General features: G+C 63.8%; 45 protein-coding genes, 1 tRNA gene and 1 pseudogene. 18 read left to right on the top strand and 29 right to left on the bottom strand.

Annotated features, from left to right (window positions below):
- Positions 1–106 precede the first annotated feature (106 nt).
- The 4 genes from NKH97_RS27605 to leuD form a co-directional block, all read right to left on the bottom strand.
- Positions 107–457, bottom strand: a complete 351-nt coding sequence (locus NKH97_RS27605; RefSeq protein WP_352555955.1) for a VOC family protein — start codon at positions 455–457, stop codon at positions 107–109.
- Positions 458–470: 13 nt separating this feature from the next.
- Complete coding sequence (locus NKH97_RS27610; RefSeq protein ID WP_352723110.1) at positions 471–854, bottom strand: RidA family protein; 384 nt, start codon at positions 852–854, stop codon at positions 471–473.
- Between the two features lie 312 nt (positions 855–1,166).
- A complete protein-coding gene (locus NKH97_RS27615; protein WP_352612521.1) occupies positions 1,167–2,096 on the bottom strand; it encodes an Ivy family c-type lysozyme inhibitor in 930 nt (309 codons plus the stop codon).
- Positions 2,097–2,180: 84 nt separating this feature from the next.
- Complete coding sequence (gene leuD / locus NKH97_RS27620; protein WP_127329306.1) at positions 2,181–2,786, bottom strand: 3-isopropylmalate dehydratase small subunit; 606 nt, start codon at positions 2,784–2,786, stop codon at positions 2,181–2,183.
- A 127-nt stretch (positions 2,787–2,913) separates the two neighbouring features.
- Here leuD and NKH97_RS27625 point away from each other — a divergent pair, with 127 nt between their 5' ends.
- A complete protein-coding gene (locus tag NKH97_RS27625) occupies positions 2,914–3,339 on the top strand; it encodes a GNAT family N-acetyltransferase (protein WP_352799185.1) in 426 nt (141 codons plus the stop codon).
- A 223-nt stretch (positions 3,340–3,562) separates the two neighbouring features.
- On the opposite strand, the gene NKH97_RS27630 is transcribed toward NKH97_RS27625, so the two are convergent.
- Genes NKH97_RS27630 through NKH97_RS27645 form a run of 4 tightly spaced genes read right to left on the bottom strand, consistent with a single transcriptional unit; the run spans position 3,563 to position 8,585 of the window.
- Positions 3,563–4,729, bottom strand: a complete 1,167-nt coding sequence (locus NKH97_RS27630; protein ID WP_352612523.1) for an NAD(P)/FAD-dependent oxidoreductase — start codon at positions 4,727–4,729, stop codon at positions 3,563–3,565.
- A 29-nt stretch (positions 4,730–4,758) separates the two neighbouring features.
- Positions 4,759–6,360, bottom strand: coding sequence for an ATP-binding protein (locus tag NKH97_RS27635; protein WP_352799186.1), 1,602 nt, complete (start codon positions 6,358–6,360; stop codon positions 4,759–4,761).
- The gene (locus NKH97_RS27640; protein WP_023810896.1) at positions 6,351–7,043 is read right to left on the bottom strand and encodes a response regulator transcription factor; all 693 of its coding nucleotides are present in this window, start codon (positions 7,041–7,043) and stop codon (positions 6,351–6,353) included. The genes NKH97_RS27635 and NKH97_RS27640 overlap by 10 nt, the downstream gene beginning before the upstream one ends.
- A 3-nt stretch (positions 7,044–7,046) precedes the next feature.
- Positions 7,047–8,585, bottom strand: a complete 1,539-nt coding sequence (locus NKH97_RS27645) for a DUF4153 domain-containing protein (RefSeq protein WP_352799187.1) — start codon at positions 8,583–8,585, stop codon at positions 7,047–7,049.
- A 526-nt stretch (positions 8,586–9,111) separates the two neighbouring features.
- Here NKH97_RS27645 and NKH97_RS27650 point away from each other — a divergent pair.
- Positions 9,112–10,002 (top strand): HpcH/HpaI aldolase/citrate lyase family protein, encoded by an 891-nt coding sequence (locus NKH97_RS27650; RefSeq protein WP_352442389.1) that lies wholly within the window; start codon positions 9,112–9,114, stop codon positions 10,000–10,002.
- 51 nt (positions 10,003–10,053) lie between these two features.
- A complete protein-coding gene (locus NKH97_RS27655; RefSeq protein ID WP_013528780.1) occupies positions 10,054–10,260 on the top strand; it encodes a DUF1737 domain-containing protein in 207 nt (68 codons plus the stop codon).
- Here the strand turns inward: NKH97_RS27655 and NKH97_RS27660 are convergent.
- Positions 10,247–10,933 (bottom strand): hypothetical protein, encoded by a 687-nt coding sequence (locus tag NKH97_RS27660; RefSeq protein WP_352612530.1) that lies wholly within the window; start codon positions 10,931–10,933, stop codon positions 10,247–10,249. The genes NKH97_RS27655 and NKH97_RS27660 overlap by 14 nt on opposite strands.
- 175 nt (positions 10,934–11,108) lie before the next feature.
- On the opposite strand from NKH97_RS27660, the gene NKH97_RS27665 reads away from it, so the two are divergent.
- Positions 11,109–11,795 (top strand): TetR/AcrR family transcriptional regulator, encoded by a 687-nt coding sequence (locus NKH97_RS27665; protein ID WP_352799188.1) that lies wholly within the window; start codon positions 11,109–11,111, stop codon positions 11,793–11,795.
- 31 nt (positions 11,796–11,826) lie between these two features.
- Here the strand turns inward: NKH97_RS27665 and NKH97_RS27670 are convergent, their stop codons facing one another.
- Positions 11,827–12,249 (bottom strand): metallopeptidase family protein, encoded by a 423-nt coding sequence (locus tag NKH97_RS27670; RefSeq protein WP_023763026.1) that lies wholly within the window; start codon positions 12,247–12,249, stop codon positions 11,827–11,829.
- A 183-nt stretch (positions 12,250–12,432) separates the two neighbouring features.
- On the opposite strand from NKH97_RS27670, the gene NKH97_RS27675 reads away from it, so the two are divergent.
- From NKH97_RS27675 to NKH97_RS27685, 3 genes are read left to right on the top strand one after another with little or no spacing between them, the layout of a single operon-like run.
- Positions 12,433–13,485 carry an ImuA family protein gene (locus NKH97_RS27675; RefSeq protein WP_023810892.1) on the top strand — a complete coding sequence of 351 codons (1,053 nt, stop codon included), beginning with the start codon at positions 12,433–12,435 and terminating at the stop codon, positions 13,483–13,485.
- Complete coding sequence (locus NKH97_RS27680; RefSeq protein ID WP_352799189.1) at positions 13,427–14,902, top strand: DUF6504 family protein; 1,476 nt, start codon at positions 13,427–13,429, stop codon at positions 14,900–14,902. Before NKH97_RS27675 ends, NKH97_RS27680 begins: the two co-directional genes overlap by 59 nt.
- On the top strand, positions 14,899–18,246 hold the full coding sequence (locus NKH97_RS27685) for an error-prone DNA polymerase (protein ID WP_352799190.1): 3,348 nt from the start codon (positions 14,899–14,901) through the stop codon (positions 18,244–18,246). The genes NKH97_RS27680 and NKH97_RS27685 overlap by 4 nt, the downstream gene beginning before the upstream one ends.
- Positions 18,247–18,470: 224 nt before the next feature.
- Here NKH97_RS27685 and NKH97_RS27690 read toward each other — a convergent pair whose 3' ends face one another.
- The 4 genes from NKH97_RS27690 to NKH97_RS27705 form a co-directional block, all read right to left on the bottom strand.
- A complete protein-coding gene (locus tag NKH97_RS27690) occupies positions 18,471–18,713 on the bottom strand; it encodes a Trm112 family protein (RefSeq protein WP_127261272.1) in 243 nt (80 codons plus the stop codon).
- Positions 18,714–18,910: 197 nt separating this feature from the next.
- Positions 18,911–19,582: an LON peptidase substrate-binding domain-containing protein gene (locus NKH97_RS27695; protein ID WP_023810888.1), complete on the bottom strand. Its 672-nt coding sequence runs from the start codon at positions 19,580–19,582 to the stop codon at positions 18,911–18,913.
- 103 nt (positions 19,583–19,685) lie between these two features.
- Positions 19,686–20,687 carry a thioredoxin gene (trxA, locus tag NKH97_RS27700; protein WP_352799191.1) on the bottom strand — a complete coding sequence of 334 codons (1,002 nt, stop codon included), beginning with the start codon at positions 20,685–20,687 and terminating at the stop codon, positions 19,686–19,688.
- An 84-nt stretch (positions 20,688–20,771) separates the two neighbouring features.
- Positions 20,772–21,269 (bottom strand): prolyl-tRNA synthetase associated domain-containing protein, encoded by a 498-nt coding sequence (locus NKH97_RS27705; RefSeq protein ID WP_023810886.1) that lies wholly within the window; start codon positions 21,267–21,269, stop codon positions 20,772–20,774.
- A 245-nt stretch (positions 21,270–21,514) separates the two neighbouring features.
- Between NKH97_RS27705 and NKH97_RS27710 the strand changes: the two genes are divergently transcribed.
- Together NKH97_RS27710 and NKH97_RS27715 are read left to right on the top strand one after the other, a co-directional pair.
- A tRNA-Gly gene (locus tag NKH97_RS27710) sits at positions 21,515–21,589 on the top strand.
- 176 nt (positions 21,590–21,765) lie between these two features.
- Complete coding sequence (locus NKH97_RS27715; protein ID WP_352799192.1) at positions 21,766–22,329, top strand: type 1 glutamine amidotransferase domain-containing protein; 564 nt, start codon at positions 21,766–21,768, stop codon at positions 22,327–22,329.
- A gap of 62 nt (positions 22,330–22,391) precedes the next feature.
- Here the strand turns inward: NKH97_RS27715 and NKH97_RS27720 are convergent, their stop codons facing one another.
- Together NKH97_RS27720 and NKH97_RS27725 are read right to left on the bottom strand one after the other, a co-directional pair.
- Entirely contained in the window at positions 22,392–22,898 is a 507-nt protein-coding gene (locus NKH97_RS27720) for a SapC family protein (RefSeq protein WP_352799193.1), read from the bottom strand.
- Positions 22,823–23,176: a SapC family protein gene (locus NKH97_RS27725; RefSeq protein ID WP_352799194.1), complete on the bottom strand. Its 354-nt coding sequence runs from the start codon at positions 23,174–23,176 to the stop codon at positions 22,823–22,825. Before NKH97_RS27725 ends, NKH97_RS27720 begins: the two co-directional genes overlap by 76 nt.
- Before the next feature lie 262 nt (positions 23,177–23,438).
- Between NKH97_RS27725 and NKH97_RS27730 the strand changes: the two genes are divergently transcribed.
- The gene (locus NKH97_RS27730) at positions 23,439–23,804 is read left to right on the top strand and encodes a DUF6916 family protein (protein ID WP_352799195.1); all 366 of its coding nucleotides are present in this window, start codon (positions 23,439–23,441) and stop codon (positions 23,802–23,804) included.
- 35 nt (positions 23,805–23,839) lie between these two features.
- Here the strand turns inward: NKH97_RS27730 and NKH97_RS27735 are convergent, their stop codons facing one another.
- The 6 genes and pseudogenes from NKH97_RS27735 to NKH97_RS27760 all read right to left on the bottom strand — a co-directional run bounded on the left by NKH97_RS27735 (position 23,840) and on the right by NKH97_RS27760 (position 39,914).
- Positions 23,840–24,442, bottom strand: a complete 603-nt coding sequence (locus NKH97_RS27735) for a GNAT family N-acetyltransferase (protein ID WP_352799196.1) — start codon at positions 24,440–24,442, stop codon at positions 23,840–23,842.
- A gap of 3 nt (positions 24,443–24,445) precedes the next feature.
- Complete coding sequence (locus NKH97_RS27740; protein ID WP_023810881.1) at positions 24,446–25,768, bottom strand: DUF8189 domain-containing protein; 1,323 nt, start codon at positions 25,766–25,768, stop codon at positions 24,446–24,448.
- Positions 25,769–25,799: 31 nt separating this feature from the next.
- A pseudogene (locus NKH97_RS27745) lies at positions 25,800–26,325 on the bottom strand (phage tail protein).
- Positions 26,326–26,334: 9 nt separating this feature from the next.
- On the bottom strand, positions 26,335–26,841 hold the full coding sequence (locus NKH97_RS27750) for a phage tail protein (RefSeq protein ID WP_023810879.1): 507 nt from the start codon (positions 26,839–26,841) through the stop codon (positions 26,335–26,337).
- Between the two features lie 12 nt (positions 26,842–26,853).
- Positions 26,854–27,354, bottom strand: a complete 501-nt coding sequence (locus NKH97_RS27755; RefSeq protein WP_023810878.1) for a phage tail protein — start codon at positions 27,352–27,354, stop codon at positions 26,854–26,856.
- A gap of 215 nt (positions 27,355–27,569) precedes the next feature.
- Entirely contained in the window at positions 27,570–39,914 is a 12,345-nt protein-coding gene (locus tag NKH97_RS27760) for an inverse autotransporter beta domain-containing protein (protein ID WP_352799197.1), read from the bottom strand.
- Positions 39,915–40,171: 257 nt separating this feature from the next.
- Here NKH97_RS27760 and NKH97_RS27765 point away from each other — a divergent pair, with 257 nt between their 5' ends.
- Both NKH97_RS27765 and NKH97_RS27770 read left to right on the top strand, forming a co-directional pair.
- Positions 40,172–40,738 (top strand): invasion associated locus B family protein, encoded by a 567-nt coding sequence (locus NKH97_RS27765; RefSeq protein ID WP_352772469.1) that lies wholly within the window; start codon positions 40,172–40,174, stop codon positions 40,736–40,738.
- Positions 40,739–40,805: 67 nt separating this feature from the next.
- Positions 40,806–42,050, top strand: a complete 1,245-nt coding sequence (locus NKH97_RS27770; RefSeq protein ID WP_023810875.1) for a M24 family metallopeptidase — start codon at positions 40,806–40,808, stop codon at positions 42,048–42,050.
- A gap of 281 nt (positions 42,051–42,331) precedes the next feature.
- On the opposite strand, the gene NKH97_RS27775 is transcribed toward NKH97_RS27770, so the two are convergent.
- From NKH97_RS27775 to NKH97_RS27795, 5 genes are all read right to left on the bottom strand, one after another.
- Positions 42,332–43,768, bottom strand: coding sequence for an amidase (locus NKH97_RS27775; protein ID WP_023814187.1), 1,437 nt, complete (start codon positions 43,766–43,768; stop codon positions 42,332–42,334).
- A 321-nt stretch (positions 43,769–44,089) separates the two neighbouring features.
- Positions 44,090–45,181 (bottom strand): Gfo/Idh/MocA family protein, encoded by a 1,092-nt coding sequence (locus NKH97_RS27780; RefSeq protein WP_128306114.1) that lies wholly within the window; start codon positions 45,179–45,181, stop codon positions 44,090–44,092.
- A gap of 75 nt (positions 45,182–45,256) precedes the next feature.
- The gene (locus NKH97_RS27785; protein ID WP_128305961.1) at positions 45,257–46,420 is read right to left on the bottom strand and encodes an ABC transporter substrate-binding protein; all 1,164 of its coding nucleotides are present in this window, start codon (positions 46,418–46,420) and stop codon (positions 45,257–45,259) included.
- Between the two features lie 70 nt (positions 46,421–46,490).
- Positions 46,491–47,351: an ABC transporter permease gene (locus NKH97_RS27790; RefSeq protein WP_128305960.1), complete on the bottom strand. Its 861-nt coding sequence runs from the start codon at positions 47,349–47,351 to the stop codon at positions 46,491–46,493.
- A complete protein-coding gene (locus tag NKH97_RS27795; protein WP_023813386.1) occupies positions 47,348–48,175 on the bottom strand; it encodes an ABC transporter ATP-binding protein in 828 nt (275 codons plus the stop codon). Before NKH97_RS27795 ends, NKH97_RS27790 begins: the two co-directional genes overlap by 4 nt.
- 336 nt (positions 48,176–48,511) lie before the next feature.
- On the opposite strand from NKH97_RS27795, the gene NKH97_RS27800 reads away from it, so the two are divergent.
- Together NKH97_RS27800 and NKH97_RS27805 are read left to right on the top strand one after the other, a co-directional pair.
- Positions 48,512–49,456, top strand: coding sequence for a MurR/RpiR family transcriptional regulator (locus NKH97_RS27800; RefSeq protein ID WP_128305959.1), 945 nt, complete (start codon positions 48,512–48,514; stop codon positions 49,454–49,456).
- 116 nt (positions 49,457–49,572) lie between these two features.
- Positions 49,573–51,387, top strand: a complete 1,815-nt coding sequence (locus tag NKH97_RS27805; RefSeq protein WP_352772462.1) for an NAD(P)-binding domain-containing protein — start codon at positions 49,573–49,575, stop codon at positions 51,385–51,387.
- Positions 51,388–51,621: 234 nt separating this feature from the next.
- Here the strand turns inward: NKH97_RS27805 and NKH97_RS27810 are convergent, their stop codons facing one another.
- The gene (locus NKH97_RS27810) at positions 51,622–52,854 is read right to left on the bottom strand and encodes an amidohydrolase/deacetylase family metallohydrolase (RefSeq protein WP_128305957.1); all 1,233 of its coding nucleotides are present in this window, start codon (positions 52,852–52,854) and stop codon (positions 51,622–51,624) included.
- A 30-nt stretch (positions 52,855–52,884) separates the two neighbouring features.
- Entirely contained in the window at positions 52,885–53,250 is a 366-nt protein-coding gene (locus NKH97_RS27815; protein ID WP_128305956.1) for a RidA family protein, read from the bottom strand.
- A gap of 221 nt (positions 53,251–53,471) precedes the next feature.
- Here NKH97_RS27815 and NKH97_RS27820 point away from each other — a divergent pair, with 221 nt between their 5' ends.
- The 4 genes from NKH97_RS27820 (at position 53,472) to NKH97_RS27835 (ending at position 57,493) form a co-directional block, all read left to right on the top strand.
- Positions 53,472–53,957, top strand: a complete 486-nt coding sequence (locus NKH97_RS27820; protein WP_128305955.1) for a hypothetical protein — start codon at positions 53,472–53,474, stop codon at positions 53,955–53,957.
- Positions 53,958–54,221: 264 nt separating this feature from the next.
- Positions 54,222–55,013: a COG4705 family protein gene (locus NKH97_RS27825; protein WP_352799198.1), complete on the top strand. Its 792-nt coding sequence runs from the start codon at positions 54,222–54,224 to the stop codon at positions 55,011–55,013.
- 432 nt (positions 55,014–55,445) lie between these two features.
- Positions 55,446–56,123 (top strand): winged helix-turn-helix domain-containing protein, encoded by a 678-nt coding sequence (locus NKH97_RS27830; protein WP_352799199.1) that lies wholly within the window; start codon positions 55,446–55,448, stop codon positions 56,121–56,123.
- On the top strand, positions 56,120–57,493 hold the full coding sequence (locus NKH97_RS27835) for a HAMP domain-containing sensor histidine kinase (protein ID WP_128305952.1): 1,374 nt from the start codon (positions 56,120–56,122) through the stop codon (positions 57,491–57,493). The genes NKH97_RS27830 and NKH97_RS27835 overlap by 4 nt, the downstream gene beginning before the upstream one ends.
- Positions 57,494–57,671 lie beyond the last annotated feature (178 nt).

The following is a 57,671-nucleotide window of genomic DNA, read 5'->3' on the forward strand; positions in this document are numbered from 1 at the left end:
AATGCAAAAGCACGCGATGCGCGCAACGAGTTCGTAATTGCAACTTGACACCCCAGATAGTCGCTCTCCCCCACATTCGTGGGGGTGAGGAACCCAGGCTAAACCTTCACCGATGCGAGAGAATGTTGACCAGCCGGCCGAACGGATCGCGGACATAGAAGCGGCGCACGCCCCACGGTTCGTCGGCCGGTCCGTATTCGATGGCGAAGCCCGCCGTCTTCATGGCGCCGAGCGCCGCATCGACATCATCGACCTCGATCGAAAGATCCGGCACCGGCGTTTCGGAGCCGCCTTGCGCCATGAAACTGACCTGGACATCCATCTTTGCTTGCGAGCCGTAGGTGGCGATCCAGCCAAGGTCCATAAGCACATCGAGGCCGAGGACATCCTGATAGAAACGCTTGGCCGCAGTGGCATCCGATGTCTCGATATTGGCAACGATGCGCCGGACTTTCATCGTCGGTCGCCTTTCAAGCCGTGCGCCGCAGCGCCGTTACCTCGATCTCGATCTTCATTTCCGGTTTGTTGAGCTGGCAGACGATCATCGTCGCCGCCGGCCTGATATCGCCGAACGTCTCGCCCAGAATCGGGAAGACGATGTCCACGAAGGCCTGGTCGGTGATGTAGTAATGCGCCCGCACCACGTCGGCCATGTCGAAACCGCCATCCTGCAGCGCCTTGGCAATCGTCGCCAGGCAATTGCGCGTCTGCGCCTCCACCGGCTCCGGCATCGTCATCGTCGCATAGTCGTAACCGGTCGTTCCGGAGACGAAACACCAGTCGCCCTGCACCACGGCGCGCGAATAGCCGGCGGTCTTTTCGAAGGGGGAACCGGTGGAGATGAGTTTTCGCATGGGGTTCTCGTGAGTTGTGGTGGGCCATTTTGCAGGGAAAGGGCAGATCTGACCATGGGTCAACGCAGAGCGACTGGCGCTGCAAAGGCATTTTTATGTCGGCGGGACAGCACCCCCCTCTGGCCTGCCGGCCATCTCCCCCGCAAGGAGGGAGATCGGATGTCTCGAATGCTTTCGCCAGTTACAAACGGTGCAGAGATAGGCAGAGCGGCCAAGCTGCCGATCTCCCCCCTTGCGGGGGAGATGCCCGGCAGGGCAGAGGGGGGTGTGAAGGATCGCGGCGAAACAGTTTTTGGTCCACCGCCGAAATGCCTAGTTCGCAGACCCCAGCGCCTTGTCCAACGCCGCCTTCACATCGGCCGGCCATGTCGCCACATCAGGCCACGCCTGCGGCTTGCCATTGTCGCCGCGGCGCGCAAAATAGAGCCTTTGCTTGGCCGGGTCGACCGCCATGAAGCCGTCATTGCCGCCGCAATCATGCGGCACGCAGCCGCTGGCGTAGAAGGCGCCCGAAGCGGTCTTTTCCGTGCCGCCGCCGACCAGCAGGCTGGTCGCCATATCGGGCATGTCCTTGCCCAGCAGCTTTTCGGCTTCCTTGTAGACAGCCTCATTGTGGAAAGCGTCGATGATGTTCTGGTACTTTTCCGGATCGATGTCTTTCCAGTCCGTGCCGGGTTCCGGCATGTAGGTCAGATTGCCCGAAATCGTCAGCCCATCGGTCGGCGACCATTGCAAAGCCGGTTTCTCATCCCCCGGCAACAGATACGGCACGAAATAGATGGCATTGTCGGACACCGCCGAGGGCGGGGCGCCGCACTGGTCCTGCTCGACCATTGTGCTCTGGATCGTGCCACCTTCCGGTTTCCAGACGATCACCGTCGCCGGCCCGCATTGGTTGCCGCCGTCGCCGACATCGAACAGCGCCACCTTGACGCCGCCGACTTCCACGATCCTGTCAAAGAAGACGTCATAGTTGGTGGCCAGCTGCTGGCCGTCATAGGCAAGCACCTTCTCGCCATACTGTTCCTTCTGGGTGATGGTCAGCGTGCCGCCTTCGAAAGGGACGGGCGCCTGCTTGTCGTCATCGGCAGCGTCGGCGGCGTTCGTCCCCTGATCGGCGGACGGCTGGTCCGTCGCCGGGGCCGGCTGGTTGGCGGGTGCCTGTGTCTGCGCAAACGCGCTCACGGTTTGCCCCAGCAACAAGGCCAGCCCGCAAACGCCGGCAAGAAGCAAACGTGTCATGACTGTCCCTCCACTCAGTCGCAACGAACCCGGCGCAACGAAGGCCTGAAAAGCGGCCGGGCCTCCGCCTGGAGTGTGTACCGCTCAGGCCCAGGGGCGCTGTTCGGCGTTGCGCTTCTCGAACGAGGCGATGGCGCCGGCCTTCTCCATGGTCAGGCCGATGTCGTCGAGCCCGTTGAGCAGGCAGTGCCGCTTGAAATCGTCAAGGTCGAAGGTGACGACACCGCCGTCGGGACCACGGATTTCCTTGGATTCGAGGTCGACCGACACGGTGGCATTGGAGCCGCGCGAGGCGTCGTCCATCAGCTTCTCGAGATCCTCGGGGCTGACGGTGATCGGCAGGATGCCATTCTTGAAGCAGTTGTTGTAGAAAATGTCGGCGAACGAGGTCGAGATGACGCAGCGAATGCCGAAGTCGAGCAGCGCCCACGGTGCGTGCTCGCGGCTGGAACCGCAGCCGAAATTGTCGCCGGCAACCAGGATCTGCGCCTTGCGGTAGGCCGGCTTGTTGAGCACGAAATCCGGGTTTTCCGAGCCGTCATCCTTGTAGCGCATTTCGGCGAACAGGCCGGTGCCGAGCCCGGTGCGCTTGATCGTCTTGAGGTAATCCTTCGGGATGATCATGTCGGTGTCGACATTGACGATCGGCATCGGAGCGGCGACGCCGGTGAGCTTGGTGAACTTTTCCATGGCTTTTGCCCGTGTTTTCGTTGCGGGGGGATTGCTGAGGCACGGTTTACACAAAGCCGGCGGCAAATAAAAGGCAACTGTTCGTGCACGGTGGCACAAGCCAGCCCGATGGTGCAGTCTGGCGGACATGGCAGAAAACGCACACGTCCTCTATAACAGCGAAGCCGCGCTCGACATCGCCGAATTCCGTCGCGTGCTGGTCGAATCCGGCCTCGGCGAGACACGGCCGGTCGATGATGAAGCACGGCTGCGGGCGATGCTGTCGGGCGCCAACCTGGTACTGACCGCGCGCCTCGACGTCGAGGGCAAGCCGCTGATCGGCGTTATCAGGGCGATCACCGACTTCTCCTGGGTCTGCTACATCTCCGAACTCGCCGTTTCCCGATCGGCGCAGGGGCTCGGCATAGGCAAGGGCCTGATGGACGAGGCGCGCCGGCAGCTTGGATCGTCGGTCGCCATCAGCCTGATCTCCATGCCCGACGCCGTCGGCTTCTACGAACGTATCGGCATGAAGCGCATGGCCGACGCCTTCTGGTTCGACCGCAAGGGCTGACGTGCGGTCACCTGACTTGCAACGGCTAGCGGGACAGCACCCCCCTCTGTCCTGCCGGACATCTCCCCCGCAAGGGGGGAGATTGAGCGCTCAACCGCTTTCGCCAATTCCTGCGTTGCAGGAAAGAGCAAGGCGCTGAAGCTGCCGATCTCCCTTCTTGCGGGGGAGATGGCCGGCAGGCCAGAGGGGGGAACTCGACAGAACGGCGGTCTGCGCTGATCGCTCAAATCACATTCAATTCCCGGAACGCCCTTCCCTCCGCCACCCGCTCATACCCAAACGCCGAGCAGTCCACCGTGCGGTAGCCACCATGCACGATCAGTTCGGCCAGCGCCTTGCCGACCGCCGGCGCCTGCTGCAGGCCGTGGCCGGAGAATCCGTTGGCGAAGATGAAATTGCCGACTTCGGGATGCGGACCGATCACCGCGTTCTGGTCGAGCGTGTTGTAGTCGTAGTGGCCGGCCCAGGCGCGGGTCGGCTTGATTGCCTCGAAGGCGGGAATGCGGGTCGCCAGCACCGGCCAGATTACCTCTTCGAACAGCGGCCAGCTTACCTCGAAGTCACCGGGATCGGGTGCGCGGTCGCCTTCCTCCGGTTCGGCGCCGCCGGTGAGGTAGACCGAGCCTTCCGGACGAACATAGATGCCGGAGGGATCGACCAGCAGCGGCATGTCGGCATATTTCTCGCGCGCCTCGAAGACGAAGACATTGCGCTTGCGCGGCTCGACCGGGAGTTCAAGCCCGGCCATGGCAGCCACCTTGCCGGCGTTCGGGCCGGCGGCGTTGACGACGATGCCGGCCTTCAGCGTCTCGCCATTGCCGAGGCTCACTCCCGTGACGCGGTTGCCATCGCGCGCGATGCTGGTGACATCGGCGGCGATGAAATCGACTTTCTTCTGCCGCAGCGCCTTTCGGAACAGCGTCAGCATCGCATGCGCGTCGAACCAGCCTTCGCCGGTGCGGCCATAGGCGCCGGCTGAAATGCCCTCGGTCGACAGCCACGGGAACCGGCGCGTAAGCTGGTCGGCATCCTCGAGCACGATGTCGGCGCCCTCCGCGATCTGCGCCTCGTGATTGCTCTTGAGGATCGGCAAGCCGTCCTCGCCGGCAAGGATGAGGTAGCCGCCCTCGCGAAAGCCGATATCGGCATCATCCCCGAACTCTTCCTTCAGCCGCCGGAACAGTTTTAGCGTGAACTGCGACAGGCGGATGTTTTCCGGGATCGAGAATTGCTGGCGGATCGAAGCCATGGACAGCGTCGTTGCCGCATGCGCGAATTGCGGATCACGCTCGACCAGCGCGATCGTGCCGGAAAACCCTTGCTCACGCAGGTAATAGGCGACCGAGGAGCCGACGATGGCTCCACCGATGATGACGATGTCGTAGCGCATTTTTTCTCCGATCCGGCCGATGGTGTCCGTCACGCCACCGGCACAATGATCTCGAAGCGCGTGCCGCGTTCGCTGTCAACCAGCGCGATCATACCATCATGCGCTTTCAGGAGGGCCAGCACGATGCCGAGCCCCATGCCGGTGCCGCCCTGTTCGCGCCGCGTGGTGAAGAACGGCTCGAAAATGCGCGCCCGATTGCTCGGCGAAATGCCGGCGCCGTCGTCGCTGACCAGGATGCTCGCCTTGCCGTCGGCGCTCGTAGCGGAGACAGAAACCGCCGTCGCGCCGTGCCTGGCCGAATTGTCGATGAGATTGGCCAGCACGATAGCCGCGTTCTCGGCCGATATGCGCAATCTGATGTCGCCGCCGGCTCCGACGCAAACCGCCAGCCTGTTGTCGACGGGCAGCAGCGCCAGCGCCGCACCGATCGATGTGCTTTCGCCGCTCGGCGCCAGGTTTTCGGCACGCGCTAGGTCGAGCAGACGGCGAACCAGCAGATTGAGCCGCCCGGCGTCGGTGACGATATTGTCGGAAAAGCGCCGCCGCTCCGTATCGTCCATAGCGCCACCGGAATCGCGCAGCAGTTCGGCCGCGCCCTGGATCGCTGTCAGCGGCGATTTGAGCTCGTGCGAGACATGGGTGGCGAAAGTCTGGATGCTGTCCGACCGCGCCTGAAGCTTTTCGGCCATGTCGAGAAAGGCTGCGGACAGCTCCGCCATCTCTCGCGTGCCGTGATGGTCGAGCGGCCGGATCGCCGTGCGGTCGCCGGCGGCGATGCGCTCGGTGCGGTCGATCAGCGCATAGATCGGCCGGCTGACGGTGCGCAGGAAGATGAGACCGATGAGCAGCGTGCCGCCGAGAATGGCAATCGCCGCCAACGTCACCTTGCCGCGTTCGCCATAGAGATGTTTGATGATGTTGTTGGGCGTCCGCGACACATAGACGACGCCGGCGACCTTGCCGTCGACGGCGACCGGCAAAGCGACGAAGACCCGCACCTTGGTGCCGCGGCTGACCGAATAGAGCGGTGGCGTCGGCTGGTCGGGAATGCGCAGCCTGAGCGCGCTGGCATAGTGACCGGCAAGCGCTGTGCGCACCTCCTCGGCCGCACCGAGCGACTGGCCGACCTCGCCACGACCGGCGATGACGACGCCCCGGGGATCGAGCAGCCGGAAGCCGGCCAGCGTGGTTTTCTGCGTGGCGTCGAGAATACCGGACAGACGGGTACCGATCGCGGCAAAGGTGGGATCGACGATCGCAGGCATCGCCGCCGGCCGGGTCGGCAGCACATAATCCGAGGCAAGATCGAGTTGCGGCTCGATTGGCCTGTAGAGCGGGTCCGGATTGTCGCTTCGGCTTGAAGCTCCGCTTGGCCTCGGCATCGGCGCGCCGAGCTTGTCCGCCGCAATACCGGCGTCACGCACATCCTGCGCATAGATGGCGGCGATGGCCGCCCCTTGCGCGATCAGCTCCGCTTCGGTCTGGCGGATCAGCTGGTTCTCGTAGAGACGGAAGAAGAACAAGCCGACCAATGGCAGGGCCATCACCATGATCAGGATGGCGACGACGACCGTGGCAAGCCGTGGCCGCCATTTGCGGCCGACCCATTTGCCGGAAGTCGTCAGCCGCATCGGCCGAGCCGGAAGCCGACGCCATGCACCGTCTCGATAACATCCAGGCAACCCACTGCTGCCAGCTTGGCGCGGATGTTGCGGATATGGCTGTCGACGGTGCGGCCGGCGACATGGATGTTGCCGGCATAGGCACTGGCCATCACCGCGTCTCGGTCGAGCACATGCGCCGGCCGCGCCAGGAACCCCTTCAGGATCGAGAACTCTATTCCTGTCAACGATAGCGCCTTGCCGTCGAAGCTGGCAGCGTGACTGGCCGGCGCCAGAGCCAGTTTGCCATGCGAAAACTGCCTGTTGTCGACCGGTTCGGGCGCCGCCGGGCGGGCGCGCCGCAGGATGACGTTGACGCGGGCGACCAGCTCGCGCGGGCTGAATGGTTTCGTTACATAGTCGTCGCCGCCCATTTCGAGCCCGAGGATGCGGTCGATCTCCTCGTCGCGCGCGGACAGGAACAGCACCGGCACATCGGATGTGTGCCGCAGTCGCCGGCAGACCTCCAGCCCGTCCATCTCCGGCATGCCGATGTCGAGCACGACAAGATCCGGCGCCCGGCGTCCGATCGCTTGCAGGGCGGCGGCACCGTCGGCCACCCCTGTCGTTTTCATGCCGGCCTTTTCCAGCGCAAAGCAGATCACTTCGCGGATGTGCGGGTCATCGTCGGCGACGAGGATGTGATGCGGCATGGATCAGCGGCCCGGCATGGAAGGTTCGATAGCGGAGGGAATCACGAACGGCCCCTTGGTGTCGAGATATCGAAGCAGCCGCCAGTCGCGAAAGCTCCAGGCCCGCCAGTTCTGCTGGATAGTTCGATACCAGATTTCATCACTGCCGCGCACGCCAGCCAGTTCGCGGTCCGTGCCGGCGGCCGCCGTCTTGCCCTGCTGCTCGAGGAACCGATCGAGTGCGGGAAACGCGCCCGGACCGAGCGAGTGAAGATACCAGGCGTCTAGGGGAATGCCCTGGCCGGTCATTTCGAGGGAATGGTCGACATTGTAGTTGGCGATCGTCGCTGCAAAATTGATGAAACAGCCGGCATAAAGCGCCAGAGATAACGTCAGAAGATTGGCGGACAGCAGCCATTCGTTGGATTTTCTAAGCGCGATGCGGGCAATGATCAGGGCAAGGCCTGCTCCCACCAGCCCCATCCAGACAAAGGCGGCGACGCGCCAGTAGGTCAATGCATAGATGCCGACATAGAGGTCGAGCCGCAGGATCGACGAGATGACCAGCATGATGTTCTGCACCACCCAGGCATAGACCAGGCGGCGGATGAGCGGATCGGCCGATGTCTCGCTGCCTGGCCGCAGCGCTGCCAGCACGAAGACGGCGGCAAGCAGCGCAGTGACCATCAAGGGATAGGCGCCACGATGCGCGTAGGCCGCGTAGCTCAGCCCGTCGGGAAGGGCCGCCCCGCCCCACAGATAGGTGGCGTCGAGCGCCGTCTGCAGCGCAAACAGGACGTTGAAGACGATCAGGGCGCGCAGGATGGCGGCCTTGCCGAACAGGATGTCTTCGATGGTGGTGACGGTTTTGTCGGCTTGAGCGCTGACGGCCGGCGCCGCGTGCGGGATGCGACGAACCAGGCGCGGCAGGCGCGGCCGCAGAAAAGCCCAGACAGCAGCTAGCACGAACAGCCAGAAGGCAATCCGCGCCAGTTGGATAAGATCGAGCAGCCTCACGAGGTCGATCAGCGACAGCCAGTAGTCGATCACCGGATTGGCGGCGCCGAACAGCGCCAGGAAGACCGCACCCAGCGTCAGCGGCATCACCCAGACGGCGATCGCCGCCAGCCGGATGCGCCGTCGGCCGAACCGGCGCGCCGTCTTGCGCCAGCGGATGAAATCGTTGGCGAAGCGGAACGGCGCCGCCAGCCCGAACAGCGCGATCTGGCCGGCAATACGCGCGATGCTGTGCCGCAGCCGCCCGCTCAGCGAAAGCGCAAAGACGGTCAGCGCCGCCAGCGCGATCGAGACCGACAAGGCACTGATGTTCTCGGCGAGCGGCAGCAGCGCGACAAGCAGGGCGGCGGGCTTGAGCCAGACCCTGCCGTCGCTGAAGGCTGCGGGATGCACGGCGACCACCGCGGCGGCAATCAGGGTGGCAAACAGGAAAACCGTGATGCCGGCGGGTTGGCCATAAAAGAGAGAATCCGCAAGTGCTGCCAGCAGGATGGCGACCCCGAAGCGGGTGCAATAGCCTGGCGCGGCGGTGAAGAAGGATATCATGACCTGGCCTTCCTGATGGCGTCCGGCCGGATTGCCGGCGGGGTTCTGCGGACAAAGGGAATGAGGATCGCCGTGGCGTTCGCGCGCGGCGATCGGCCAGCCACCAGCCTTCGCTGCGCAGCCGGTGAGGCAGGAACCAATAGGGTTTTGCTCGCTTTTGCATGCCGCCTGTTTGTCAGGCCGACGGGGAAAGGGTGGGGCGGATGCGAGGAGGTTTTCCGCAGGCATGTGCAGTTTTCGTGCAGGCAATTGAGGTTGAATTCGCCATCTTTCTAACGTGGGCGCTGCCCCTCGCCTGCCTGCCGGCATCCTCTCCCCGTAAACGGGGCGAGGGATGCTCTTATCTCCGGTTTCGCCAATCTCCAGCGTCGCAAGAAAGGCGCCGGCGTTCCGGCCAGCTACTCTCGCCCCGTTTACGGGGATGTCCGGCAGGACGGTGAGGGGCAGCACCAGCTTTCGCGATTGGCTCGCCTCAGGTACAAGTCGGGCGCTTGCCTCGACCGCCCGCAGGCGGCATAGATCACCCATGGAAACCTATCGCCCGCGCCGCTCCGTGCTCTACATCCCGGCCTCCAATGACAAGGCCTTGGCCAAGATCGCGCAGCTTGCCTGCGACGCAATCATCATCGACCTGGAAGACGCCGTCGCTCCGGCCGACAAGATCACTGCCCGCGAAAAACTGGCCAGCATTTTCGCCGGCCATCCCGTTGCCAGCCATATTGGCAGACGCTGCGAGATGATCGTGCGCATCAATGCGATATCAAGCGAATGGGGCGCCGACGACCTGCTGGCTGCCGCAAGCTGTGAGCCCGACGGCATCCTTCTGCCCAAGGTCGACACGCCGCGCGACCTGCTCGAGGCCGGCGATGTGCTTGACGACAATTTTGTCCCCGATAGCGTGAAACTATGGGCGATGATCGAGACGCCCAAGGCGCTGCTCAACATCGGCGCCATCGCCGAGCTTGGCCGTGATCCGGCCTCGCGGCTAAATTGTTTCGTTGCCGGAACGAATGATCTGGTCAAGGAGACCGGCATTCTGGCAACGCCTGATCGACGCTACCTCGTGCCATGGCTGATGCAGATGGTGCTGGCCGCGCGCGCCGGCGGCATCGACATGCTCGACGGCGTCTCCAACGATTTTCGTGACCTCGACGCTTTCACACATGAATGCGCGGAAGCCGCAGCCATGGGGTTCGACGGCAAGAGCCTTATCCACCCGGCCCAGATCGAAGCCGCGAACCGAGCCTTTGCGCCGTCCATGGAAGCGGTGGCCGAGGCGCGCTCGGTGAAGGAAGCCTTCGCGCTGCCGGAAAATGCCGGCAAGGGCGTGATCGCGCTGAACGGCAGGATGGTCGAGCGGCTGCACTTGGCGCAGGCCGAAAAACTGCTGGCGAAGGCAGCCGCCATCGGGTCATAAATGCTCGATGGATGCGGGCGAGCTATAGCTACTCACGACAGGAATTGAACAATGAAACTCTACCGCTTTCTGTCCGCTCCGGACGATGCCAGCTTCTGCCACAAGGTGACGGCGGCGCTGAACAAGGGCTGGCACCTGTTCGGCTCGCCGACCTATGCCTACGACAAGAAGGCCAAAGCGATGCGTTGCGGCCAGGCCGTGGTCAAGGATATAGACGGCCAGGAATACGGACCCGATACGAAGCTCAGCGACTGGTAGGCTCCGCTCGCATCCACAGCCAGCCGGCCAGCCAGGCGATGGCTGCCGCAAGCGTCACCAGGCCCAGGTCAAGAGCCCACTCCGGCACGAACGCACGGAGCGCGATAGGCACCGCGCCAATGAAATAGAGGGCGAGTGGAATGCGCGGAACGCCTCTTGCAACGACAAGAGAGATTACAAACGCAAGTGTCCCAAGCAGAAAAAGGAACGAACTGACGACCAAAGCCAGTCCGAGAGGGCCGGCGCGCAGCTCGATGATGGTTGTCAGCGGAAGTTTCGAAAATACCAGATTGATCACCACTTCCACACCGACCAAACTTGCCAGTGCAACGAAGTTGATGACAAACGCGATGGTGCCGAACAGGCCCGCGCGCCGGCCAAACGCAAGAAACAGGCCGACGACAAGACCAAGCGCCAATATCTCGGCGACCGGTGCGAGAAGTTGCGTCAGATCGGTGGTCGCGATGAGCGAGCTGCGTTTGGCCGCGTTGACCAGGAGAATAAGCGCGCTTCCGACGCCGGCCGCGGAGGCAAGCCGATAAAGCGTAGCGCTGGGCACAGCCGCGCTCGACTGGATGGTCGTGGAATTCTCTTTGCGCTGAGGTTCTTCGGCTGAACTCCTCAGCGAAATGAGCGATTGCGGACGGCGGGGTTCGGCGGTTCTGGCAAGCATCTTCGTTTCCTCATCCGGGAAAACGGGAGCCGCGAAGACCGCAGGCCTGTTCCGATCCCATCTGTAATCACTGCTTACATGCTCTTGCCTGCATTGTAAACAGTGATTACATAAATCGCGGATCGTGCTACAGATGCGTGAGGCAGGCCTCCGGAACGAAAACGAAGGAGAAGAGATGGCAAACGCCAAGACGCCTCACCGCACCGGCTACCACCATGGCCATTTGCGGGACACGTTGATCGATGCTGCAATTAAACTTGTCGAGGAAGGCGGCCCCGACAATGTAAGCGTGCGCGAAGCCGCAAAGCGGGCCGGCGTTTCCCCCGGCGCCCCCTTCCGGCATTTTCAGTCGAAAACAGCGCTGCTGACCGCGGTCGCCGAACAGGCCATGAACCGGCTGACAGAGGCCGTTGCCAATGCACTTTCAGCAGTCGACAGCGCGGATCCCATCGTGGCCTTCGAAGCAATCGGACAAGGCTATCTGGAATGGGCGATCGCCAATCCCACGCATTTCCAGATCATCAGTTCCCGAACCCTGATTGATTTCGACGCGTCGGACAGTCTTCGCGGTCAGAATGAGGCCATTCGCCGGAAGATGATCGACCTGCTGACCCAAGCGCAACACCAGGGTCAACTGGCTGCGAACGCGGATTTCGATCATCTGGTTCTTGCCGCTCGTGCCTTTGTCTATGGGTTGGCACGAATGGTGGTTGATGGTCATTTTCCGGAGTGGCATCCGTCCGAGCCGCCATCGCTCGCCGTGCGCAAGGCGCTGCATCTTTTCATCAGCCGAATGACCAACCTATCTGAAGCGGGATCCCAGAAACCCTTGCCGCCGCTGGGTTCTGGACCGACTGGATAGGAATGGACATTTCACGCGACGCAGGAACCAGCTATTCCGCCGCCTCTTCGATCTTCTCCATATCATCGTCCGACAGGCCGAAATGGTGGCCGATCTCGTGGATCAGCACGTGGGTGACGATGTCGCCCAGCGTCTCTTCGTTCTCGGACCAGTAGTCGAGGATGGCGCGGCGGTAGAGCGTGATCCGGTTCGGGCCTTCGCCGGTCTGCGGGTTCCAGCGCTCGGCGATGCCGCGTCCCTCAAACAGGCCGAGCAGGTCGAACGGCGTCTCCAACGACAGATCGTCCATGATCTCGTCGGTCGGGAACTCGGCGATCTGGATGACGATCTCGCCGGTCAGCTTGCGAAAATCCTCCGGCAGATGGGCGTACGCCTCCAGCGCCAGGAACTCCATTTCGTCCATCGAGGGCGAGAGTTCGTCGTGCCAGGTGCGGGTCTTGTAGATGCGGGCCATGCTTTGTCCTTTGATCCCGGCATATAGGCTTTCGCACCGTAATCGGCAAATGACACGGGCCGATGCGCCTGCGCCATCCGCGCGGAGAGGAATAAATTCCCCATGTGTCTGCTTGACTCTTGAGATGCGCTCTGGAATCTATAGGGAACATAACAGGAACAATGTGAGTGGAAGCTGACCGTCATGGCGATGACCGCCGTGGCGCGGGAGACTGTTTTTGCCCTGCGCCGCCAGATCGCGAAAATCGAGGGAACGCTGCCCGAGCGCTTGGCTGCGCCGGCCGCCGCGCCCTTTGATGCCGACGTCAACACCGATCTCACAATCGTCCGGCGTGGCATTGCCGCGGCGTTGCCGGATGCGTTCCTGCCTATTGGCGTCGAGCGCCTCGACGCCGCCCTGAGCGGCGGCCTGCCGAAGGCCGCCCTGAGCGAAATCCATGGCACGCAAACCCGCGATGCCGGGGCCGTCGCCGGCTTCGCTTTGTCGCTCACAAGCCTGATCCTCAAGCAAACGCCGGGGCTGCCGGTGCTGTGGATAGGCACATCGGAGATCTTTCGCGAGGCCGGCTTTCCCTATGCCAGGGGGCTTCACGCCTCGTTCGGCATCGAGCCGGAGCAATTGCTGTTTTCCGAGGCACCGAGACTTGTCGATGCGCTGTGGGTCGCCGAGGAGGCGGCCCGGATGACGGCGCTCGCCGCGGTCATCCTCGAAATTCGCGGCAATCCGCAGCGGCTTGACCTGACCGCGACACGCCGGCTGCATGCAAGGGCGCAAGCGGCCGGCCGCCCGGTGTTCCTGCTGCGGCAGGCGGCCGAGCCCGAACCGACGGCGGCACCCGTCCGCCTCATCGTCACGTCGGCACCGGCGGTGCCGCGCGACACCATCGCCGGGCCGCTGGCCGGCTCGATCGGCCGCCCGGCCTTCACCCTCACCATCGGCAAGAGCCGCACGGCCCTGCCTGGACAATTCACACTGGAGTGGAACCCCGATGAATGCGCATTCGACGAAAGAGCGGGCGACGAAAGAGCGGGCGACGAAGGAGCAGGTGGGGGAAGAAACCGGCCAAAGAATCCTGTCCCTGTGGTTTCCCTATCTGGCGGCGGAAAGGGTCCTGCGCCAGCGTCTGGGGCGGTCCTGGCGTTCCCGGCCGTCGGATCACCCATCTCACCCGCCGCTCGTGATCAGCCATCGCGACCGCAACGCACAGCGCATCTCGGCCCTCGACGAGCGGGCTGAGGCGCTGCACCTGAAGCGCGACATGGGCATCGCCGATGCGCGCGCCATGCATCCGTCGATCGACATCGTCGAGGCCGATCCGGAAGCCGACCGCCGCCTGCTCGAAGGCCTTGCCGACTGGTGCGACCGCTACACCCCGCTGGTGGCGCTGGATGGCGCGGACGGCCTGTTTCTCGACGTCACCGGCTGCACCCATCTGTTCGGCGGCGAACGTGCCATGCTGGACGACATCCTGTCGCGCTTCTTCCATCAGGGTTTCGATGTCCGTGCCGGGCTTGCCGCGACGCCGGGCGCGGCCTGGGCGGCGGCACGGTTTTGCGGCGACCGCATCGTTGTGTCAGGCGAGGAGGAAGCGCTGCTGGCACCCCTGCCGCTGGCCGCATTGCGCATCGAACCGGCGACCCGCACCAGCCTGGAAAGCGTCGGCCTGCGCACGGCGGGCGCCGTCATGGCGGCACCGCGCGCGCCGCTCGCCCGCCGCTTTGGCGCCTTGCTGCTCCTGCGCCTCGATCAGGCGCTTGGCCGCCTCGACGAGGCAGTCTCGCCGCGCCTTCCCGTCGCGCCGCTTTCGGTCGAACGCCACCTCGCCGAACCCATCACCCTGACCGAGGACATCGAACGGCTGGTGGGCATGCTGGCGGCGACCTTGAAAATCGATCTCGAGCGCCGCGGCGAGGGTGCCAGGACACTGGCGCTGCTGCTCTTTCGGGTCGACGGCGCCGTCAGCCGCATCGCGCTCGGCACCTCGCGGCCGATGCGCGAACCCATGCTGATCCAGAAACTGTTCCATGAGCGGCTGGCCGCGCTCGAACAGGATATCGATGCCGGTTATGGCTTCGACTTGGTGCGGCTTTCGGTGCTGGCGGCAGCCACCTTCGACATGCAGCAGGCCGATCTGACTGGCGAAACGGCCGACGACGGTGCCGACATCGCGCTGTTCGCCGACCGCATCCGCGCCCGGCTCGGCGAGGGCGCGGTTCTCCGGCCGGTCGCGGTCGAAAGCCATCTGCCGGAGCGCGCCGTCGCCACGATCCCCTTCACCGAAGCGCCACGCCGGACCACGCCGCCGAAAAAGCCCGGCAGGCTGCAGGCACCACAAACCATCTTTCCGCCGGAACGGCCGATCCGGCTGTTCCGCTCGCCCGAACCCATCGATGTGCCGGCCACTGAAATGCCGGAAGGACCACCGCTGAACTTCCGCTGGCGCCGCGCGCTCTACCGGGTCACGCGTGCCGAAGGGCCGGAACGCATCGCCGCCGAATGGTGGCGCGAGGCAGCGAGCGACCCGATCACGTCAACCCGCGACTACTTCCGTATCGAGGACGCCGATGGTCGCCGCTATTGGCTTTACCGGCAAGGTCTTTACGGCAACACGCAGGTCCCGCCGCGCTGGTTCATGCATGGTGTCTTCGCATGAACGCGCTGACCGTCATCCCCTATGCCGAGTTCGGCATCCAGTCGAATTTCTCCTTCCTGCGCGGCGCCTCCAAGCCGGAGGAGCTGGTGGTCGCGGCCAAGCTCCTGGGCTTCTCGGCGATCGGGCTTGCCGACCGCAACACGGTGGCCGGCGTGGTTCGCGCCTGGCAGCAGGCCAAGGTCGAAAAACTCTCCTATCACCCCGGCTGCCGGCTGGTTTTCGGCGACGGCACGCCGGACATCCTCGCCTATCCCCAGGACCGCAAGGGCTGGGGACATCTCTGCCGCATGCTCACCCAAGCCAATCTGCGCGACGAGAACGAAAAAGGCGCCACCCTTCTGCAGCGCGGCGACCTTCTCGAATGGGGTGACCTGATGTCGCTGGCGGTCCTGCCCGGTCTGTCGGCGGGCGCGCAGGACGGTCTCGCCTTGCTTCGGCTGCTCAAGGATCGTTTCGGCAGAAATCTCCGTCTGGCCGTTTCGCCCGACTACGCCGGCAATGACCGTTTCCGCATCGAGCAGGCCGCGGCGCTTGCCGAGAGCGTCGGTATTCCGCTGATGGCGACCAACGACGTTCTCTACCACACGGCCGAACGGCGCCCGCTGCAGGACGTGCTGACCGCGATCCGCCTCAACACGCCCGTCGCCGAGGTCGGGCTGCAACTCAGCGCCAATGCCGAGCGCCATCTGAAGCTGCCAATGGAGATGACGCGCCTGTTCCGCAGGCATCCGCAAGCATTGGCCGAGACCTTGCGGTTTGCGCAAGAGCTGACTTTTTCGCTCAGCGACCTCCAGTACAATTACCCCGATGAGCCGACGGAATCGGGTCTTGGCCCACAGGCTGAACTGGAGCGGCTGGCTCGGGAGGGAGCGGCCAACCGCTATCCGGCGGGTGTGCCGGATTCGGTGATCAAGCGCATCCAGGAAGAGCTCACTCTCATCGAGCGCCTCAACTACGCTCGCTATTTCCTGACCGTCTACGACATCATCAAATTCGCCCGTGGCCAGGGCATTCTCTGCCAAGGACGTGGTTCGGCCGCCAATTCGGTCATCTGCTTCTGCATCGGCATCACCGAAGTCGGACCCGACAAGATCGATACGCTCTTCGAGCGCTTCATTTCCGAGGAGAGGAACGAGCCGCCGGATATCGACGTCGACTTCGAGCATGAGCGACGCGAAGAGGTGATGCAATACATCTATACGAAATACAGCGGCAAGCGCACAGCACTTGCCGCCGCCGTCATCAGCTATCGCGGCCGGTCGGCGCTGCGCGAAGTGTCGAAGGCAATGGGTCTGTCCGACGATATCAGGACGTCCCTTTCCGGCTCGATCTGGGGCTGGTCGACCTCGGAGCTCGGCGAGAAGGAAGCCCGCGCCGGCGGCCTCGACCGCACCGATCCGGTGTCTCGGCATGTGATGGAACGCGCCAACGAGATCATGGGGTTTCCCCGCCATTTGTCGCAGCATGTCGGCGGCTTCGTCATCACAAGGGACCGGCTCGATGAGATCGTGCCCATCGTCAAGACGGCGATGGACCAGCGCAAGATGGTGGAGTGGGACAAGGATGATCTCGACGCAGTGAAAATCCTGAAAGTGGACGTGCTGGCGCTCGGCATGCTGACCTGCCTGCAACGCGCCTTCACCTTGCTCACTGAGCATTATCCAAAGGCGAGGGACCCGTATGGGCAGCCCTATGTGCTGGCCACCCTGCCGCCGGAGGACAAGCAGGTCTACAAGATGATCTGCCGCGCCGACACGCTCGGCGTCTTCCAGATCGAATCGCGCGCCCAGATGTCAATGCTGCCGCGCCTTGAGCCGAAAACCTTTTATGACCTTGTCATCGAGGTGGCGATCGTGCGGCCGGGCCCGATCCAGGGCGACATGGTCCACCCCTATCTGCGCCGCCGGCAAGGCAAGGAGCAGGCCGAGTATCAAAAGCCGGAGCTGGAGGCGATCCTCAGCAAGACGCTTGGTGTGCCGCTGTTCCAAGAACAGGCGATGAAGATCGCCATCGTTGCTGGCGGCTTCAAGCCGGGCGAGGCCGATGAACTGCGCCGTGCCATGGCCACCTTCAAGCGCACCGGCACCATCGGCAATTATCGTCGCCGCATGATCGAAGGCATGGTCGACAAAGGCTACACGAAGGACTTCGCCGAGCGCTGTTTCAAGCAGATCGAGGGCTTTGGCGAATATGGCTTTCCCGAAAGCCATGCCGCTTCCTTCGCCCTGCTCGTCTATGCCTCCTGCTGGTTCAAGACCTTCTATCCCGACGTGTTCTGCGCCGCGATCCTGAATTCACAGCCGATGGGGTTTTACCAGCCGGCCCAGTTGGTGCGCGACGCAAGCGACCATGGCGTCGACATTCGCGACGTCGACGTCAATTTTTCGGTGTGGGATTGTACGCTGGAAAAGGCGCCGTTCGATCCGGCCCGTATCCTCCCGTGCCATGCCGAAATGCGCGGCGTCATCGAGACGAAGCATGCCGTCCGGCTCGGCTTCCGCCAGATCAAGGGCCTGTCGAAGGAGCGCATGGCGGCCTTCGTCGAACGGCGCGGCTCAGGCTACGGATCCGTCCGGGATGTCTGGCTGCGCTCCGGCCTCGATGTCGGCGAGATCGAGCGGCTGGCGCAGGCCGATGCCTTCCGCTCGCTCGGCCTTGATCGTCGCGAAGCCTTGTGGGCGGTGCGCGCGCTCGACGGCAAGAGCGCCGCCGAAAGGCTGCCTCTGTTCGACCAGCCGGCGCTTCGCCTGCGCGAGCTGGAACCCGAGACGAAGCTGCCGAAAATGCCGCTCGGCGAGCATGTCATCCACGATTACCGCGCGCTTGGCCTGTCGCTGAAGGCGCATCCGGTCGCCTTCCTGCGCGAGCGGCTCGACCGCGCCGGCGTCATCCCCAATGCGAACCTGCCTTCCGTGCGCGATGGCAGGCGCGTCTCCGTCGCCGGCCTCGTGCTGGTGCGGCAGCGTCCTGGCAAGGGGAACGCGATCTTCCTGACGCTGGAGGACGACAAGGCGGTGGCCAACGTCATCTTCTGGCAAAGAACCTTCGACCGTTACCGGCCGATCGTCATGGGCGCCCGGTTCGTCAAGGTCACCGGAAAATTGCAGTCTGAATCGGGCGTGGTCCACATCGTCGCCGAGAGGATCGAGGATCTGACGCCCTGGCTGACCGTACTTCTGGAGAAGGTCAGCGGGGCCGAACCAGCGGTTCCTCCGAGAGACCTCGCCAAGGAGCGTTCGGATCACTCCAGCCCCGCCAAACAAAGCGCACCGATCCGGCAGGATCTCGCAACGCTGTCCGAAGAAGCGGAAAGGGTCATGCCCAAGGGGCGGAATTTTCAGTAGTGTCAAAAACTTCGATGGCAGCGGGACAGCACCCCCCTCTGTCCTGCCGGACATCTCCCCCGCAAGGAGGGAGATTGGCAGCTTTGGCGCTTTCGCACATTCCAGCAACCGTGGAGATTAGCGAAAGCCGAGACTACATCCAATCTCCCCCCTTGCGGGGGAGATGGCCGGTAGGCCAGAGGGGGTGCTGTCCCGCCCACCTCACCAGCCTGTGGTGCAAGAACTCAGCCCGGCCCACCCAAGCGTGGCGGCGGCGGGGCGAGCACGTCCTCCACCGAAAGCGTCCGCGCCTCGGAGGGCAGCATGATCGGGATGCCGTCACGCACCGGATAGGCAATCTTGGCGACCCTGGAAATCAGTTCGCCGCGCTCTGGATCCCATGCCAGCGGCCCCTTGGTCAGCGGGCAGGCCAGCAGCTCCAGCAGCTTGGGATCGACCTTCCTCTCGTCACGTCCGTCCGCCGCCATAAGATTCTCTTCCCAGCCAGTTGCGGGCCTAAGATGTGCCGAGATTCAGGTCAGGCCGAGTCGAAAATGGCTGATACCGAGAACCGGAGCGGAGCGTACTTTTCGTACGTGAGCTCAGTTCTACCGCAACGCGGTAGAACGGGGAAGCGCAGGAAGCCGCCACTTGCAGGCCGGTCTCACCTGAATATCGACACATCTTACTGCAAACTCGAGCCAAAGTCCTCATTCTCGCGCGCCAGCGCCATTTCGGTGATGGCGATCAGCGTCTCCGCCCGGGTCTTCAGGTCGGCTGCTTCGAGCAGCGCCTGTTTCTCGGCCGGCCCGTAGGGCGCCATCATCGACAGCGCATTGACCAGCATGGCATTTTCGGCGCGGCTGACGCTTTCCCAGTCGGCCTCCAAATCGTTGGCCTGCAGATAGGCGCGAAACGCCTTGAGCAGCGATGGCCGGTCGATCTCGTTGTCCGCCTGATCCTCGTCGAGATCGGCAAGGAAAGGCGCGGGCTTGCACTGGCGAAACGGCGTCTTGACCGTCAATTCGTGGGCGATGCGGAACCGGCACACGCCCTGCAGCGAAATCAGGTAGCGGCCGTCGCCACTCTCGGAAAAGGCGATGATGCGCCCGGCGCAACCGACATTGCAGAGCTCCGGCTCGCCATCGCCGCGCAAGGCGCCGTCGAGACTGGGCTGGATGACGCCGATGAGCCGCGAGCCGGCGATCGCCTCGTCCACCATCTGCAGATAGCGCGGCTCGAAGATGTTGAGCGGCATGCGGCCTCCCGGCAGCAAAAGCGCACCCTCGAGCGGAAAGATCGGGATCGTCGACGGCAAATCCTTGGCGAGCCGGTAATGCGCGTTTCCCGCTTGCACCATATTCCTCCGATCGCTTCACCAGAAGCGCATCATCGCAGTTCTAATCTGGCGCAGTCATGGCCGACGCCAAGCCCGTGCGGCAAAACAACCGGTAAACGGCTCAGGAAAACAGCAATGCCGACAATTTGCGGCGCGCGGCAAGCGTTGCCTCGTGGGTCATGCCCCATGCCTCGAACAGCTGCAGCAATTGCGTCCTGGCGCCATCCTCGTTCCAGCTTCGGTCGGCCTTGATGATGGCCAGCAGATTGTCTGCGGCCGCGGTGCGGTCGCCGTTGGCGTTCTGGATCATGGCCAGATCGAAGCGCGCCTGGTGATCCCCAGGATTTTCCTCCAGCCGGCGCTCGAACTCGGCTGGATTGCCGAGAGCTGCCGCCTGCGCCGCAACCGCCATCCTGGCCCGTAGGGCTGCCAGTGGCGGCGCATCCTTCTTGGCCTCCGGGGCTGTTGCCAAAAGCGCCTCGGCGCCTTCCGTGTCGCCGGCGTCGAACAACAGTTCGCCCAGTCCGGCGATCGCCTCGATCGTCTCCGGCGCCTGCGCCAGGATGGCGTCATAAATGTCGGCCGCGGTCTGCATGTCGCCGGCCTCGCGCGCTTCGGTCGCCGCTGCCAAGGCTTCCGCCACCGGCGGCGCGCCGTTGCCCTTGCCGCCGACCTTGGTGATGAATTCGTTGATCTGGCTCTCCGGGATGGCGCCCATGAAGCCATCGACCGGCTGGCCGTCCTTGAAGGCGATGACCGCCGGGATAGACTGGATGCCGAGCTGGCCGGCGATCGAGGGATGATCATCGATGTTCATCTTGACCAGCTTGACCCTGCCGCCGGCGGCCTTGACCGCCTTCTCCAACTGCGGCGTCAGTTGCTTGCAAGGCCCACACCAGGGCGCCCAGAAATCGACCAGCACCGGCTGGCGGCGCGATTCCTGGATGACATCGGCGGCAAAGGCAGCCGTCGTCGTGTCCTTGATCACATCGGCGGGAGCGGCGGGCGCATCGCCAAGCGCGACTTTCGCCGGCGCCGGCGCCGCTCCACCATACTGCACCGAGGTGGTGTACTGGCCGCCATTACCGCCAAAGGAGCCGCCGAACGGATTGTTGTCGCTCATCTCTTTACCCTTCCGTGGCGCCGCCGGCCGGCGGCCAGGCGCCCTATGCTTCAGACCATCTGACTCAAGCCATCCATGTGGCGATCACACGGAGACTTTCAAGATAGCAGCATCGTGCCCGGTTGCCTCGACGAATCTGATCAGGTCCCGCGCCGCGATCGATGTCGTCGCCTCATTGGTCAGCGGATGCCCATTGATCACCGCATGCTCCATCAAATCCTTGTCGAGCACGAGCTTGACCCTGTTTGCCGTGTCGTTGATGACGCCAAAGACCGTCACGGCGCCCGGTGTGACGCCGAGCAGCTCCATCAGCATCTCCGGCTTGCCGAAGGAGACCCGGCTGGCGGCGCCGATCACCTGGTGGATCTGCTTCAGGTCGACGACCGCGTCCTCGCCGACGGTGACCAGGAAGAAATTATCCTTCTTGTCCTTCAGGAACAGGTTCTTCGTGTGCCCGCCGGCGATTTCGCCGCGCAACGCCTGCGAATCCGCGACCGTGTAGAGCGGCGGATGGCGCTTCGTCGACGCGGCAATGCCGAGTTCGGCGAGAAAGGCCATCAAATCGGCTTCGGTCTTCGGCATCGGTTTCGTTCCGTTTCTCAAGCCAGCCGTTTACGGCCAATGGGGCAGCCGACACAAGACCGTCATGCGACATCATGGTGAGCGGCACCGCCCTTCGCGCTGGCGCCCCGCCGCCCGCCACTCACGCGCCCGCCGGCGGCTTGCCGGCCCCGCGCGGCGTGTCACAAAAAGCCTGTGATTTCCCTGTTGCAATCGCCGCGCTCTTCAGCCATATAGGCCCGGCTTGCGGCCAAGACGCCGTGCGAGCGGGTGTAGCTCAGGGGTAGAGCACAACCTTGCCAAGGTTGGGGTCGAGCGTTCGAATCGCTTCACCCGCTCCAGTTTCCTCCAGGGGACTAAGCATCGAAAAGCCGCGGAACTCCGCGGCTTTTTCGTTTTTGGGCTTGCCTGGCTAAGAGTTTCGGCGGAATTCCCCAGGAGTCACATAAAATTACAGCGAGGAACGGTTCCCGCCTCGCCTCGTTAGCGCTCCATCAACGCAACGATGGAGAAAGCCATGCAGGACATTTCCGGCAAGCACGTCGCTATCCTGGCGACGAACGGGTTCGAGCAATCCGAACTTGAGGTGCCGCTGAAGAAGCTGCGCGAGGCGGGCGCCAAGGTCGATGTCGTGTCGCTCGCAAGCGGCAAGATCAGAGGCTGGGATCTCAAGGACTGGGGCCGAGAAGTTCCCGTCGACAAGACTTTGGATGAGGCGCGAGCGGACGCCTATGACGCGATCGTCCTGCCCGGCGGGGTCATCAATCCCGATCTGCTGCGTGTCGAGCGAAAGGCCCTGGGCTTCATCGAATCGTTCTGGTCGGCCAAGAAGGTCGTCGGCGCGATCTGTCATGCGCCCTGGCTTCTCGTCGAGACAGGCATCGTAAGGGGTCGCCGGGTCACGTCTTACAAATCGATCAAGACCGATGTGATCAACGCCGGCGGTCTGTGGGAGGACAGCAAGGTCGTTACCGACCAGGGACTTGTCACCAGCCGCAACCCCGGCGATCTCGAGGCGTTCTGCGACAAGCTCGCCGAGGAGATCAGCGAAGGGCGGCACGACAGAAGGGTTGCTGCCTAGCCGGCTTGTCCGCCCGGACGCATCGATTGGAAGGTTACGCCGGGAAAACCGCAACGTTTTCCTCAGGCGCTCTTCGCCCCAGCCGCCTTCCGCAGCGACGCCTGATGCACCAGCGAGGTCCAGCTGTTGGTCGAGGCGAGGTGGCAATAGAGCAGGCCGAGCGCGCCGGATTTGCGCAGGTCGAGAAACGCCTCGTCGCTCAATCTGTTGAAGGCCGGCTCGTCGATCACCTGGAAATCGGTGAGGTTGAGCACCTCGCCGCCTTCCAGCGTCACCTTGCTCTGGCGCGGTGAAAACAGGCCGTGCGCATCGATCTTTTCGACCATCTCGCGGGTGGCTCTGAAGTCGATCTGGAACTGGTTGCAGAAGGCGAGCGCCTGTTTGGTCGCTTCGGTCGGCTCGTTGCCGGTGAAGAACGGCAGGATCTTGTCATCGCGGGACGGCGCCAGCAACTGGTCGACGACCCGGTCGCTGGCCCGTTCGACGCACAGCGTCAGCCGGCCGGCCGATGTCGGGTCTTCGGCCAGGATGAACCGGACATAGGGGGGATGTAGTGCGGCCCGGTCCATTTGCCGTCGGCATCGACGAACAGGTTCTCGTTCTGGCGCACGCCGGTGATGATCACCGGCGACTTGGCCGGGCCGATAAAGACGATCGGGTAGGATCGCATCGCCGCCGGCATTTCCGACGCGACCACCGGAATGGCGTGCGCGGAGCGGGCGAAGCCGAAGTCGCTGCGCGCGGTCAGGCCTAGCGAGCCGTGCCGCGCCGGATTGAGCGCCTCGGGCCTCGAATAGAACAGCGGCAACGCATCGCCCGTCCCGTTCGTCTTTGCATCCGCCATCATCCGTCTACCGCACGCCCATCAGGCTGCCAATGGTCCCGAAGCCGGGATCTATGCTTGTTTGCGCTGATCTTGGGTCGAAAGGAATCCCGCGCAGGAACAAAGTACTACAGCGTCTCTTGCGCGCATAAAAGGACAGGCGGTGCTGTATTTTGGGATGCGGCGGTCGATTGTCTTGGGGAACACGACCGCCGGCCTGCCCGCCTCTGGACAGCTTGCGGCGAAGCGGCGACAGTGCCTCCGCTGGAGCAATTCCAGGAAAAGTGTGGAGCGGTTTTCCCTTGGCAACTGCGAAGAAACAAAAGCCGGATCAGCGATCCGAACGCTGAACCGCTCCAGCGGACAGATTGAGGGAAACGGAATGGCGTCGGTGTCGGATTTCGAGCAGGGACAAACCTTCACCGTCGAAGCCGGGGGCCGGCAGATCCCGCTCGAACTGAGCGCGGTCAAGCCCATCGCCGCCAGCCCGCGCCCGGGTGGCGGTTTCTCGCTGCTGTTCAAAGGCCCGCGCGACATCGCGCTGCCGCAGGCGACCTATCTTTTCACGGGGGAAAGCGGCAGCCACGAGATCTTCATCGTGCCGGTCGCCGCCGATGCGACCGGGCGGCTGTACGAGGCGGTGTTCAACTAGAGGCTTGACGCAGGGAGGGTCTGATCGCTTCGAAATTAGCTGAAGCCTCTCCTCTTCGTTGGTGAGAGCCGCCGCTTGCGATGCTCGCCGTCACATACCAGCCCCGCCGCCCCCGGCGCACAGTCCATCAGGTCATAAACGCCCTTGTCCTCGACGACCGCGAAGCCCAGCGCGGCATAAAGCCGTCTCGCCGGATTGTGCTTCTCGACATGGATCGATGCTGATTTGCCGGCTAACCATGCCTCGTCGATGAGGTCACAGAGCAGTGCGGTGCCGTAGCCCTTGCGGCGATGATGCGGCAGGAAGGCAATGTCGATGATGCGGTGCTGGCTTGGCCAGCGCTCGACATAGAGGCGGCCGATGTCTTCGCTATCGCGTTCCACCACCAGCCAGTCGGCCTCGGGATAGTGTTTTCGGTAATGCGCATGCTGGGCCTGGAACTGCATGCCGAGGAATTCGGCCTTCTGCGCCTCGCTCCACGACGTCACTGCGAGTTCTTCGAAGCGGGTCGAGGCATAGAGCCGCGACAGGAACGGCAAATCCGCTTCCGTCGCAGCGCGGAAGCCGAGCCCGGCCGTGTCAGACCGGGGCCAGACCGGACGGGCCTGCTTCGCTTGCGCCACGCTGGCGTAAATCAACCGTCAGACCGGCGGCGTCAGGTCGCGCACGACGACGATCTGCTTGAGATTGTTGTCGGTCAGCGACGTCCAGTTATACTCCCATTCGGAACTGTCGATGCCCATCTGGTTGATCGTCCACAGGCCGTTGGTGCCGTCCGGCATGAGCGCCAGGCTGAACAAAGCGAGCCGGCCGTCGGCATTGTAGTTGAGCGTCAGGCGCGTCGAGCGAAGGGATGCGCCGAAATCGCGCCATCCCGACCAGTTCTGGGTATAGGCATCCCATTGCGCGTTGAATTGGAGGAAGTGCTGCTGGTCGGCGGCGACCAGCACGATATCGCCGTCGCCCTGGATGCCGGCGGCAAGCGCAAGGTTGGGCGCCCTGGAGTAGCCGGGTGTCGCCCACTGCGTCCACGTATCCGATCCGGCGGGCATCTGGCGCGTGTGCAGCACCTGGCCGTTCTGGGTCAGGGCGAACAGATTGGTGGCGCCCAGCGGGCCGACGACCGGCGCCATCTCGATGAAGCCACCTGTCTGGGTCGTGTCGATCTGCACCCAACCCGTCCAGTCGGCGGCCTTCAGGGCCTGCGCCTTCGCCTGCTGGCAGCGATAGAGATGCAGGTTCGAATTGATGCCGAACAGGGCGATGCGGCCGTCGCCCTGGCGTATCGCCGAAACCGTCACCAGCCCGCCGGGGATCTGGATCCAGTCGCTCCACGGTTTGGCCGGCGGCGTCAGCACGTCGACGGTGACGACGATCGGTGTCGTCGTGCCCGGCGGCGTGATGGTTTTCTGCACCTGCACGATCTGGTCCGGATTCTGGTAGATCCACCAGATGCGGCCCTGATTGTCAGTGACGAAGACCTCGATGCGGCCGTCGGCATCGCGCGCCATCGAAAGCTTCTGATAGGAGGTGGCGCCGGGCGGCGTGCCGATGCCCATCGGCGCGGTCCATTTCTCGACCGGGCCGATCTGGTTGGCGTCTTCGGTGATGAAGGACAGATTGGTGGTTCCCGATGGCTGCGCGACCACGGCGACACGGCCGTCCTTGGTGAGGCCCGCCGTCATGATCACCCAGGCGCCGGGCGCGATGAACGACCAGGCCGAAGGCCATGGCCCGTTCGGCGAAAGCTGCGCCTTCTGGATCAACTGCCCCTTGGCGGAATCGATCCCCACCACCATCAGCCGCGACAGTTCGAAAAACGACGTGCCGGCCGGCTTGTGCTGGTAGACGGGCGCGGGACCGGAGCGCACCGGACGCCCGCCATCCCTGGCCTTGGAAGCCGCCCTTGGCGCTGGCGTCTTCGCGGCGGGGGCTTTCGACTCTGATGCTGCTTTCTTGGCCATCGTATTGGTCCCTGCCCTGTTGGCTCGGAATTCAGGTTCTTGGTGGGAAGACGCCTTGCAGTGCGATGCAGAAATAGAGCGTCAGATAGGGCTGCAGATTGTTGTGTGGCAGGTCGCCGCCGGCGGGGGGGAGCGATTGAGGACTCATCTGCGTCAGGTTGGCCGCCGGGGTATAGATTGTTGCGTTGGTGGATTTGGCCAGGCTTCGCGTCGATGACGGCGCATTGAGCTCGCCCAGATCAATGTCATGGTCGCGCATTGCGTGAGTGTGGTTAGGAATTTCCGATTTCGAGCAGGGTTACCGTTTCCGTACCGCCAGGCTCGCCAAGATCGTGCAGGGACAAGCCCGGCCCCTGACCCCAGAACATCGGCGCACGGCCTTGCAGATCGGGCAAAGCGAAATTGGACTTGCCGTCGCCGCCATAAGTGGTGCCTAGCAGCGAAAACAGCGCCGTGTTCTGCGACAGCGGCAGCAACTGCCCGTCGCACCACGCCCAGCCCCTGGGCGCGAAATTGAACGGAAAGATCCGGATTTCGGCGACGAACGGGTCAGCCATGATGTCCTCTCAGGTGGGCGACGGAAAGATGCCGAAAAGTGAAATGATAAAGCTGATGCAAAGATACGGCTGGAAATTGTTGTGCGGCTGGCTGCCGCCAACGGCTGTTACAGCCTGCTGGGCCATGTTGGTATCGGTCGTGTCCTGGATGTAGGGCAAGGCGCCACCGCCAATCTGTGCAACGACCTTCCCGCTGGGACTGGTATCTTGACCAATATTCAGGGACGCGACCATTGGATGGCTGTGTGAAGGAATCTGGGAAATTGTCATATTGACTTCCTCCACGCCTCCCGTCTCCGCGAGGATAAAGCCGTTGCCCTGATGGAGCGGAACACGGCCTTGCAGGTCGGGCAGCGCAAAGGTGCTCTCGCCATCGCCGCCATAGGTTGTGCCAATCAGCTGGAAAAGTGTCTCGTTCTCCGAGATCGGCAGCAATTGTCCCTCGCAGAACATCCAGCCGGCCGGCGCGAAGTTGCCGGCAAACATGCGTATCTCGCCAACGTAAGGCTGTGCCATGGTCGCGCCTCCTTAATTTGGCGAAGGAAAAATGCCCTGCAGGGCGATGCAGAAGCTCAGCGTCAGGAACGGCTGCATGTTGAGATGCGCCTGACTGCCGCCAATACTGGCAATTGTGCTCGGGCTCAGCGTCGTCACGTTCGCGAAGTCGCTATACAGCCGCCCCGGAACCACCCCCAAAACGTTCCCAACACCATCTTGGCTACTACCGGTGTTTGTGCTGGCCTGCGCAAAATGAACGTGTGTCGGCATTTCGGAAATCGACAGCGTGTGGTTTTGCTCGCCACCGCGCTCGCCAAGTGTGTGACTGCTTCCGACGTGGATTGGGATACGTCCCCGATAATCGGGCAGTGCGAAATTGACCTGGCCGTCACCGCCGAAAGTGGTTCCAAGCAGTGAAAATAGCGCCTGGTTCTGGTTGATTGGCAAAAGCTGCCCGTTACAGAGCGCCCAACCCTTGGGCGGGAAGACAAATGACATAATCCTGATTTCCGATAGAAATGGCTCGGCCATGTCTCGCGCCCTCATTAGATATCAGTAGAATACACGGAACGACACAAAAGTCTACTTGGCTCTCTAACAAAATAGGACTTTATAAAATAATAGACAGTATTTAAATAACGAGAGGCGCAGGAAGACAGTACACATCCAAGGCTGTAAATCATCGCACCAAGATCACGGCACTGAACCGGCCGAGTGGTGGCCTTTCTACCTCATCAGCGTCGTCATCACGGGAACGGCGGCGTGGCGAGCCCGGTAAATCCGGTCGAGTCGGCCGTCGCAGTTGATGCAGAAACAACTGTATTGCGGCTGTTCAGATAGGCGATGGCGGCGGCCAGATCCGTGGGGGCCCCGGCATAGCCACTAAGGTTGATCGTCCCGTTGTTGCGTTGACGTACCCGGATGTCGCCGGCCGCCATGGTGCCGCCAAGCGAATGCGTGAAGGTGTTGGCCAGAGCGCCGGCGCCGCCTATGTTCAAATCGATGGATGAACCATCTCCCGTCGGCGACGTGATGCCCGACTGAACGAGAATGCCAGCGACTGCATTTCCGGCGCCATCCAGTTTGATGTCAATCGCGTTGCCGGTTATCTGGGCCAGGATGCTGCCGGCGCCGTCCTGTCCGGTCTGGACAAGGATGGCGCGTTGCGAGCCGGCATAATCGATGGTGTTGTTTTTGATCCCGACCCGCATGGCGCCGCCGCCGGCATTGATTACCGATATGCCATCAGCTGTCAGCCCGTTTGCGACCGTGATGGTGTTGTTTTCAATTCGAGCGTCAAAAGTGAAGCCGTTGCCGAACGCCGAGCCGAGTAGGCTCACCACGACGAAGTCGCCCGTGGCCGTACTGCTCAGCGTGTTGCCGGTGGCGACGAGGCTCACATCGCTGTTGTCCCCGGCGCTGACGGACAGCTGATCGTTGTTGCTGCTCGACGTGCTGTTGATGACGTTCAGGTTCATCGTGGAACTGTCGAACGCATCGGCGACGATACCACCGCTGAAGTTGTTGCTCGAATTGGCACCCGAGAAGTTGATCGTGGCGTTCGACGTTCCACGGATGCCGAACAGATACCCGCTGCCAAGCACGGCGCCGGTCGAGCTGCCGCCTGAAATCGTCAGCGCGAGCGTGCCGGACTGGGTCTGCAGCTGGAAGTTGTCGTCGCCGCTGCCCGTGATCGTGGTGTTCGTGACCGCGCTGATGCCGGACATGTTGTAGAAATGGATGCCGTCTTCATCCGCGCCATTGCCGGCATTCGATATGCTGCTGTTGCTGAGTGTGAAGTTCGAAACGGTATTGCCGTTGATGCCTTGCTCGGCGCCGCCCGAAATGGCGATCCGGTCCAGCGTCGCCGTAGAGACGTTTTGAAGGTGGATGGCCGCGTTGGTCGCGAGGTTGTCACCGGTCGAAAGCCCCGAATTGTCGGCATCGAGATCGTCGGTGCCGGCATTGGTGAAATTCATGTTCTTCAACGTGATGTTGCTCGCGCTGATGAAACTGGCGCCGCGCCCGGTTGTGTTCTGAATAGTGCCGCCCGAGCCGGCGGTGGTGCCGACGCCTGTAACGGTCAATCCAGCCGAGCCCGTATTGTTGAGCACGATGCCGTTGGTGCCGCCATTCGCCGAAATGCTCTGGAAATTCAGCCCGCTGGCACCGATCGTCGTGTTGACGACGTTGAGCGCCGTGCCTGTGCCGGAGGTGATCGTGTTGCCGGTGCCCTGCACCGTCACCGTCCCTCCGCCCGTGGCGCTGAAGCCGCCGCCGCTCGTTGTGTTGATAATCAGCCCGCCATTGGTGAAGTTGATGGTCGCGCCGGGGTTGCTGGTCAGGATGACGGCGGCATTAACACCGGTCGAGAGCGTCTTGACCGCGCCGCCGAAGTTGATCGTGCCGCCGGCGTTGCTGAGCACGGCAATGCCCAGCCCGCCATCGCTGCGGATGATCGAGCTGGCGCTGTCGAAATTGATTAAACCGCCGGCCATGCCGCGGATATTTGCGACATTGCCGCCGGGGTTGGTGATGTCGACATTGTTCAGGTTGACGACCGCGCTGACGTCGTCATTGCCTGGCGTGCCCTGATCGCCGTCGACGACAAAGGCATGGTTCGCAGCCCCCGCGTCGGTCTGGATGGCGACATTGTTGAAGGTGTAGGTGCCGGTCGCGTTGTTCAGCGAATCGCCGAGAATGGTGATGCCGGCCGTGCCCGTCAGGCTGGCATTGTTGACGGTGACGCTGCCCGCCGCCCCGTCGATCACAATGCCGGTGCCGCCGGTGTCGTTGAGCCCGTTCGCCACGGCAGTGGTGAAATTCACCGAACCGCCGGCGGTGTCGGCGACGACGATCATGCGCTGGCCGGTGGTGGCTTGCGTGATCGTGCCGGCATAGGTGACGGTGGCGGTGCCGCCATTGACATTGAACGCGGTGCCGCTTGGGCTGATGATCGAGGTGCCGGTGCCGAAATTGAACGTGCCGCCCGAGCCGTTGAGGATGTCGACGCTGGCATTGCCGCCATTCAGCGTCGTCGTGCCGACGAAACTGTAGATGCCGTCCGCATTGTCGAACTGCAGGCCGGTGCCGTTCGTCGCCGACAGCGCGCCGGTGGCGAAGTTGAGCGTGCCGCTGTGGCCGCCCGCGACGCTGACCAGGGTGGCATTGTTCGACTGACTGACATTGCCGGTATAGTTGAGGTTGGCGGTGCCGCCGCTGACGGCGATGGTTGCCGCGCTGCCGCCGACCAGCGAGCCGGCGCCGAGATTGATCGTCCCCGACCCGATGACGTTGGTGAGGACGACGGCGCTGTTGCCGCCGGCGCCGTTGCTGGTCGAGGAAAAATTCATGCCGGTGGCCGCGACGGTGACGCCGCTCAGGTTCATCGCCACACCGGTGCCCGTGGCGATGGAGTTGCCCACGCCGGTGACGCTGACCGTGCCGGTGCCCGTGGCATTGAAGCCGGCGCCTGCCGAGGTCACGATCGCCAGCCCGCCGCCGTTGAAATTGACCGTCACCGGGGCGCTGTTGCCGGCAATATCGACGCCAAGCCCGCCGCCGCTCATGCCGATGGCGTAGCTGGCGCCGCTGATGTTGTAGGTGCCGCCGGTGTTGGCGGTGATCGATATGCCGGTGCCCCCACCGGTAAAGCTGTTCGAGGCGCCGGACACCGTCACCGTGCCGCCTGCATTGTTGTTCAGCGATACGCCCAGCCCGCTGGCCGTCAGATTGCCGCTCAGGGCGACGAGGCCGGCGCCGGCAAGCCGGCTCTGGACATTCAGCGCCGGACTGAATGCGCCCGAATTGTTGACCGTGCCCGAATAGCTCACGGCAGCCGTGCCGCCGACGACATTGAAGGACGCGCCCGTCGCCCCGCTGAGCGCGCCGGTGCCGAGATTGAGCGCTCCGCTGACATTGGTCAGGCTGACATTGTTGACGCCGCCGGCCGACGAGGTCGAATCGAGCGCGATGGTGGCGGCGACACCGGAGAGATTGATCGCTGTGCCGCCGGTTGCGTTCACCGTCTGGGCGGCAGCCGTAGCGGTGATGCCCATCGTGCCGCCGGTGGCGAGAATGCCGGTGCCGGCGGTGGTGTCGATGGTGACGCCATTGGTGAAGCTGGTTGTGCCGCCGGCCTGCGAGAGACCAACGCCGCTGGTCGTGTCGATGTTGGCGAGACCGGTGACGTTGAGCGTGCCGGTCTGGACTCGGATGCCGCCGCCTGTGTTGGGGACGGTGACATTGTTCACCGTCACCGTGTTGAAGTTGAAGGTGCCAGTGTTGGTGTTGATGGCATCGATGCCGAAGCCCGTCGTGTTGGTGATGCTTGTCCCGCCGGTGACGGTGAAGGTCCCGGCGACGCCGTCGAAGATGATGCCGCTGGCGCCGCCTAGGGCGCTGACGGTGGCAAACGTCATGTTGACGGTCAGCGGATCGAGATCGAATGCCGCGCCGTTGTTGGTGGTGACCACGCCACCGCTGTTGTTCAGCGTGAAATTGGTGGTTTTGGTGTTGGCGATGACACCGGTGCCGCCATTGTTGGCAAGGCTGAGCGTGCCCAGATCAAGGGTACCGCTGGTGTTGGTGAAACTGAGGCCATTGCCCTGCACGCGAGCGCCTGGGTTACCGATGCCGAGCATGCCGGCACTGACCGTGCCGCCGGCGCCGTCGGAATCGAAGCGGACATTGTTGAAGGCGATGCCGCCGCTGCCGGCGCCGCCGGTCACCTTGTTGCCGGCAAACGACCTGATCGCAATTGAGTTGTCGGTTGCATTGATGTTCTGACCGGCGAAGGACGCTGCGAGGCCGGAGCCGGTCGATTGCAGCGTGTTGCCGTCAATCGACAGCAGAAGCGTATTGGCCGGAGCTCCCGTGGTGGAGAAATCGAGCGCGTTGCCGCCGGCGGCGATGGTGTTGTTCCTGACGAAGAAACTGGAGGCGCCGGTGGCGTTGGCGGCAACGCCCGCACCGGAACCGAGATTGCTGACGATCAGGTTCTGGATGCCGCCCGTGAAGATGCCGCTGCCTGATGTCGCCAGGTTGATGACCTGCGTGGCGTTGTTGCTCTGCAGGACCGGCCGCAGCGTGTCGATGCCCCCCGGCGCCGAAATGATCGGCGAGTTCTGCACCGTGGTGAAGTGGAACGCGGCGGAGGCGCCGCTGCTGGTGTCGACACCGAGCTGCGAAACATCGACCGCCGCGTCGCCGCTCTTGAAGGCGAGCAGCACCTGCCCGTCATCGAGGTTGAACGTGGTGCCACTCAGGTCGACGGTTTCCTGGGCGCCGTTGACGTTCTTGTCGATCAGCACCACGACGTTGGCCGTGGAAGCCTGTGCGCCCGCGTAACTGCCCGGATTGGCGAGGCTGCCGTCGCCGGTGCCGCCTTCGGTGACGTAGTAGACGCTGATCGATGACAGGTTGGAAACGTCGCCGGTGAAATTGACGTCGTTGAAATTGTAGTCGCCATTGGTCGGCAAACTATCGGTGGTGTGGATGACCTGGCCGCCGGTGGTTGCGATCGACGACTCGGCCGGGCCGGCGCCGTCGCCGAACACCAGCCTGGCGTTGGTGGTGCTGGAGAACTGCACGCCATAGCCGACATTGGCGATAGTCGATTTCTGGCCGGCCGGATTGTTGTTGACGGTGTCGCCGAGCTGGATGGTGCCCGTGCCGGTGGTGCCGGCCATGTCGATTCCGATCGTGCCAGCGAAGCCGCCGCCGGCTACATCGAAATCGTCCGCGGTGATGTTGCTCGCGCCGAGCGCCGCGCCGTTGAGGTCGAGGCCGACCGCATTGGCGGCATTGAGCCCGATGGTCAGGCCGGCGAAATTCAGCGTCGAGCCGAGCGTGCCAGAGACCTGGACGCCGGTCGTGGTGACTCCCTGCAGGTCGACCGCGCCGAGATTGAGGGTGCCGCCGCTGACATTGTTGAGCGATATGCCGGTCGCAGCACCGTTGGTCGAAATCGTATCGAACTTGATACCACCGGCGCCGACCGTCGCGCCTTTCGCCCCGGCGACGACCGCCGTCGCGTCGCCAAGCTTCAGCGCCGTGCCCGTGCCGGTGGTGATGGTGTTGCCGTCGCCGGTGACGCTGATCGTGCCGGGGCCAAAGGTGCTGGCGGTGAAGCCGGCGCCGCTGCTGGTGGTGATGACGAGGCCGCCATTGGTGAAGTTGAGCGTGCCCTTGGTCTGCGGGTCCATCACGTACGACGGTGCCTTGACGATGGCATCGTTGGCGCCGGTGTTGAATATCTTCGACGTACCAGAGAAGGTGACCGTGCCGTTGGCCGAGCCGCCGATGGCGACACCCTCGCCACCGCTGTGATCGATGGTGCTCGAAATATCGTATATGCCTTCGGCATGGCCAAAGAAGTCGAAGGCCGTCGATGACGTGGTGGAAACGACGGAACCGCTCATGTTCAGACGGGTCGCATCGCCGCTGGCGCTTATCACCGATCCCGCACCGACCGTGATCGAACCTTTGTAGGTCAGCGTGGTGAAGGCCAGGTCATTGCCGCCGCCGAGGCTGATAGCCGAGAGGGTGGTGTTCGTGATGCTGGCGCTGCCGTTGACGCCGACGTTGACGGTCCCGCCCTGCGAGCTCTGTATGATGCCGAACTGGCCGCCATCGATGGTCAGGGTGGATCCGGCGACATTGGCGATGTTGACGGTGCCAACCTCGGGACCGCCGATATCGAACCCGGCATATTGGACGTCGAGATCGATCGTGCCGGTGAAGTTGACCTCCCCGGTGCCACTCAGGGCGTACAGCCAGGCGCCGGTGTATCCAGTATCCCTCAGGCCGCCGATGTTGACATCCCCGACGAGATTGGCGCCCAACAGCGTCACGCCGGCACCGCCGGGGTCGCCGGGAAGGGCAGGGATCGTGGAGTCCGCCGAGATGCTGTCGAAGGTAATGCCGGCGCTGCCGACATTGGCACCATACACCACAAGTCCGTCGCTGCCGGCATTGATCTCGTTGCCGGCGCCGGTGACGGTAATGATGGTGGAGGTCGCGCCAGCCGGGCCTAAATCGCCAATTGCGACGAAGCCCGCCCCGGTCATTGTCGTTATAGCAAGGCCACCATTGGTGATGTCGATCGTGCTGTTGGTATTGAGTGCCGGGACGGCTGAAGCGTAATTGCCAATGATGCCCAAGCTCACGCCGTCCGTCGCGCCCGTGCTGATCACCTTGCTGGTGCCCGAGAAGGTGATCGCGGCCGCGTCGTTGCCGGCAACGACGATGTTGCCGCCGGCCGCCGCATTGGTATCGGTGAGATTGCCCGACAGCGTCACCGAGCCGCCGGTCATGCTCTGGATCGACACCGCGGCGCCCGTGCCGTTGCTGGCGATCGTGCCGCCATAGGAAATCGTCGCGTTGCCGCCGCTGGCTGCGGTCCCCGAGCCGACATTGAACGACGTGCCCGAACCGGTGTTGGTCAGCGTACCGGTGCCGAGGCTTGCCGTGCCGCTGAGGTTCTGCAGGTTGACGCCGCTGCCGGAAGCGAATGTGGCACTTGTCGAGGCGAAGTTGATACCGGCCGTGATGCCGTCGAGCGCCGCCGCCTGCGCGTTGGTGGCGTTGATCGTGCCGGTCACGACATTGACCGTGCCGCCGCCGGTGGCGCTGAACGCTGTCACGCCGTTCGTGGTGATGTCGACATCGGCGAAGGTGATCGTGGAGCCGGCATTGCCTGTCAGCGAGACGCCATTGCCGTTGACCGTCACCTTGTCGGTGAAATCGACCGTGCCGCCGCTGCGGTTGGCGATCGAGATGCCGCCGCCGGTCAGCGTGCCAGCCGATCCGCTGTTGGGCAAGGTGCCGCGCGTGACCGTGATGTTGCCGGCGCCGCCATCGACGTCGAGCAGCGTGCCGGCAACGTTGATGTTGTTGTCTGTGATCGACAAATTGCTGTCGAGGCCGACGACCTTGAACGCGGTCTGGCCCGCGGCGACGTGGGTGATCGTGACGCCTTCGATGAAGATGCCGCCGGCATTGTCGACGATCGTACCTTGGTCGACAAGGAAGACCGAACCGCTGCCGCCGCTGAAGTCGAACGCGGTGTCGCGCACCTGGTTGCTGCCGAGCAGCTGCAAGGTATCGCCGCCCGTGCTCTTGACCACGCCCTCATTGCCGGTGACGTTGCCGCCGGTGGCGCCGAGATTGCCCTGGACATTGATTGGCTGGATGGTGCCGGAGGTGATGATCGAACTGCCGTTGCCGAAGCCGGCGATCGACTGGCCCGAATCGAGCGTGAACGGCGTGGCGCTCAGATCGACCGTGCCGACAAAGGCGAAGGTCAGTGTGCCGGTCATGGCATCGGCCTGGGCGGCCGTGACCGTGGTCACCGCGGCGCTGAGCCCGTTGGTGCCGGCAGCGATCACACCACCGTCCTGGGAAATCATGACGACCCCGCCGACCGCGCTGGCCAGATTGGCGCTGCCGGTGAAGGCGACATCGTCGAAATCATAATTGCCGAGCGTCGGATCGAGCCCGATCGTGTTGACCGTATAGCCGCCGGCGGCCGCGCTGATGAAGGATTCCAGCCCGTCGCCCGCATTGCCGTCGCCAAAGGTGAAATTGGCGTTGGCCGACGTCGCCGTTGTGCCGCCGGACGACAGTTCGACGCCGACGCCGACCTTCGAGATGCTGGAGCCCTGCAGGAAGGTGATGGTCTTGTTGCCGATGGTCGACGACAGGTCGATGCCGCGCGAGGTCAGGTCGTCGGTGCCGGTGATCGTCGTCACGCCGAAATCGGCTGTCGTTGACGAACCGCTGAAGTCGATGCCGGTCTGGTTGGCGCCGGAGCCCATCGTCACATTGGTTGTTCCAAATGTGACATCGGCATTGGTCAGGGCGAAGTTGATGCCGGCTGGACCGACGGTCGAACCCATCGTCACGCTGGTGGTGCCGAAGGTGACGGCGCCGGCATTGTTGGTGATGTCGATGCCATTGCCCGTGGCGCCCGACACGGTCACCGCCCCGAAGGTCGCCGATGCGGTGCTGGCGACATTGGCGACGGCCAGGCCAGTAGCCGTCGCGCCGGTGATCGACAGCGGAGCTGTGACGTTCAGCGTCGCCGTGCCGGCAAGGCCGGTGACGACGGCACCACCGCCGCCCGTCGCAGACAGCGTCGAGCCGATGAAGCTGATCGCGCCGCCGACCGGGGGCAGCGACGAGCCGATCGCGAAAAGATTGCCGGTGCCGGTCGAGGTGATGCTGCCGCTGAAGGTCACCGAGCCGCCGGTGGTGCCGTCGACCTTGACCGCCGTGCCTGGCACGGTTGCCGAGCTGGAGATGTTGGCCGCTACACCGATTGTCGCGCTGCCACCGGAAACGACGACACCGTCGCCAACGCCCGAATTGGTGATGGTGCCACCGAGGATCGTGATCGAGCCCGTGTTGTTGGTCAGGCTGACATCGGTGCCCGCGACATTGGTCGTCACCAAATTGGTGATGGTGAAGGTCGATGACGAAGCGTTGATTGCAACGCCGTTGATGCCGGCACCGGTGCCACCGATAGTGACATTGCCACCCAGGAACTGGCCGCCCGAGACGGCATTGAAATTGAGCGCTGTGGCTGCCACGACGCCTGTCGTGATGCTGTCGAACGCCATGCCGCCGGTGCCGATGGTGACGCCGTCGAGATAGATCGCGTGGCCGGTGCCGGTGGTGATCTGCTCCGTGCCTGCGGCCGCGACTGTGATCGTGCCGCCCCCGGTGGCGCTGAAGCCGGTGCCGATCGTCGTGGTCAGATCCAGCCCGCCGGTGAATTTGATTGTGCCGCCGGTGTTGCCACTCAGGTTGATCGCGAAGGCGGTGGCGGTGCTGGCGGTGATCGCTCCGCCGAACGTGGCGCTGCCGCCGCTCATGCCAGAGATCGTCACCGCGCTGGTAGCAGCGGTCTGGTTGATGGTGCCGTTGTAGGTGACGTTGGGCGTCGAGTTGCTGATGGAGAAGGCGTTGCTGCTCGTGTTGGCCATGGAACTCCCGACCCCGAAGGTCAAGGTTCCGCTGGAACCGCCGACGATGCCTATGCCTACGCCGCCGCCGGTGATGTCGAGATCGTCGAAGGTGGCGATGCCGTCGAAATTGTTGGTGGACAGCGCGGCACTGGTGGCGTTGGTGATCTTGGTGTTGCCGGTGAAATTGACGGTCGCGCTCGAACCAACAAGCGCGATGCCGGTTTGAGATGCGGTCTGGACGGTCAGGTCGTCGACCGAGACCGTACCGGTCACTCCATCGAGGAAGAGGCCGGTAGCGACATTGCTGACCGTCACGCCTTGGACGGTCAGGCCATTGATGCCCAGGCCGTGTATGCCGCCGGCGGCGCCACCGGAAATATTGAAATCGAGCAACGTGTTGCCGTTGCCCAGCGTCACGACATCGCCGCCGCCGGAACTGGTCAGCGTTGCCGCGCCCGCGGAATCCGAGATGGATTCGTCATGATGGACGTTGGTGCCGGTGACATTCAACGGCACCCCGCCGAGCGAGAACTCGCGGCCGTTGCCGAACGAGGCCAGTTCCTGTCCGTCGCTCAGCGAGAAGCCGGTGGCGTCGTCGATTGTCCCGCGGTTGACCAGCACAATGATGGCGTCGCTGGCGGTAATGCTGTCGGCATAATCGATCGAGGCGAGGTCGGTGATCGACGTGCCGCCGCCCGAAGCCCCGGCCGCGACGAAGATATAGTTGCGCAGATCGTAAAGTTGCAGGCCGGTAAACTGTGTCGTGCCGAAGGCGTAGTGGCCGCTGCCCTCATTGAGCCCGCGCGCATCGAGCGAGGCGGTGATGCCGGAGATGGAGCTGGAATCGCCGCCGAAGGTAAATTCGGCGTTGGCCGTGGCCCCCGGCGTGCCGGCTATGCCCAGCCGCACGCCGGTATCGACATTGGTGATGACGCCGCCATCGGTGATGGTGATGACCGCCCCGCCAACACTCGGTGAGGTCAGGTCGATGCCGATCGAGCCGGCAGCACCGGTGCCGGTGATGTTGAGCGACTGCGCGGTGAAATTGGTCCTGGATCCGGAGAAGTCGAGGCCGGTGCCGACACCCAGTCCGGAGATGACGATGTTGCCGGCGACCACCGCCGCATTGACGCCGGCAAACGAGATGCCGTCGGCGCCGGGGTTGGTGATGCTGATGTCGCCGAAGCGGATCGTCGCCGGCGAATCCGAAATGGCGATCGCTGGTCCGGTCGTGTTGGAGATCGTCGTCGCACCGTTGACCGTGAAGCTGCCCGCGACATTCTCGAGCACGACACCCGACGTGCCGCCGCTCTGGCTGATCGAGTCCAGCACCACATGAGCGGTGATCGGATCGATGAAGACGGCGGTGCCGCCATTGCCCGATATTGTGCCGCCGGTGGTGGTGAACGTCCCGCCGGTCGAGGTGCCCTGCACGGTGATGCCGCGGTCGGTATTGTCCTGCGCATTGACGGTGGCGAAGGTGTAGGTGCCCTTGCCGGTGATATCGAGACCGTCGTCGAGATTGCCCTGCAGCAGCGTCGTGCCGGTGAAATTGTAGGTGCCGTCGCCGTCGATGTGCAGACCGTCGAGGCCGTTGCCGGTGGCGGTGAAGTTGGAGCCGGTGATGCCGGTCGAGCTGCCCGTGAAGTCGGCGCCGTTGCCGCCCGCACCGGTGACCGTCACATTGGTCAGCGTCGCGCCGGTGATGTTGTTGCCCAAAATGCCGTTGGCGCCGCCCGTGATGGTGATGCCGTTGAGCGTGTTGCCGTTGCCCAGCGTGATGACGGGGTTGACGACGTTGGTGCCCTGGATCGTGCCGTCGCTGCCGCCCAGGTTGAAGGTGCTGGTGCCGCCACCGAACAGCCTGGCGGTGACGCTTTCGCCGCCGCCGATGACGGTCTGGCCATTGGCGAGCGTCACGCCGCCGGTCGTCAGATTGCCGTTGCCGCCAAGCGCGACGACAAAGCCGTTCGCACCCGACTTGGTCACGGCGTCGTCCAGCGTCGTCGGGTCGGCCAGCGTGCCGGCGCCGGCGAGGCCGCCGTCGGCGAAATAGAACTTGCCGAAGGCGGCACTGGTGGCGGCGTTGATGGCGATGCGCGTGGTCGTGCCGCCGGTCAGCGTCTGCGACTGGACGCGGACGCCGATGTCGCCACGCACCCGTTCGTTGACGCGCTTGCGAAGGCCTTCGCTGACCGGATAGACCGGCTCCGCCCCGCTATCGGTCCCGTCTGCATTGTCCGAGCCGCTGCCAGGATTGAACGGGATGTTCAGCCGCACACTGCCGGCGAACTGGGTGTCGTCGCGATTGTCGTTGCGGACCTCGCCGGCGAAGACCAGTTCCGTGTTGCTGCCGAAGACATCGCCGATCGTATACTCGAACCCGGCCTTGGCGCCGGTGACGCTGCCGTCGTCGCCATGCGGATCCTCGAAATGATAGCCGCCGATGTCGAGCCGCAGCGAATGCTTGTCGGGCAGGGCGACCGGCACCTGCGCACCGATCTCGCCCTCGATGCCCCACGCCGCGTAGTCGCGGTGGTCGATGACCGAGATCTGCTCGATCAGCTGGTTGCTGACCATCGACAGGGTCGAGCTGGCCGAGTGATCCGTTGAATCGCCCTTGATCGGCAGATAGACGTTCACATGCGCATCGAAATGAGGCGTGATCGCCTCGGCGCCCAGCGTGGCGGCGGTGAACTGGGTGGAGTTGTAGTTCTCGATGTTGAGGTAGGCGTAGCCGCCGATCATCAGGTCCGGGTTGACGATGCGGCGAATGCCGAGGCCGACATCCTGGCCGAAACCATCCTTGAAATCGTGCTTGGCCCGGACATCCAGGAACAGCACGGATTCGGCCGTCTGCTTGAGCGGGATGAAACCTTCGAGCGCGGCGTTGCCGCCATTGTTGTCGGCGCCGATGATAGCGCGGATCTGCGGCTGCCACAGGCCGTTCGGATCGGCATGGACCGCCGGACCGGAAAGGCCGAGCGCCAGCGTCGTCAGCGCCGTCGTCTTCCAGAGATGCCTGGCGATTCGCGAACGGCGATAGCCGGCGCGAGCGTGGAAATCCTCCCCACGCGCCGCTATCTCACCAACTTGCCGAGAAGTCTCGGTAGTTCCCATCCCTGGCGAGTCCTTCGGGGACTACACGCGCCCCGTGTAAATCCTTAATCGAATTCTATTGTATAGCGAGTCTCGGGCGCTCCGATTTCTGAAAGCTCCCTGTAAAATTGTTCGCTGTATCCGAAAGGTCACAGTAATTTCGCCGGCTTTCTTGCCTCCGGTCGAGCTTTCGAAACAGTCGCGGGTGTTGTATCAAGCCGTGCTCGGGAGAATACCGGGCGCGGTGAGGAAACATGCAAGACGTCCGGCAAAATAACATGACAGCTACTTTAGCGAAGTCTAATTTACTTGGCGTGGCCGCGGGGCTGACCGCCCTGTGGCTTGGTCTGGCCGCCGGCCCAGCCCTTGCCGAAGATGCCAAGCCGGCCCAGCCAAAGCCGGCTGAAAGCAATGCAAAACCGGCCGATGCCAATCCATGGGCAGTGAACTGCTCCAGCGGTTCGGCGACCAGCGAGCTTCAGTGCCAGGTTTCGCAGAACCTGACCGAGGCCAAGACCGGGCAGCGCGTGCTGACCGTGACCGTGCGCCGCGACAACGGCAATGGCAGCCTCGCCATGCTGCTTGCCCTGCCACACGGCCTGTTCCTGCCGTCCGGCGCCTCCTTCCAGATCGACCAGGGCCAGAAGACGACGATTGCCATCCAGACCAGCGACCAGAACGGCGCTTATGCCGCCACGCCGCTGTCGGCGGATCTCATCAAGGCAATGAAGTCCGGCACCAATCTGAACATCGGCATGGAATCGGTCACCCGCAAGCCGGTCACCATCCCGATATCGCTGGCTGGCTTCACGGCCGCCGTCGCCAAGCTGGAATCGATCAAGTAGCTGCTGTCAGCGGCTTGATTGTCGATGCGCGGAGTGCTTCGTTGCCGCTTCGAACAGTGGGGAAATCATGACAGGCTTTGTCGATCGCAGGCGCGCGGCGCAACTGATGAAGCGCGCGGGCATCGCGGCGCTGGTGCTGTGCGCACCCGAGGCCTTCCACTATGCGACCGGCGCCTCGATCGGCCCGGCGGGACTGTTCCGGCGCGCCGGCGCCGGCTTCGTCGTCATCCCGGCCCGCCAAGGCCTGCCGATCGGCGTGGTGGTGGCGGATTTCAATGCGGGACAGTTGCAACTGGCTCTGCCCGACGCCGTCATCCGCAGCCACCCGATCTGGATCGAATTCGCCACGTTTGACGCCTCGAGGCCAGCGCAAGGGCTGGCGCGGCGCATAGTGGCCGGCTTTGGCTCGTCCGGCTGGACGCCTGCCATTACCCGGCCCGCTACATTCGAGTTGGCCAATTCCGTCCATGAGCTGAAGCAGATCCTGACCGGGTTCGGTCTCGAGCGCGCAACGATCGGCGTCGATCTCGATTTTGTTCCCGCCGCTGATTTCGCTGCCATGCAGGCGCTGCTGCCGGGCTGCACGATGGTCGACGGCTCGGCGGTGCTCGACAGGCTGCGGGCCGTCAAGTCGCCGCGCGAGATCGATCTGCTGCAGCAAGGCATCATCCTGTCGGAGGCCGGGCTGGAGCGGCTGCAGGTCGATGCCATGGCCGGCATGCGTCAGGCCGATCTCATTGCCCTCTATCGGCAAGGCGTCGCCACGGCCGCGGCCGGCCTGTCCCATCCGGTCGCCACAGCCGAATATGTGACGCTCGGCGCCCGGCTCAAAAGCACCGATGCGAAAGCCATGCCGGGCGATCCGCTGAAGTGCGACATGGTCTGCACGGTCGGCGGCTACGCCTCCGACATGTCGCGCAACTTCACCTTCGGGCCGCCATCCGCCGAGCAGGCCGAACTGCACGCGATCGCCGAGCGGACCTTTGACGACGGGCTGGCATCCCTTGTTCCGGGAACCACGCTCGCCCAAGTGCATCGCGTCGCCACCGACAGCCTGGCGCGGCAAGGGCTGCGTACCTACCGCCGCGGCCATTTCGGCCATGGCGTCGGCCAGTCCGTCTTCTCAGAGCAATGGCCGTTCATTGCGGCCGACAGCGATGTCGTGATCGAAGCCGGCATGGTGCTGGCCTTCGAAATCCCGCTCTACATAGACCGCCTCGCCAGCTTCAATCTCGAGGACCAGTTCCTGATCACACCGGACGGGCCTGTTGCCATGAATCGTCTGCCGAGACGGTTGGAGAGGATTGGATAGCCGGCTTTGAGTCTGCACGCTGGAGATTGGCCGAAGCCTCCCCACCTTCGTCATCCACGGGCGGAGCAGGAGCGAAGCTCCGTCGCGGAGCCCCGAGGATCCATGCCGTGACCTTGGCCGAGGAATGCAGCGGAGCAGAACTCTTCATCGTAGCGACGCTTTGAAGTCGCGGCATGGATCCTCGGGTCTGCGCTGCGTCGCTGCGCTCCTTGCTCCGCCCGTGGATGACGAAGCGATGGGCGGATTTGGCCAATCTCGAAGCCGCACGCGGTGCCCAGCACCTACCCACTCACCGCCGGCCGCCGCCCCTTCCACGGCATCTCTCGCTCCAACTGTGCCGACGCGGCCAGCACCGTTGCCTCGTCGCCGTAGCGGCCGACGAGCTGCACGCCGATCGGGACGCCGCCTTTCGACCAGCCGAGCGGCAGCGAGATCGCCGGTTGGCCGGAGATGTTGAAGGGGAAGGCAAACACCGAGTCCGCCCATTTGGCGTTGTAGCGATCGATGTCTGTTTCCGACATGTCGTAATAGCCGAACGGGCGCGGCAGCTGCGTCAGGGTCGGGGTGATGAAGAGATCGTAGGCGCCGAGGTCGCCGACGATGTCGCGGCCGACCTGCCTGAGTTGCTCGACATCGGAGATGTGCCTGATGCCGCTGGTCGAGCGGCCGCGCTCGATGATTGCCCAAGTCACCGCCTCGACATCGCCTGGCGTCACCGGCCGCCCCACCACCGTCTCAAGGTAGTCGAACGTCGCCGCCGTCTGCACGCAGGTCATGTTGGTGTAGGTCTTCCACACAGCATTGGCGTCGAGCGGCATGTCATGCTCTTCGACGTGGTGGCCGAGGCGCTCGAGTGCCGCCACGGTCGCCAGCACCGCCGCCTTCACCTCCGCATCGATCGCCGTGCCGTTGGGCGGCGTGACGGAAAAGCCGATGCGCAGCTTCTTTGGCGCTCGCGCCGAGAGGCTGAGCCAGCTGCCATCTGGAACCGGCGGCGTGTAGGGATCGCCGGGCAGCGCGCCGGCAACCGCATCGAGATAGGCCGCGGTGTCGCGCACGGTGCGCGAGCAGCAGAGAAAATAGGCGCCGCCGTACCAATAGTCGCCGAACGGCGCGAGGCTGACACGTCCGCGCGACGGTTTTAAGCCCACAATGCCGCAGCAGGAGGCCGGGATGCGGATCGAGCCGGCGCCATCGCTGGCCTCGGCGATCGGCACCATGCGCGACGCGATGGCCGCGGCAGCGCCGCCGCTCGAGCCGCCGGGCGTGATGCCTTCCTTCCACGGGTTCTTGGTCACACCGTAGAGTTTCGGCTCGGTGGTGATCGACCAGCCATTTTCCGGCGCGTTCGACTTGCCGACCAGCACCAGCCCGGCCGCCTTCATGCGGCGAACGACCTCGGTGTCGAAATCGGCAACGACATCCCTGAGGTAGAAAGAAGAATTGGTGTTCGGCGCCCCGGTCCAGGACGAGGCCAGCTCCTTGAGCAGGAACGGCACACCGGCGAAGGGCGCTGATGTGTCGACCGTTTCGGCCTGCGCCCGCGCCATGTCGTAGAGGCGATGGATGACCGCATTGAGCGCCGGGTTGAGCCGCTCGACCAGCGTGATCGCTGCCTCCACCAGTTCCGCCGGTGAAACCTGGCCGCTGTGCACCAGTCCGGCCAGGTCGAGCGCGTCGGACTCGGCATAGGTTTTCAGCAGACTTTCGGTGACCATGTCTCTCTCCCAATTTTTCAACGTCGTTCGTTGATCTTGCCAACGTTTGGCGCCGCCTCCCGGCACCCTCTGTCGAGAGGGACCAAGGCACTCAAGAAACCTAGCTTTTCGCCCTACGAATACCCCCACCCCTAACCCCTCCCCACAAGGTGGAGGGGGATTCTGTAGGCGCTGAACTCGGCAAATCACAGGCGTTTAACACCGAGGATGAAGAGCGCGGCAGCTTCCCTCCCCCTTGTGGGGAGGGTTAGGGTGGGGGTCCTTCTTCGCCAGAATCCATATGCGACAGCCTCGAATGGGGACGGGGAGACGGGAATTGCGTCAGGCCAGGTCGATGGTCCGCCCGAGCGCGATGCTCTGTTCGGCGGCGAGCACGATGCGCAGGCTGTTGACCGCTGCATCCATCTGCTCGGTCAGGTCGAGATCCTCGCGGATGGCGCGCAGGAAGAAGGCCTGCTCGCGGTCGCAGAGTTCCTGGTGGCCGGGCTCGTCCTCCATGCTGACGATCTCGTCGGGCTTGGAGAAATTCTTGTCGCCATCGACAGCGGCATAGTGGATCTTCAGCGCGTCGGTCTTGGTGTGGCGGTCGATGTCGGCGGAGTTCGACACCTCGGCGGTGTCGGCGGCGCTGCTCGCCTGCTGTCCGGCGACGATCGACACCGCGCCCTTGGGGCCGACCACGTCCTTCACGAAATAGGCCGTCTCGCTCATCATCGGACCCCAGCCGGCTTCGTACCAGCCGACCGAACCGTCATCGAAGGTGACGTGCAGATGGCCGTAATTCTGCTTGTCGGCCTCCGCCCAGAGCTTGGCGCCGATGCCATGCACGCGCACCGGTTTGGCGCCGGTCAGCTGGCACATGACGTCGACATAGTGGACGCCGCAATCGACGATCGGGATCAGCGAATCGATCAGGTTCTTGTGCCAGTGCCAGGCGCTGCCGCTGCTCTGCTGGTTGAGGTTGAGCCGCATCACCAGCGGCTTGCCGAGCGTCTTGCCGACCTCGATGAACTTGATCCATGACGGGTGGACGCGCAAGATATAGCCGAGCACCAGCTTGCGGTTCTTGGCGCGCGCCGCCGCGACAACCTTCTCGGCATCCTCATTGTTGGTGGCGAGCGGCTTTTCCATGAACACATGGCAGTTGGCGGCGATTGCCTTCAGCGCATATTCGGCATGGGTGTTCGGCCAGCTATTGATCGAGACGGCGTCCGGCCTGGTCTCCTTCAGCGCCTGGTCGAAATCCTCGTAGAGTGGGTAGCCGGCTAATTCTCCTGATATCTTCGTGTTGCTCTTGATCGAGCGGCTCATGATGCCTACGATCTGAAAACCGTCGAGCCGGTGATACGCGCTGGCATGCGACGCACCCATATTGCCGAGCCCCACCACCAGCACTTTAACCTTGTCGGACACCGCTACCTCCCACGCTTTCATTCAATGGATTGCGGGCGGCAATCGTGTCGCCGCCCGGTCTTGTCGTCGCCGATCCTACTTGATCGCCGAATCGAACAGATGCGCCTTGATCTTCTCGACGTCGAGCGCGGCGAAGCCTTCCGACAGTTTTGCGCCGTCGGCATCGGCCTTGACCTTGGCCTTGTCGAAATCATTGGCCGGACCGATCAGGTCGTTGGTGCAGACATCCTCGGCCTTCACCGGGGCGGTGATCTGGCCGATCTTGTGGATCTCGTCGAAAAAGCCCTGCCAGCTCGCCATGTCGTGCGAGCCCCAGCCGCCGCGCTTGTCCATGTCGCCACGGAAGACATTGATCTGCTGCAGGATCGAGGTGGTGCCGAGCTCGGGCCCGAGATTCTTGGCCAGCGTCGGGAACTGCTCGAACACCGCTTCGACCGCCGCGCGGGGATTCTGGTAGCCGAATTCGAGGCCCATCGCCCAGCCGCGCAGATACTTTTCCAGCAACGCCTTCTTGTCGGCATCCTCGAGGTCGGCGGCGCGCACGACGAAGGTGTTGGCCGGCAGCTTGGAATTCTGCACGCCGAGCCAGTATTCGAAGTCGAGCCCCTTGGCGATCCATTCGGCACGCAGCCCTTCCCATGCCAAAGCGGCGTCGCCCTGGCCACCGGCAAGGGCGGTGCCCCATGTCGGCCAGCCGGCCTCGACATACTTGACCTTCTTGATGTCGACGCCTTGCGCGGCCAGCAGCGGGTCGGTGATCGACTGCCATGCGGCGGAGCCGAGCAGGATGGTCTTGCCTTCCAGCTTCTTCAGGTCGTTCGACCCCTCGCCCTTGCGGAAGGCGATGCTGAACGTGTCGCGGGCGCCCATGTGGAACACCGACTTCAGCTTCATGCCGTTCTGGATGGCGAAGGAGAACACGCCGGGCGACGGGAAGCCCATATCGGCCTGGCCGACATCAACGAACTTCACCGTCGCGGTGCCGTCCGACGGCCCCGGCTGCATATCGGTGTCCAGCCCATCGAAATAGCCGGCCTTCTTGGCCGCCCAGTAGGGATAGTCGTCGAGCACTTCGAGCGTGCCGCGCGGCGAGATCCAGGTGAATTTGCCGTAAGGCTCGGCTCTCGCCTTCAGGCCCGTGGCGCCGAGCGCCGTGGCCGTCACCAGCCCGGCACCGGTCACCTGCAGGAAGTAGCGGCGGCTGATCCCCGCCGGGTGGATCGAGTTCTCTTTGGTCATGGCATTCCCCTTTTTTGTTTGATGTCAGTCTCTTGCCGCCCGCCTCCCGGGCGCCGTCTTATCCCTGTGTTCAAGCCTCCCAGCTCGCCCATTTCTTGCCGATCAGGAAGAACAGCACGTAGATCAGGATGCCGAGCGTCGACAGGATCAGCACCACGGCGAAGAACTGCGGCATCTGGATCATCGACGAATAGGTGGTCAGCCGGTTGCCGAGGCCGAAGCCGCCGCCGACCATCTCGGCGCCGACCGCGGTGAGCAGGCCGAAAATGGCGCCGATCATCAGCCCGACCAGGATCATCGGCAGCGCCATCGGCGCGCGGATCTTCCAGAATATCTGCAAGGTGCTGGCGCCGTAGGAGCGCGCCAGCGCGATCTTGGCGCTGTCGACGCGGCGAAAGCCTGTCGCCGCATTGATCATCACCATCGGCCCGGCAGCCAGCGCCACCGCGATGATGCGCGGCGTGTAGCCGAAACCGAAGCGCAGGATCAAAAGCGGCACCAGCGCCAGCATCGGCGTGGTGACGAGCAGCAGGATGTAGGGCGCGACGATTTTTTCAGCGAACGGAAACTGGGTGATGACGGCGGCCAGAACGAGGCCGATAACGGCGCCGATCGCAAAGCCGGACACCAGCTCGACCAGCGTGTAGCCGAGATGCGGCGCGATCAGCGGGAACTCGTCGAACAGCGCATAGGCGATCGAGCTCGGCGGCGGCATGATGTAAAGCGGCACGTGGAACAGCCGCAGCGCCAGTTCGATGCCGCCGATGATGATCACCGCCACGGCAAGAATGGCCGCCACCTCCTTGCCCGACTTGATGCCGGGGCCGCTGGCGAAGGCCGACAGATTGGTCAGGCTGACCTCTTGGCCGTCGCCCGACTTGGCACCCGACTTGGACTTCGAAAATTCCGGAATGGCGTCGCCTCCGCTCACGGCCTGATCCTCACGATCTCGGCGCTCGGGCGCTCCGGCGCTTTTGGCCGCGTGCGTTCGCCGACAATGTCCATCTTGATACGGTTGGTGAGGTCGAAGACCTCTTTCGTCGCCATGATCTCCAGCGAGCGTGGCCGGGGAAACGGCACGCGATATTCCTTGGCGACGCGCCCCGGCCGGGCGCTCAGCACCACGACGCGGTCGGAGAGGAAGATCGCTTCCTCGATGGAGTGGGTGATGAAGACGATGGTTGTCTTGGTGTCGAGCCAGATCTCCTCGACCAGCCGGTTCATCTCCTCGCGGGTGAAGCTGTCGAGCGCGCCGAACGGCTCGTCCATCAAAAGCACCGAGGGCTTCAGCGCCAGCGCCCGCACGATCGCCGCACGCTGCTGCATGCCGCCCGACAACTCGCGCGGAAATTTGCCGCCGAAGCCGTCGAGCCCGACCCGGTTGAGCAGATGCGCGATCCACGCCCGGTCCGGCTTCTCGCCCTTGATCTCGAAGGGAAAGCGGATGTTGGCATCGAGATTGCGCCACGGCAGAAGGTTCGCTTCCTGGAAAACGATGCCGATATCGGGATGCGGACCGGTGATGGCCTTGCCGTCGAGCCGGATCTCGCCGCTGGTCAGGCTGTGCAGGCCCGACATCGACCACAAGAGCGTGGTCTTGCCGCAACCGGAAGGACCGACGATCGAGACGATTTCATTGGCGCTGACATCGAGGCTGCAACGGTCCAGCGCCAGCAGGTCGCCGGAGGCCGTGTGATAGATCTTGGTCGCTGCCTGCACGCCAAGTTTCGGCTTTTTTGCATCGCCCGTGTTCATCTGCCCCCCGGGAAGATTGCGCGATGATCCATTGACTCATCCCTGCGAAAATCAGTCTGTAACTATCCTACTTTCCTGTCAAGCACCGGCGATGATAACTGTATCACGAAAATCGGGTGATATACCTATCTGGTTGTTTTAATGGTATTTTCACGCCCTTGAAATGCATGTTGCTTTCCTACATACTTCTGGACCGACACGGACTGGAGAGGAGAGGAGGAAGGTGAGCTTTCCCCAACGACACGCTGCGGTTGCGATGCGGTCGGGCACGTGGAGCCAAGGCGTGCAAACATGCTAAGACGGCAGCCTCGCAACCCAGGGAAAGACCAGGACCCCATGACCGAAGCTGGCAGCCAGGACGAGCCTGTTCCAGACCCCGATACCGAGGGGCGCGATCCTGTCCGGCGCATTCCCGACATCATTTCGCTGGTCAAGGATTCCTACAGCGAATTGCGCCCTGCCGAACGGCGTGTCGCCGACGTCGTGCTCGACGACGTCAAATATGCCGTCGACGCGTCCAACGCCGCCCTTGCCCAGCGCGCCGGGGTCAGCGAACCGACGGTGACCCGGTTCTGCCGCGCCATCGGCTGCGAGGGTGTGCGTGACTTCAAGCTGAAGCTGGCGCAGAGCCTCGTCGTCGGCGCGCTTTATCTGGCCAAGTCGCCCTCCGTCAGCAATGACAATGGCATGCCGTTCTGGAACGCCGTGTTCGGCGAGGCGCGCCGGGCGCTGCAGGAGGCCGAGCGGCAGCTCGACCCGGCGCAGCTGCAGAAAGCCGCCGAGCTGATCGCCAAGGCGCGCCAGGTTACGGTCTTCGGCCTCGGCGGCAGCTCCTCGGCGCTGGCGCAGGAAACCCAATACCGGCTGTTCCGCTACGGCATCACAGTCAGCTCCCAGTGCGACCCCTATCTGATGCGCATGACCGCCTCGACGCTCAAGCCGGGCGATCTGGTGATCGCCATTTCGGCGACGGGACGCACCCGCGAGGTGATCGAGGCCGTCGAGCTCGCCAAGCATTACCGCGCCAACGCGATCGCCGTGACCGCGCCCGACACCGAACTCGCCCGCGCCTGCGACGTCAGGCTGACGGTGGCGGTGCCCGAATACCCCGACACGCTGAAGCCGACGGCCTCGCGCTTCGCCTTCCTGGCGGCGATCGACCTTCTGGCGGTGGCCTCGGCCTACAAGCTCGACGGTTCGGCCCGCGAGACGGTGCGCCGCATCAAATACAACGCCCAGATCCACCGCACCGGCAAGGAGATGGAGCCGCTCGGAGACTAGCTCCCTTCTCCCCGTTCACGGGGAGAAGGTGCCGGCAGGCGGATGAGGGGCGGCGCCGCGTTCGACAATTGAGATTTTTACGCCGTGTGCGGCGTGTTGCAGGAAGAGGGAAAGACATGCTCGAGATAGCCCCATCGAAACAGGCAGCCGCATGGCTCGGGTCCTTTGCCAAGGTACTCGAAGCGGGAGACGCGGCGGCCGCGACGAACCTGTTTGTCGATGACTGCTACTGGCGCGATCTCCTGACCTTCACCTGGAACATCACCACAATGGAAGGCCGCTCGGCGATCGCCGACATGCTGGCGACGACGCTGGCGACGGCCAAGCCGAGCGCGTGGCAACTTACCGGCGAGGCGATCTCGGACGAGGGCATCATCGAGGCCTGGTTCAGCTTCGAAACCGTGGTGGCCAGGGGAGAGGGCATCATGCGGCTTCGCGACGGACGCTGCCGCACGCTGTTCACGGCAATGACAGACCTGAAAGGGTTCGAGGAGCGCAAGGGCGCAGACCGGCCACTCGGCGTGCGCCACAAGGCCGATCCCCAGCGCGAGACCTGGTCGGAGGCGCGGGCGCGCGAGACGCGCGAGCTCGGCACTGATGAACAGCCCTATTGCCTGGTCATCGGCGGCGGCCAGGGCGGCATCATGCTGGGGGCGCGGCTGCGCCAGCTCGGCGTGCCCACCATCGTCATCGAGAAAAATGCGCGGCCGGGCGATTCCTGGCGCAACCGCTACCGCACGCTCGTGCTGCACGATCCGGTCTGGTACGACCATCTGCCCTATATCCCCTTCCCCGAAAACTGGCCGGTGTTCACGCCCAAGGACAAGATGGGCGACTGGCTGGAAATGTACACGCGCGTCATGGAGCTCAATTACTGGGTCGCCACCAAATGCCTCAGCGCGTCCTATGATGAGGCCGAAAAAGTCTGGACCGTGGTGGTCGACCGCGTCGGCCGCCAGATCACACTGAAGCCGAAGCATATCGTCTTCGCCACCGGCGCCTACGGCCCGCCACGGCGGATCGATCTTCCGGGCGCCGACCGGTTCAAGGGCGAATTGCTGCACTCCAGCCAGTATGCCAGCGGCGACAAATTCCGCGGCAGACGCGTCGCCGTCATCGGCGCTGCAAGCTCCGGCCACGATGTCTGCGTCGACCTCTGGGAAAGCGGCGCCGAGGTCACCATGATCCAGCGTTCGCCGACCACAGTGGTCAAATCGAGCACGCTGATGGAAGTCGGCTTCGAGATCTTCTCGGAAGACGCACTGGCGCGCGGCATCACCACCGAGAAAGCCGACATGATCGTCGCCTCGACACCGTTCGCGCTGGTGCCCAAGGGCCAGCGGGCGCTCTACGAGGTGATCAAGGCGCGCGATGCCGCGTTCTACGACCGCCTGCGCGCCGCCGGCTTCGCCCTCGATTTCGGCGACGACGAGACCGGCCTTCTGATGAAGGCCTACCGCACCGGCTCCGGCTACTATATCGATGTCGGCGCTTCCGACCTGATCATCGACGGCAAGATCGGCATCCGCAGCGGCGTCGCCATCAAATCGCTGACCCCGAGCGGCATCCTGTTCGAGGACGGCAGCGAACTCGCCGCCGACGCCATCATCGCCTGCACAGGCTATCAGTCGATGAACGAGACGGTGGCGGCGATCGTCTCACGTGAAGTCGCCGACAAGGTCGGCCCCTGCTGGGGATTGGGCTCTGGCGTCAAGGGCGACCCCGGCCCTTGGCAGGGCGAGCTGCGCAACATGTGGAAGCCGACCGCGCAGGAAGCGCTGTGGTTCCACGGCGGCAATCTGGCGCTGTCGCGCTTCTATTCGAAATATGTGGCGCTGCAGATCAAGGCGCGGATGGAAGGCATTGAGACGCCGGTTTTTGGGGCGGTTAGCAATTCAAGCAACGAGCGTCCTATGGATTCGTCATCCTAGGGCGAAGCAAGGAGCGAAGCGACGCGGCGCAGACCCTAGGATCCATGCCGCGCCATTCGTGCACGCGAAAGCGGACCAGAATCGGCTTTCAATGCACCAACGGCGATGAAGGGCCTATCGAACAACCATCCTGATCCGTCGCATTCTTCGGCAATGGTCACGGCATGGATCCTCGGGTCTGCGCGTCCGCTTCGCTTCCGCTCCGCCTGTGGATGACGAAGTCGCGCAGAACTTTCACTCATGCCGGTGCCCAAAGTGCCTCGCCGCCACCTCGACATGCGTGTGTGACGCCTGCGCCACGAAACGCTCGGTCTCGTTGTGATCAGCCGCCTCGTTCGGCCACCAGGTGCCGCCAATAACGATGCCTTCCGACACCAGCCTCTGGTCGGCGACCAATGACGCGCCGACCGCATCGACAAAGGTGAAGCGGCCCGGGCGCTGCCGGAGCACGGCGACATCGCCGACGGTGCCCACCGCCAGCGTGCCGAGATCAGGCCGCGCGATCGCCCTCGCCGGCGCTTGCGTGGCGGCGCGCAGGACCTCGACCAGCGGCATGCCGAGCGCCAGCAGCTTCGACATGCAGACCAGGATGTCGAAGGCCGGCCCATCGACGCAGTAGAGATGCACGTCGCTCGAGATCACGTCCGGGGCCAGCCCTTCCTCAAGCATGGCGCGGGCGACGGCGAAATCGAACGAGCCCATGCCGTGGCCGATGTCGAAGATGACGCCGCGCTCGCGCGCCAGCCGCATGTCGGGCCGCACCGCGCCGGAGGCGAACACCGGCGCATTGGGAAACGGCCGGAAGCAGTGGGTGAGGATGTCACCCTTGCGCAGGCGCGGCAGCACTTCCGAGCGGCCGGGCGGCGGCTCATCGATATGCGCCATCAGCGGCAGGCCAGCCTGGTCGGCGGCCTCCAGCGCCAGATCCACCGGGGCGATGCCGCTGGTGCCGCCGGCATGCTTGCCGGAGCGGACTTTTACGCCGACCACGACATCGCGGTGTTCACGCACCGCCGCGACCACCTCGCGCGGCTCGCACAGCCTGAGGTCGCTGCACTCGCCGACCGACACCGTCTGCGAGAAGCCGAAAATGCCGGCAAAGGAAATGTTGACATAGGCCAGGATGCGGACCTTCGACCGCTCCATGACATGGCGGCGGAAGCCGAGGAAATTGCCGGCTCCCGCACTGCCCGCATCGATGAAGGTGGTGGTGCCGCTCTTGGCGGCCAGCCGATCGGCATCGACGCCGAGCGACGTGCCGCCCCAATAGACGTGGCTGTGCAGGTCGACCAGGCCCGGCGTGACGATGCAGCCGCCGGCATCGACGATCTGCGCGGCGCTGTCCGCCGGGATATCGGCGTCGACCGCGGCAACGCGGCCATTGGCGATGGCGACATCACGTAGCGCGTCGAGGCCAGCGGCCGGATCGATCAGCCGTCCGCCCTTCAGCAGGAGGTCGAATTGCATTGGGGTAACCTCCGCTTCGTTGCTTTTTGCTCAGAGAGGCCGGTAGGCGACCGCCTCGACCTCGATCTTGATGTCGATCATCAGCCGCGATTCGACCGTGGTGCGGGCCGGCGGGTCTTTGGGGAAGTGCCGGGCATAGACCGCGTTGAAGGCGCCGAAATCGCGCGCATCCTCCAGCCAGACCGTGGTCTTCACCACATCGTCCATTGTGCAGCCGGCCAGCGCCAGTGCGGCCTTGATGTTGGCGAGCACCTGCTCGGTCTGCTCCGTTATGCCGCCCTTGACCACGATGCCATCGCTGCCGACAGGCACTTGCCCCGAGACATAGACGAGATCACCGGCCCGCACGGCTGGCGACAACGGCACATGCGATGTTCCAAAACACTGTTTCGGCAAGGGACAAGCCTCCTCTGATGACAGGACGGGGTGCCATGGCAGCGCCCGCTTCGATCGACACTTACGCCGATCGGGGCGATCCTCATAGGGGGCTTGTTGGAAAGCAACATTCTTCGAAATCCGCGTTGCTTTATTACAAGAGCGCTTGCATCGTACGCGCTGGCGGGCGACTTGGGAGCCGTAACGCACAGACGCATTTGCCAGAGCGGAGACACCCAGCAATGACTTACGACAAGAACCCGTTTCCATCAGGCGATACCGATCGCCACGCGCTCTGGGAAATGCTGGTGCGGCGCGACATCGACGCCTTCATCGGCCAGGACTGGGCCATGGTCGAGGATGATTTCGTCGGCGAGAGCTTCTTCGGCATGCATGCTCATTTCCTGCATAACGCCGACGCCTGGCGGCTGCAGTTTCCAAGGCTGGACATCTACCGCGACGAATGGCTGCGCCAGGCCAGGGAGACGGCGGCGACCAAATTCGCCGAGCCGCTGCGCGAGGCGCTGTTTCGCGTCACTAACATGCGCGACATCGATGTCGACGGCGACCGCGCCGTGCTGCACAAGAAATTCGACGGCTTGGTTGCCAAGGCGGACGGCAGCGTCGATCGCTTGAAATGGCAGACGCTGTATTTCTGCAGCAAGGTCGGCGGCAGCTGGAAGATCGCCGGCTTCGTCGGCTACATGCCGCATCCGCTCGGCAGCTAGAACCACCGATCACTAGAGCGCAGGGTGGGTCGGGCCGAACGTGCGGCCCGGCATCGCGCCCGCCATCAGCGCGCCGTTGAGCAGCAATGGCGGATGCAAGGCGCCGCATTCCATCAAACGCAGCCAGGCATTCCCAATGCCTTTTGCGCGCCATTCTTACGAATTTGTATGCCGCCGGACAGGCCGGTGTGAACTCGTTTGCTTACGATGCGCGGGGTGGATCGCCACCGCCCCGCCGCAACCGTCGACCTCTGGACTTCAGCCATGCTCGCGCCCAACAGGCAACAACCCGCCGCACCGAGCCACAGCAGGGTTCCCGACGTCACCCTCGACTTCTGGCTGGTCAAGCTGATGGCGGTCACCACGGGCGAGACCGCGGCGGATTATCTTGCCGACACACTCGGGCTTGGGCTGACCGCCACCTCGCTGATCATGACCGGCGTCCTGACCACGGCCCTTGTCCTGCAGTTTACGCGGAAACGCTATGTGCCGTGGGCTTATTGGCCGGCGGTGGTGCTGATCAGCATCGTCGGCACGCTGGTGACGGACAGCCTCGTCGACGGTTTCGGCGTGCGCCTGCAGACGGCAACCATCGCCTTCTCGGTCGCGCTCGCTGCGACATTCGCGGTCTGGTACGCCAGCGAACGGACGCTGTCGATCCACACCATCTTCACCACCAGGCGCGAGATCTTCTACTGGCTGGCGATCCTGCTGACCTTCGCGCTCGGCACCGCCGCCGGCGATCTCGTCGCCGAAAGCTTCGACATGGGCTATCTCACATCAGGGCTGCTGTTCGGCGGCGTCATCGCGCTGATAGCGCTCGCCTACTGGCTGCTCAGTCTCGACGGCATCCTGGCCTTCTGGCTCGCCTATATCCTGACGCGGCCGCTCGGCGCTTCCTTCGGCGACCTGCTGTCGCGGTCGGCCAGGCATGGCGGCCTGGGTCTCGGCACCATCTTCACCAGCCTGCTCTTCCTCGGCTGCATCATTGCGCTCGTCCTGCACATGACCCTGAAGGGCGACGAGGCCGATGAGATCCTCCTGGAATCGGATTGATCTCAGCGTGTGCGTGCGCTGACCAAGTGCAGAGCAGAATGGAAGTTTTCTTCAGTAGCGATCCTTCACACCCCCCTCTGGCCTGCCGGCCATCTCCCCCGCAAGGGGGGAGATTGACTGTACCTCCGCTTTCGCCAATCTCGAATGTTGCAAGAGTTGCAAGAGGGGTGGGGGATCGAAGCTGCCGATCTCCCCCCTTGCTTGCGGGGGAGATGCCCGGAAGGGCAGAGGGGGGTGCTGTCCCGCGGACGTCGGGTTCCGCATCGCTACGCGGCTCGGAGATGTCACGGCATCCCAAGGACGAAGCCAGGAAAGCTTCCGCCAATCGCGAATGTATGACGAAAGCGCCACCATACCTGCGCGTCGTGACATCCTAGGAACAAGCCCGTGCCGGTGATAGCCTCTCCATCTCGGCAACGGACCGGACCTTTCATGCGACTGCTTCTCGTCGAGGACGACCACAGGACGGCCGACTATATCGTCAGGGGACTGACCGAGGCCGGCCATGTCTGCAACCTGCTGCGCAACGGACATGACGCGCTGTTCGCGGCGACCCGGGGCAATTACGACGTGATCATCGCCGATCGGATGATCCCCGGCCTCGACGGCCTGTCGATGATCAAGGCGGTGCGCGCCGCGGGCGTACGGACGCCGGCGATCTTTCTCACCTCGGTCGGCGGCATCGACGACCGCGTCGAGGGGCTCGAGGCCGGCGGCGACGACTATCTGGTCAAGCCCTTCGCTTTTTCCGAACTTCTCGCCCGCATCAACGCGCTTGGCCGGCGGCCAGCGGCGCAGGAGCAGAAAACCGTCCTGCGGGTCGCCGACCTCGAAATGGACCTGATCATGCGGCGGGTCACGAGGCAGCGCCAGCCGATCGACCTGCAGCCGCGGGAATTCAGCCTGCTGGAAGTGCTGATGCGCGGCGAAGGCCGCGTCATCACCCGCACCATGCTTCTGGAGCGCGTCTGGGATTTTCATTTCGATCCCAGGACCAGCGTCGTCGAGACCCATATCAGCCGGCTGCGGGCCAAGGTCGACAAGCCCTTCGAAACCCAGCTCATCCACACCGTCCGCAACACCGGCTACAGCCTGCACGCGCCGTCATGACCGGAACATGGTCCCGCCTGCTGCGCAGCACGCCGTTCCGGCTGGCCCTGACCTTCGCCTTCCTGTTCGTGCTGGCCTTCGTCCTGTCTGGCGCCATCGTCTACCAGATGATGAGCGCCGATCTTGCCGAGCGGCTCGACGACACCATCAAGGAGACCTACGCGGTCGTCGCCGCGACCTATGCCGAGAACGATCTCAAGGAGCTGGTTGAGACCGTCGGCAGCCACTCCCTGCGCAGCCTCAAGAAGGAGCAGCTGTTTTCGCTGACCGACACGACGGGCAATCGCCTGGCCGGCAACTTCACCGCGGCAGGGCTTCCCGACGGCTTCTCGATGTTCGACACCGAAATGCCCGGCGTGCCGCCCGGCGCCGAGTACCGCGCCTATTCCGGCCCGGTCGGCGGCAACACCTTGACCGTCGCCTTCAGCCTTTCCGAGACGGAGGAGCTGGAGAGGATCGTGCTGATGAGCTTTGGCTGGGGAACCCTGATCATCACCGGGCTGGCGGTCGCCGGCGGCGCCCTGCTGGCTTCGCGAGTCCAGCGCCGTCTCGACGGCATCGCCGCCACCATGGTGGATGTCTCGCATGGACGGCTGGACACCCGCATTCCGCTGACCGGCAAGGGCGACGACATCGACATCGTCTCCAGCCAGGTCAATGCCGCGCTCGATCGCCTGTCGGCACTGGTCGAAGGCATGAAACAGGTCAGCGCCAACATCGCCCACGATCTGAAGACGCCCCTCAACCGGTTGCAGATGATCCTCGACACCGCATCGGAAAAGAATCTGTCGGGCCAGAAGATCGCGGCTGAGCTGGCCGAGGCGCATGCCGAGAGCCTGCAGATCAACGAGACCTTCGATGCGCTGCTGCGCATCGCGCAGATCGAAGCCGGCGCGCGCCGGGCGCGGTTCACCGATGTCGATCTGGGCGAGGTGCTGCAAACCATCGCCGAGATCTATGCCGATGTTGCCGAGGACGACGGAAAGTCGCTGTCGTTGGCGCAACCACAGGAAACGACGGACCGGATCCATGGCGATCGCGAGCTGTTGACGCAGATGTTCGCCAATCTGGTCGAGAACGCGCTGCGCCATTGTCCATCGGGCACGACGATAAAGCTGTCGGCGACGCGCCAGGGCGAACGCGTCGTTGCCGGTGTCGCCGACAACGGTCCCGGCATTCCCACCGACGAACATGAAAAAGTGTTTCAGCGGCTTTATCGGCTGGACCATAGCCGGTCGACATCCGGCAGCGGGCTGGGTCTCAGCCTTGTCAGGGCCATCGCCGACCTGCATGGCGCGTCGATTACGCTTGAGGATTGTCGGCCTGGCCTTGAGGTGGCGGTGAGCTTTCCGCCGGCGCTGGATTGGTAGGCGAAATGAACCATTCGTCCAATGCCTGAGGTAAGGAAATTGGCGAAAGCCGAAGTGACGGCCAATCTCCCCCCTTGCGGGGGAGATGCCTGGCAAGGCAGAGGGGGGTGCTGTCCCGCCGACCTGTCGATCTGTCACACGGCGCAGATGGCCGAGGCTAGCGCCTGAGCACCCCCCT

Origin of the sequence: Mesorhizobium sp. M0870, from assembly GCF_040319775.1 — a bacterium.
Lineage (GTDB): Bacteria > Pseudomonadota > Alphaproteobacteria > Rhizobiales > Rhizobiaceae > Mesorhizobium.

Coding starts and splice junctions, on each gene's coding strand:
- NKH97_RS27605 (WP_352555955.1), bottom strand. CDS start 457: ATGAAAGTCCGGCGCATCGTTGCCAATATCGAGACATCGGATGCCACT.
- NKH97_RS27610 (WP_352723110.1), bottom strand. CDS start 854: ATGCGAAAACTCATCTCCACCGGTTCCCCCTTCGAAAAGACCGCCGGC.
- NKH97_RS27615 (WP_352612521.1), bottom strand. CDS start 2,096: ATGACACGTTTGCTTCTTGCCGGCGTTTGCGGGCTGGCCTTGTTGCTG.
- leuD (WP_127329306.1), bottom strand. CDS start 2,786: ATGGAAAAGTTCACCAAGCTCACCGGCGTCGCCGCTCCGATGCCGATC.
- NKH97_RS27625 (WP_352799185.1), top strand. CDS start 2,914: ATGGCAGAAAACGCACACGTCCTCTATAACAGCGAAGCCGCGCTCGAC.
- NKH97_RS27630 (WP_352612523.1), bottom strand. CDS start 4,729: ATGCGCTACGACATCGTCATCATCGGTGGAGCCATCGTCGGCTCCTCG.
- NKH97_RS27635 (WP_352799186.1), bottom strand. CDS start 6,360: ATGCGGCTGACGACTTCCGGCAAATGGGTCGGCCGCAAATGGCGGCCA.
- NKH97_RS27640 (WP_023810896.1), bottom strand. CDS start 7,043: ATGCCGCATCACATCCTCGTCGCCGACGATGACCCGCACATCCGCGAA.
- NKH97_RS27645 (WP_352799187.1), bottom strand. CDS start 8,585: ATGATATCCTTCTTCACCGCCGCGCCAGGCTATTGCACCCGCTTCGGG.
- NKH97_RS27650 (WP_352442389.1), top strand. CDS start 9,112: ATGGAAACCTATCGCCCGCGCCGCTCCGTGCTCTACATCCCGGCCTCC.
- NKH97_RS27655 (WP_013528780.1), top strand. CDS start 10,054: ATGAAACTCTACCGCTTTCTGTCCGCTCCGGACGATGCCAGCTTCTGC.
- NKH97_RS27660 (WP_352612530.1), bottom strand. CDS start 10,933: ATGCTTGCCAGAACCGCCGAACCCCGCCGTCCGCAATCGCTCATTTCG.
- NKH97_RS27665 (WP_352799188.1), top strand. CDS start 11,109: ATGGCAAACGCCAAGACGCCTCACCGCACCGGCTACCACCATGGCCAT.
- NKH97_RS27670 (WP_023763026.1), bottom strand. CDS start 12,249: ATGGCCCGCATCTACAAGACCCGCACCTGGCACGACGAACTCTCGCCC.
- NKH97_RS27675 (WP_023810892.1), top strand. CDS start 12,433: ATGGCGATGACCGCCGTGGCGCGGGAGACTGTTTTTGCCCTGCGCCGC.
- NKH97_RS27685 (WP_352799190.1), top strand. CDS start 14,899: ATGAACGCGCTGACCGTCATCCCCTATGCCGAGTTCGGCATCCAGTCG.
- NKH97_RS27690 (WP_127261272.1), bottom strand. CDS start 18,713: ATGGCGGCGGACGGACGTGACGAGAGGAAGGTCGATCCCAAGCTGCTG.
- trxA (WP_352799191.1), bottom strand. CDS start 20,687: ATGAGCGACAACAATCCGTTCGGCGGCTCCTTTGGCGGTAATGGCGGC.
- NKH97_RS27705 (WP_023810886.1), bottom strand. CDS start 21,269: ATGCCGAAGACCGAAGCCGATTTGATGGCCTTTCTCGCCGAACTCGGC.
- NKH97_RS27715 (WP_352799192.1), top strand. CDS start 21,766: ATGCAGGACATTTCCGGCAAGCACGTCGCTATCCTGGCGACGAACGGG.
- NKH97_RS27720 (WP_352799193.1), bottom strand. CDS start 22,898: ATGGACCGGGCCGCACTACATCCCCCCTATGTCCGGTTCATCCTGGCC.
- NKH97_RS27725 (WP_352799194.1), bottom strand. CDS start 23,176: ATGATGGCGGATGCAAAGACGAACGGGACGGGCGATGCGTTGCCGCTG.
- NKH97_RS27740 (WP_023810881.1), bottom strand. CDS start 25,768: ATGGCCAAGAAAGCAGCATCAGAGTCGAAAGCCCCCGCCGCGAAGACG.
- NKH97_RS27750 (WP_023810879.1), bottom strand. CDS start 26,841: ATGGCACAGCCTTACGTTGGCGAGATACGCATGTTTGCCGGCAACTTC.
- NKH97_RS27755 (WP_023810878.1), bottom strand. CDS start 27,354: ATGGCCGAGCCATTTCTATCGGAAATCAGGATTATGTCATTTGTCTTC.
- NKH97_RS27760 (WP_352799197.1), bottom strand. CDS start 39,914: ATGGGAACTACCGAGACTTCTCGGCAAGTTGGTGAGATAGCGGCGCGT.
- NKH97_RS27765 (WP_352772469.1), top strand. CDS start 40,172: ATGACAGCTACTTTAGCGAAGTCTAATTTACTTGGCGTGGCCGCGGGG.
- NKH97_RS27770 (WP_023810875.1), top strand. CDS start 40,806: ATGACAGGCTTTGTCGATCGCAGGCGCGCGGCGCAACTGATGAAGCGC.
- NKH97_RS27775 (WP_023814187.1), bottom strand. CDS start 43,768: ATGGTCACCGAAAGTCTGCTGAAAACCTATGCCGAGTCCGACGCGCTC.
- NKH97_RS27785 (WP_128305961.1), bottom strand. CDS start 46,420: ATGACCAAAGAGAACTCGATCCACCCGGCGGGGATCAGCCGCCGCTAC.
- NKH97_RS27795 (WP_023813386.1), bottom strand. CDS start 48,175: ATGAACACGGGCGATGCAAAAAAGCCGAAACTTGGCGTGCAGGCAGCG.
- NKH97_RS27800 (WP_128305959.1), top strand. CDS start 48,512: ATGACCGAAGCTGGCAGCCAGGACGAGCCTGTTCCAGACCCCGATACC.
- NKH97_RS27805 (WP_352772462.1), top strand. CDS start 49,573: ATGCTCGAGATAGCCCCATCGAAACAGGCAGCCGCATGGCTCGGGTCC.
- NKH97_RS27810 (WP_128305957.1), bottom strand. CDS start 52,854: ATGCAATTCGACCTCCTGCTGAAGGGCGGACGGCTGATCGATCCGGCC.
- NKH97_RS27820 (WP_128305955.1), top strand. CDS start 53,472: ATGACTTACGACAAGAACCCGTTTCCATCAGGCGATACCGATCGCCAC.
- NKH97_RS27825 (WP_352799198.1), top strand. CDS start 54,222: ATGCTCGCGCCCAACAGGCAACAACCCGCCGCACCGAGCCACAGCAGG.
- NKH97_RS27830 (WP_352799199.1), top strand. CDS start 55,446: ATGCGACTGCTTCTCGTCGAGGACGACCACAGGACGGCCGACTATATC.
- NKH97_RS27835 (WP_128305952.1), top strand. CDS start 56,120: ATGACCGGAACATGGTCCCGCCTGCTGCGCAGCACGCCGTTCCGGCTG.